Source organism: Polynucleobacter ibericus (genome assembly GCF_018687955.1).
In the GTDB taxonomy this organism is placed as follows: domain Bacteria; phylum Pseudomonadota; class Gammaproteobacteria; order Burkholderiales; family Burkholderiaceae; genus Polynucleobacter; species Polynucleobacter ibericus.
Map to the genome: position 1 here is coordinate 1,707,021 of NZ_CP061309.1, position 56,589 is coordinate 1,763,609.

The 56,589-nt window shown below is 46.3% G+C and carries 57 protein-coding genes, 1 tRNA gene and 1 other RNA gene (2 of these 59 running past the window's edge); 31 read left to right on the forward strand and 28 right to left on the reverse strand.

Annotation, left to right across the window (positions count from 1 at the left end; all coding sequences use genetic code 11):
• Positions 1 to 25, reverse strand: partial view of an LPS-assembly protein LptD gene (locus tag AOC20_RS08635; protein ID WP_215360291.1) — the 5' end (the start) only. It extends 2,498 nt beyond the left edge of the window; 25 of the gene's 2,523 nt are visible here — the first part of the coding sequence; the start codon lies at positions 23 to 25; its stop codon lies off the left edge, out of view.
• Positions 26 to 58: 33 nt separating this feature from the next.
• On the opposite strand from AOC20_RS08635, the gene AOC20_RS08640 reads away from it, so the two are divergent.
• The 10 genes from AOC20_RS08640 (at position 59) to ruvB (ending at position 9,654) form a co-directional block, all read left to right on the forward strand.
• Positions 59 to 1,060 carry an aminoglycoside phosphotransferase family protein gene (locus tag AOC20_RS08640; RefSeq protein ID WP_215360293.1) on the forward strand — a complete coding sequence of 334 codons (1,002 nt, stop codon included), beginning with the start codon at positions 59 to 61 and terminating at the stop codon, positions 1,058 to 1,060.
• A 10-nt stretch (positions 1,061 to 1,070) separates the two neighbouring features.
• The gene (gene murU / locus AOC20_RS08645) at positions 1,071 to 1,787 is read left to right on the forward strand and encodes an N-acetylmuramate alpha-1-phosphate uridylyltransferase MurU (RefSeq protein ID WP_215360297.1); all 717 of its coding nucleotides are present in this window, start codon (positions 1,071 to 1,073) and stop codon (positions 1,785 to 1,787) included.
• Entirely contained in the window at positions 1,780 to 3,147 is a 1,368-nt protein-coding gene (locus tag AOC20_RS08650; protein ID WP_251373089.1) for an aminopeptidase P N-terminal domain-containing protein, read from the forward strand. The genes murU and AOC20_RS08650 overlap by 8 nt, the downstream gene beginning before the upstream one ends.
• Before the next feature lie 16 nt (positions 3,148 to 3,163).
• Positions 3,164 to 4,315, forward strand: coding sequence for an FAD-dependent monooxygenase (locus tag AOC20_RS08655; RefSeq protein ID WP_215360303.1), 1,152 nt, complete (start codon positions 3,164 to 3,166; stop codon positions 4,313 to 4,315).
• A 129-nt stretch (positions 4,316 to 4,444) separates the two neighbouring features.
• Positions 4,445 to 5,461 (forward strand): tRNA dihydrouridine synthase DusB, encoded by a 1,017-nt coding sequence (gene dusB, locus AOC20_RS08660; RefSeq protein WP_215360306.1) that lies wholly within the window; start codon positions 4,445 to 4,447, stop codon positions 5,459 to 5,461.
• A gap of 58 nt (positions 5,462 to 5,519) precedes the next feature.
• Positions 5,520 to 5,759, forward strand: a complete 240-nt coding sequence (locus AOC20_RS08665; protein WP_215360309.1) for a helix-turn-helix domain-containing protein — start codon at positions 5,520 to 5,522, stop codon at positions 5,757 to 5,759.
• 46 nt (positions 5,760 to 5,805) lie between these two features.
• On the forward strand, positions 5,806 to 7,386 hold the full coding sequence (gene purH, locus AOC20_RS08670; protein WP_215360311.1) for a bifunctional phosphoribosylaminoimidazolecarboxamide formyltransferase/IMP cyclohydrolase: 1,581 nt from the start codon (positions 5,806 to 5,808) through the stop codon (positions 7,384 to 7,386).
• A 6-nt stretch (positions 7,387 to 7,392) separates the two neighbouring features.
• Positions 7,393 to 7,923, forward strand: a complete 531-nt coding sequence (gene ruvC / locus AOC20_RS08675) for a crossover junction endodeoxyribonuclease RuvC (protein WP_215360313.1) — start codon at positions 7,393 to 7,395, stop codon at positions 7,921 to 7,923.
• Between the two features lie 29 nt (positions 7,924 to 7,952).
• The gene (ruvA, locus tag AOC20_RS08680) at positions 7,953 to 8,534 is read left to right on the forward strand and encodes a Holliday junction branch migration protein RuvA (RefSeq protein ID WP_215360315.1); all 582 of its coding nucleotides are present in this window, start codon (positions 7,953 to 7,955) and stop codon (positions 8,532 to 8,534) included.
• 49 nt (positions 8,535 to 8,583) lie between these two features.
• Complete coding sequence (gene ruvB / locus AOC20_RS08685; RefSeq protein WP_215360317.1) at positions 8,584 to 9,654, forward strand: Holliday junction branch migration DNA helicase RuvB; 1,071 nt, start codon at positions 8,584 to 8,586, stop codon at positions 9,652 to 9,654.
• Here ruvB and tyrS read toward each other — a convergent pair.
• Positions 9,651 to 10,883, reverse strand: a complete 1,233-nt coding sequence (gene tyrS / locus AOC20_RS08690; RefSeq protein ID WP_215362288.1) for a tyrosine--tRNA ligase — start codon at positions 10,881 to 10,883, stop codon at positions 9,651 to 9,653. The genes ruvB and tyrS overlap by 4 nt on opposite strands.
• 76 nt (positions 10,884 to 10,959) lie before the next feature.
• On the opposite strand from tyrS, the gene AOC20_RS08695 reads away from it, so the two are divergent.
• Positions 10,960 to 12,087, forward strand: a complete 1,128-nt coding sequence (locus AOC20_RS08695; RefSeq protein ID WP_215360319.1) for an anhydro-N-acetylmuramic acid kinase — start codon at positions 10,960 to 10,962, stop codon at positions 12,085 to 12,087.
• A gap of 27 nt (positions 12,088 to 12,114) precedes the next feature.
• Here AOC20_RS08695 and erpA read toward each other — a convergent pair whose 3' ends face one another.
• The 4 genes from erpA to rplM all read right to left on the reverse strand — a co-directional run bounded on the left by erpA (position 12,115) and on the right by rplM (position 14,590).
• The gene (gene erpA / locus AOC20_RS08700; RefSeq protein WP_215360321.1) at positions 12,115 to 12,489 is read right to left on the reverse strand and encodes an iron-sulfur cluster insertion protein ErpA; all 375 of its coding nucleotides are present in this window, start codon (positions 12,487 to 12,489) and stop codon (positions 12,115 to 12,117) included.
• Between the two features lie 68 nt (positions 12,490 to 12,557).
• Complete coding sequence (gene argC, locus AOC20_RS08705; protein WP_215360323.1) at positions 12,558 to 13,616, reverse strand: N-acetyl-gamma-glutamyl-phosphate reductase; 1,059 nt, start codon at positions 13,614 to 13,616, stop codon at positions 12,558 to 12,560.
• A gap of 134 nt (positions 13,617 to 13,750) precedes the next feature.
• On the reverse strand, positions 13,751 to 14,152 hold the full coding sequence (gene rpsI, locus AOC20_RS08710) for a 30S ribosomal protein S9 (protein WP_071466175.1): 402 nt from the start codon (positions 14,150 to 14,152) through the stop codon (positions 13,751 to 13,753).
• A 9-nt stretch (positions 14,153 to 14,161) separates the two neighbouring features.
• Positions 14,162 to 14,590, reverse strand: a complete 429-nt coding sequence (gene rplM, locus AOC20_RS08715; protein WP_011903721.1) for a 50S ribosomal protein L13 — start codon at positions 14,588 to 14,590, stop codon at positions 14,162 to 14,164.
• Positions 14,591 to 15,012: 422 nt separating this feature from the next.
• On the opposite strand from rplM, the gene AOC20_RS08720 reads away from it, so the two are divergent.
• Complete coding sequence (locus AOC20_RS08720) at positions 15,013 to 15,435, forward strand: OsmC family protein (protein WP_215360325.1); 423 nt, start codon at positions 15,013 to 15,015, stop codon at positions 15,433 to 15,435.
• On the opposite strand, the gene rnpB is transcribed toward AOC20_RS08720, so the two are convergent.
• The 13 genes from rnpB to AOC20_RS08785 form a co-directional block, all read right to left on the reverse strand.
• Positions 15,436 to 15,742, reverse strand: an RNA gene (gene rnpB, locus AOC20_RS08725) — RNase P RNA component class A. It abuts the gene before it with no gap.
• A gap of 59 nt (positions 15,743 to 15,801) precedes the next feature.
• Positions 15,802 to 16,860, reverse strand: a complete 1,059-nt coding sequence (pyrC, locus tag AOC20_RS08730) for a dihydroorotase (protein ID WP_215360327.1) — start codon at positions 16,858 to 16,860, stop codon at positions 15,802 to 15,804.
• Between the two features lies 1 nt (position 16,861).
• Positions 16,862 to 18,211 carry a glycerate kinase type-2 family protein gene (locus tag AOC20_RS08735; RefSeq protein ID WP_215360329.1) on the reverse strand — a complete coding sequence of 450 codons (1,350 nt, stop codon included), beginning with the start codon at positions 18,209 to 18,211 and terminating at the stop codon, positions 16,862 to 16,864.
• A gap of 9 nt (positions 18,212 to 18,220) precedes the next feature.
• On the reverse strand, positions 18,221 to 20,044 hold the full coding sequence (locus tag AOC20_RS08740; RefSeq protein WP_215360331.1) for an ABCB family ABC transporter ATP-binding protein/permease: 1,824 nt from the start codon (positions 20,042 to 20,044) through the stop codon (positions 18,221 to 18,223).
• Positions 20,045 to 20,075: 31 nt separating this feature from the next.
• Positions 20,076 to 20,519 (reverse strand): dihydroneopterin triphosphate diphosphatase, encoded by a 444-nt coding sequence (gene nudB / locus AOC20_RS08745; RefSeq protein WP_215360333.1) that lies wholly within the window; start codon positions 20,517 to 20,519, stop codon positions 20,076 to 20,078.
• A gap of 32 nt (positions 20,520 to 20,551) precedes the next feature.
• On the reverse strand, positions 20,552 to 22,351 hold the full coding sequence (gene aspS, locus AOC20_RS08750) for an aspartate--tRNA ligase (RefSeq protein ID WP_215360335.1): 1,800 nt from the start codon (positions 22,349 to 22,351) through the stop codon (positions 20,552 to 20,554).
• Between the two features lie 16 nt (positions 22,352 to 22,367).
• On the reverse strand, positions 22,368 to 23,021 hold the full coding sequence (locus tag AOC20_RS08755) for a DUF502 domain-containing protein (RefSeq protein WP_215360337.1): 654 nt from the start codon (positions 23,019 to 23,021) through the stop codon (positions 22,368 to 22,370).
• Between the two features lie 52 nt (positions 23,022 to 23,073).
• Complete coding sequence (ubiB, locus tag AOC20_RS08760) at positions 23,074 to 24,660, reverse strand: ubiquinone biosynthesis regulatory protein kinase UbiB (protein WP_215360339.1); 1,587 nt, start codon at positions 24,658 to 24,660, stop codon at positions 23,074 to 23,076.
• 3 nt (positions 24,661 to 24,663) lie between these two features.
• Positions 24,664 to 25,284, reverse strand: a complete 621-nt coding sequence (locus AOC20_RS08765) for a ubiquinone biosynthesis accessory factor UbiJ (RefSeq protein WP_215360341.1) — start codon at positions 25,282 to 25,284, stop codon at positions 24,664 to 24,666.
• A gap of 53 nt (positions 25,285 to 25,337) precedes the next feature.
• A complete protein-coding gene (locus AOC20_RS08770; protein WP_215360343.1) occupies positions 25,338 to 26,246 on the reverse strand; it encodes a Tim44 domain-containing protein in 909 nt (302 codons plus the stop codon).
• Positions 26,247 to 26,314: 68 nt separating this feature from the next.
• Positions 26,315 to 27,058, reverse strand: a complete 744-nt coding sequence (ubiE, locus tag AOC20_RS08775) for a bifunctional demethylmenaquinone methyltransferase/2-methoxy-6-polyprenyl-1,4-benzoquinol methylase UbiE (RefSeq protein WP_215360345.1) — start codon at positions 27,056 to 27,058, stop codon at positions 26,315 to 26,317.
• The gene (locus tag AOC20_RS08780; protein WP_215360347.1) at positions 27,058 to 27,456 is read right to left on the reverse strand and encodes a gamma-butyrobetaine hydroxylase family protein; all 399 of its coding nucleotides are present in this window, start codon (positions 27,454 to 27,456) and stop codon (positions 27,058 to 27,060) included. Before AOC20_RS08780 ends, ubiE begins: the two co-directional genes overlap by 1 nt.
• Positions 27,456 to 31,295, reverse strand: a complete 3,840-nt coding sequence (locus AOC20_RS08785) for a DUF3683 domain-containing protein (RefSeq protein ID WP_215360349.1) — start codon at positions 31,293 to 31,295, stop codon at positions 27,456 to 27,458. Before AOC20_RS08785 ends, AOC20_RS08780 begins: the two co-directional genes overlap by 1 nt.
• A gap of 134 nt (positions 31,296 to 31,429) precedes the next feature.
• Between AOC20_RS08785 and ilvA the strand changes: the two genes are divergently transcribed.
• Genes ilvA through queF form a run of 3 tightly spaced genes read left to right on the forward strand, consistent with a single transcriptional unit; the run spans position 31,430 to position 34,705 of the window.
• Positions 31,430 to 32,950 (forward strand): threonine ammonia-lyase, biosynthetic, encoded by a 1,521-nt coding sequence (ilvA, locus tag AOC20_RS08790; protein WP_215360351.1) that lies wholly within the window; start codon positions 31,430 to 31,432, stop codon positions 32,948 to 32,950.
• Positions 32,951 to 32,965: 15 nt separating this feature from the next.
• On the forward strand, positions 32,966 to 33,874 hold the full coding sequence (locus AOC20_RS08795) for a 5'-nucleotidase (protein ID WP_215360353.1): 909 nt from the start codon (positions 32,966 to 32,968) through the stop codon (positions 33,872 to 33,874).
• Between the two features lie 3 nt (positions 33,875 to 33,877).
• Complete coding sequence (queF, locus tag AOC20_RS08800) at positions 33,878 to 34,705, forward strand: NADPH-dependent 7-cyano-7-deazaguanine reductase QueF (RefSeq protein WP_215360355.1); 828 nt, start codon at positions 33,878 to 33,880, stop codon at positions 34,703 to 34,705.
• A gap of 75 nt (positions 34,706 to 34,780) precedes the next feature.
• Here the strand turns inward: queF and ssb are convergent, their stop codons facing one another.
• Both ssb and AOC20_RS08810 read right to left on the reverse strand, forming a co-directional pair.
• Positions 34,781 to 35,236, reverse strand: coding sequence for a single-stranded DNA-binding protein (ssb, locus tag AOC20_RS08805; protein ID WP_215357521.1), 456 nt, complete (start codon positions 35,234 to 35,236; stop codon positions 34,781 to 34,783).
• An 81-nt stretch (positions 35,237 to 35,317) separates the two neighbouring features.
• Positions 35,318 to 36,502 carry an MFS transporter gene (locus AOC20_RS08810; RefSeq protein ID WP_215360357.1) on the reverse strand — a complete coding sequence of 395 codons (1,185 nt, stop codon included), beginning with the start codon at positions 36,500 to 36,502 and terminating at the stop codon, positions 35,318 to 35,320.
• 37 nt (positions 36,503 to 36,539) lie between these two features.
• Between AOC20_RS08810 and uvrA the strand changes: the two genes are divergently transcribed.
• Positions 36,540 to 39,440 carry an excinuclease ABC subunit UvrA gene (gene uvrA, locus AOC20_RS08815; protein WP_215360359.1) on the forward strand — a complete coding sequence of 967 codons (2,901 nt, stop codon included), beginning with the start codon at positions 36,540 to 36,542 and terminating at the stop codon, positions 39,438 to 39,440.
• 34 nt (positions 39,441 to 39,474) lie between these two features.
• Here the strand turns inward: uvrA and AOC20_RS08820 are convergent, their stop codons facing one another.
• A complete protein-coding gene (locus AOC20_RS08820; RefSeq protein ID WP_215360361.1) occupies positions 39,475 to 41,457 on the reverse strand; it encodes a monovalent cation:proton antiporter family protein in 1,983 nt (660 codons plus the stop codon).
• A gap of 11 nt (positions 41,458 to 41,468) precedes the next feature.
• Here AOC20_RS08820 and AOC20_RS08825 point away from each other — a divergent pair, with 11 nt between their 5' ends.
• The 9 genes from AOC20_RS08825 (at position 41,469) to rapZ (ending at position 47,933) form a co-directional block, all read left to right on the forward strand.
• Complete coding sequence (locus tag AOC20_RS08825) at positions 41,469 to 42,461, forward strand: KpsF/GutQ family sugar-phosphate isomerase (protein ID WP_215360363.1); 993 nt, start codon at positions 41,469 to 41,471, stop codon at positions 42,459 to 42,461.
• A gap of 27 nt (positions 42,462 to 42,488) precedes the next feature.
• Positions 42,489 to 43,061, forward strand: coding sequence for a KdsC family phosphatase (locus AOC20_RS08830; RefSeq protein WP_215360365.1), 573 nt, complete (start codon positions 42,489 to 42,491; stop codon positions 43,059 to 43,061).
• 3 nt (positions 43,062 to 43,064) lie between these two features.
• Complete coding sequence (gene lptC / locus AOC20_RS08835) at positions 43,065 to 43,706, forward strand: LPS export ABC transporter periplasmic protein LptC (RefSeq protein WP_215360367.1); 642 nt, start codon at positions 43,065 to 43,067, stop codon at positions 43,704 to 43,706.
• A 1-nt stretch (position 43,707) separates the two neighbouring features.
• A complete protein-coding gene (gene lptA / locus AOC20_RS08840) occupies positions 43,708 to 44,280 on the forward strand; it encodes a lipopolysaccharide transport periplasmic protein LptA (protein ID WP_251373090.1) in 573 nt (190 codons plus the stop codon).
• On the forward strand, positions 44,277 to 45,044 hold the full coding sequence (gene lptB / locus AOC20_RS08845) for an LPS export ABC transporter ATP-binding protein (RefSeq protein ID WP_215360369.1): 768 nt from the start codon (positions 44,277 to 44,279) through the stop codon (positions 45,042 to 45,044). The genes lptA and lptB overlap by 4 nt, the downstream gene beginning before the upstream one ends.
• A 193-nt stretch (positions 45,045 to 45,237) precedes the next feature.
• Positions 45,238 to 45,561, forward strand: a complete 324-nt coding sequence (hpf, locus tag AOC20_RS08850; protein WP_012358449.1) for a ribosome hibernation-promoting factor, HPF/YfiA family — start codon at positions 45,238 to 45,240, stop codon at positions 45,559 to 45,561.
• A 33-nt stretch (positions 45,562 to 45,594) separates the two neighbouring features.
• On the forward strand, positions 45,595 to 46,056 hold the full coding sequence (locus AOC20_RS08855) for a PTS sugar transporter subunit IIA (protein ID WP_215360371.1): 462 nt from the start codon (positions 45,595 to 45,597) through the stop codon (positions 46,054 to 46,056).
• The gene (gene hprK, locus AOC20_RS08860; RefSeq protein ID WP_215360373.1) at positions 46,053 to 47,039 is read left to right on the forward strand and encodes an HPr(Ser) kinase/phosphatase; all 987 of its coding nucleotides are present in this window, start codon (positions 46,053 to 46,055) and stop codon (positions 47,037 to 47,039) included. The genes AOC20_RS08855 and hprK overlap by 4 nt, the downstream gene beginning before the upstream one ends.
• 3 nt (positions 47,040 to 47,042) lie before the next feature.
• Positions 47,043 to 47,933, forward strand: coding sequence for an RNase adapter RapZ (rapZ, locus tag AOC20_RS08865; protein ID WP_215360375.1), 891 nt, complete (start codon positions 47,043 to 47,045; stop codon positions 47,931 to 47,933).
• Here the strand turns inward: rapZ and mutY are convergent.
• Positions 47,863 to 49,023 (reverse strand): A/G-specific adenine glycosylase, encoded by a 1,161-nt coding sequence (gene mutY / locus AOC20_RS08870; RefSeq protein ID WP_215360377.1) that lies wholly within the window; start codon positions 49,021 to 49,023, stop codon positions 47,863 to 47,865. The two genes, rapZ and mutY, sit on opposite strands and share 71 nt — an antisense overlap.
• Positions 49,008 to 49,844 (reverse strand): bifunctional DNA-formamidopyrimidine glycosylase/DNA-(apurinic or apyrimidinic site) lyase, encoded by an 837-nt coding sequence (gene mutM, locus AOC20_RS08875; RefSeq protein ID WP_215360379.1) that lies wholly within the window; start codon positions 49,842 to 49,844, stop codon positions 49,008 to 49,010. The genes mutY and mutM overlap by 16 nt, the downstream gene beginning before the upstream one ends.
• A gap of 35 nt (positions 49,845 to 49,879) precedes the next feature.
• Here mutM and AOC20_RS08880 point away from each other — a divergent pair, with 35 nt between their 5' ends.
• The 6 genes from AOC20_RS08880 (at position 49,880) to pth (ending at position 54,826) form a co-directional block, all read left to right on the forward strand.
• Entirely contained in the window at positions 49,880 to 51,367 is a 1,488-nt protein-coding gene (locus tag AOC20_RS08880; protein WP_215360381.1) for a lipoprotein insertase outer membrane protein LolB, read from the forward strand.
• 11 nt (positions 51,368 to 51,378) lie between these two features.
• A complete protein-coding gene (gene ispE, locus AOC20_RS08885) occupies positions 51,379 to 52,257 on the forward strand; it encodes a 4-(cytidine 5'-diphospho)-2-C-methyl-D-erythritol kinase (protein ID WP_215360383.1) in 879 nt (292 codons plus the stop codon).
• 5 nt (positions 52,258 to 52,262) lie between these two features.
• A tRNA-Gln gene (locus AOC20_RS08890) sits at positions 52,263 to 52,339 on the forward strand.
• A gap of 54 nt (positions 52,340 to 52,393) precedes the next feature.
• Entirely contained in the window at positions 52,394 to 53,359 is a 966-nt protein-coding gene (locus tag AOC20_RS08895) for a ribose-phosphate pyrophosphokinase (protein WP_433915455.1), read from the forward strand.
• 136 nt (positions 53,360 to 53,495) lie between these two features.
• Positions 53,496 to 54,140 carry a 50S ribosomal protein L25/general stress protein Ctc gene (locus tag AOC20_RS08900; RefSeq protein ID WP_215360385.1) on the forward strand — a complete coding sequence of 215 codons (645 nt, stop codon included), beginning with the start codon at positions 53,496 to 53,498 and terminating at the stop codon, positions 54,138 to 54,140.
• A 95-nt stretch (positions 54,141 to 54,235) separates the two neighbouring features.
• Positions 54,236 to 54,826 carry an aminoacyl-tRNA hydrolase gene (pth, locus tag AOC20_RS08905; RefSeq protein WP_215360387.1) on the forward strand — a complete coding sequence of 197 codons (591 nt, stop codon included), beginning with the start codon at positions 54,236 to 54,238 and terminating at the stop codon, positions 54,824 to 54,826.
• 5 nt (positions 54,827 to 54,831) lie between these two features.
• On the opposite strand, the gene AOC20_RS08910 is transcribed toward pth, so the two are convergent.
• The 4 genes in view from AOC20_RS08910 to AOC20_RS08925 are tightly spaced (at most 35 nt apart) and all read right to left on the reverse strand, a layout consistent with a single transcriptional unit that may run on beyond the window.
• Positions 54,832 to 55,098, reverse strand: coding sequence for a YfhL family 4Fe-4S dicluster ferredoxin (locus AOC20_RS08910; protein WP_215360389.1), 267 nt, complete (start codon positions 55,096 to 55,098; stop codon positions 54,832 to 54,834).
• 16 nt (positions 55,099 to 55,114) lie between these two features.
• Positions 55,115 to 55,612 carry a pantetheine-phosphate adenylyltransferase gene (gene coaD, locus AOC20_RS08915; protein WP_215360391.1) on the reverse strand — a complete coding sequence of 166 codons (498 nt, stop codon included), beginning with the start codon at positions 55,610 to 55,612 and terminating at the stop codon, positions 55,115 to 55,117.
• A 35-nt stretch (positions 55,613 to 55,647) separates the two neighbouring features.
• Complete coding sequence (gene rsmD / locus AOC20_RS08920) at positions 55,648 to 56,295, reverse strand: 16S rRNA (guanine(966)-N(2))-methyltransferase RsmD (RefSeq protein ID WP_251373091.1); 648 nt, start codon at positions 56,293 to 56,295, stop codon at positions 55,648 to 55,650.
• Positions 56,267 to 56,589 carry the end of a M16 family metallopeptidase gene (locus AOC20_RS08925; protein WP_215360393.1) on the reverse strand. 1,015 nt of this gene lie beyond the right edge of the window, so the window shows 323 of its 1,338 coding nt (coding positions 1,016-1,338); its start codon lies beyond the right edge, outside the window; the stop codon is at positions 56,267 to 56,269. Before AOC20_RS08925 ends, rsmD begins: the two co-directional genes overlap by 29 nt.

Consider the following 56,589-nt stretch of genomic DNA (forward strand, 5'->3'; position numbering starts at 1 on the left):
CGGCGCGACGGCGATAATGACTCATGGATCCAGACCCGCCTTATTATACGAATCGACCATGACTGACTCACGCTTAAACACCCTCCGCAACTGGCTAAAAGCCCTAGAAGCAAGCTGGCAATTAGATCTCGACTCTTTGCAGCCGGCCTCGGCTGATGCCAGCTTTCGACGCTATTTCCGAATTGTGTCTAAAAACCCCAATTTCGGGACTTTGATTGTGATGGATGCCCCACCCCAACATGAGCCCTTGGACGCCTTCATTAAAGTCGATTTATTGCTATCTAAAGCAGGTTTAAATGTGCCAAAAATCCTCGAGCAAAATCTTGCTGAAGGCTTTTTGCTCTTAAACGATTTAGGCACTAAAACCTACTTGGGTGAACTCAATAATGAATCTGCAGACCATCTCTATAAAGATGCAACTCATGCATTAGTCCTTATGCAACTGGCAAGTAAACCAGATGTCTTGCCAAACTACGATGAAGCACTATTACAACGAGAGTTAGATTTATTTCCAGAGTGGTATTTAAAAAAGCATCTGAGTGTTGAATTGAGTCAACAACACACAGATCAATTAAAAAAATCTTTTGAGCTGATTATTGAAAATAATTTAGCGCAGGCTAGAGTCTATGTACATCGTGATTATCATTCACGAAACTTAATGGTGACTGACAATAATAATCCTGGAGTGATTGACTTCCAGGATGCAGTTTACGGCCCAATTACATATGATGCCTCTTCATTGTGGCGCGATGCTTATATTGCATGGCCAGAAGAACGTTTGATTGACTGGGTGATTAAATTTTGGGAAGAAGGACGTAAGGCCGGACTACCAATGCCAAATGATTTTGGACAGTTCTATCGCGACTTTGAATGGATGGGCTTGCAGCGCCATCTGAAGGTCCTGGGTATTTTCGCAAGACTCTTACATCGCGATGGGAAAGATGGCTACCTTAAAGATATTCCTCTCGTTTTGGAATATGCGATTGCTACAGCAAATAGATACATTGAATTAAAACCTCTAGCTCGCATTCTGGAATCCACTCGGCCAAATCAGGCGTAATTCACACACCATGAGTCAGCTCAATCGCATACCTTGTTTTTTACTGGCTGCTGGACGTGGTGAACGCATGCGTCCCCTCACAGATGATTTACCTAAGCCACTACTTCGAATTCAGAACAAGTCTTTACTAGAGTGGCACTTAGAAGCTCTCGCAAAAACAACCATTCGGGATGTGGTGATTAACCACGCCTGGTTAGGCGAAAAGATTGAAGTAGCTCTAGGTGATGGAAAGCAATTTGGCCTGCATATTCAATATTCCCCTGAGGCTAGCGCACTAGAAACGGCCGGGGGTATATGCAAGGCCCTACCAATCCTTGCGCCTGAAGACTACTTTTTAGTTATTAATGGCGATGTTTTTAGCCCAAACCTGCCTATTGCCAAGATTTTAGAAGTCGTTTCCAAGATGCGGGTAGGCTCAAGTAAACGTTTGGCGCACCTATTGATGGTGCCCAACCCGGTTCAACATCCTGAAGGGGATTTTTATCTAGAAGACTCCACAGTCAGAGACATCGGATCGGCTGGCGCAGAAAAACTCACCTTCTCTGGAATTGGGATTTATCACAAAGACCTCTTTAATGACCTGGAATTTGGAGCTCCAGCCAAGCTGGCCCCCTTGCTCAGAGCCGCAATGGAGCAAAATAAAGTGTCTGGAGAAAAATATAGCGGTCCATGGCACGATGTAGGTACACCACAACGCTTACAAGAGCTCAATGCAGCATATGAATAAACCGAATATCTATCAACTTCGCAGAAATGCATTAGCAAAACAAATTTTTGCTAAGACTGGTGGTGGAACTGCCATTATCTCTACTGCGCCTGAGCAAGCCCGTAACCGCGACAGTGACTTTCCTTATCGCCATGACAGTGACTTTTATTACTTGACTGGTTTTGAAGAGCCCGGTGCCACGCTAGTGCTGAAAGTTACAGGGACTGGAAAAACTGCTGAACTACAGTCGCACTTATTTTGTAGACCGAAAGATCCTGAACGAGAAATCTGGGATGGCTTTCGTCTAGGTCCTGAAGCTGCGCCAGAGTCTTTGGGTATTGAGTATGCCCACAGCAATCAAGTTTTAGATCAAAAACTGAGTGATTTATTGGCCGATGAAGATGCCGTGTATATCCGCCTTGCTGAGAGCGCAGAAGCCGATAGACGCTTGCGTCATTGGATGAAACAAGTTCGCAGTCAAGCTCGCTCGGGGATCAATCCACCTTCAGAATTTCATGATGTTGAAGTACTCATTCATGAAATGCGTTTGTTTAAAGACGCTCATGAAATCGATATCATGCGGCGCGCTGCGGCCATCTCTGCTCGTGCCCATATTCGCGCCATGCAATTGTGTAAGCCCGGTATGCGTGAATATCAACTGGAAGCAGAACTACTGCATGAATTCCGCAACAGTGGCTCACAAAGTGTTGCATACAACAGTATTGTTGCTAGCGGTGCAAATACTTGCATCCTGCACTATCGTGCAGGTGATACAGAATTACGAAGCGGTGAACTATGCCTTATTGATGCTGGCTGCGAACTTGATGGCTATGCATCTGATATCACGCGGACTTTTCCGGTGAATGGAAAATTTACCGGACCGCAACGTGCTCTCTATGACATTACCTTGGCGGCACAAGAAGCAGCGATAGCAATGACTAAGCCAGGCAATACATTTATGCAGCCCCATGAAGCAGCCCTTAAAGTACTTACCCAAGGCCTGCTAGATGAAAAGCTACTCAAACTTTCAGAATTGGGCTCCCTGGATAATGCTGTTGAAACAGGGTCTTATCGTCGCTTTTATATGCACCGCACCTCGCACTGGCTGGGAATGGATGTGCATGATGTTGGGTCTTATCGCGAAACAAGCCCAAAGACAAACACGGAAGAGAAGCCTTGGCGTATTTTCAAGAGCGGCATGGTGATCACGGTCGAGCCTGGTCTGTATGTCAGGCCTGCAGATGATGTGGATGAAAAATTTTGGAATATCGGCATCCGCATTGAGGATGATGCTGTCCTTATTGACTCGGGATGTGAATTAATTTCTCGCGGTGTACCTGTCAAAGCTGATGAGATTGAAGCGCTCATGAAAAACATCTAAGGCTGGTCTGCTAAAAATGAGTTTACCCAGTTGCGATATCTTGATTCAGGGCGGTGGTCCAGTTGGGCTCGCTTGTGCTGCCTGGACCTTACAAAAATTTCCAGATGCAAAGATTACATTACTTGATCGTAACCCGATCAATGATGATGATTTAACGAATGCCGATAGTCGCGGTATTGCTCTCTCACATGGCAGCAAACTATTGCTCGATACAATTCATGCTTGGCCAAATGAGTCCGCTCAAATTCACCGTGTACATGTATCTCAAGCAGGGAGATTTGGTCGCGCACTCATGACGCGTGAGGAGCTCAAGCAAGAGGCACTAGGCCACATTATTCGTTATCGCGATATTCACATTAACCTGCGTCACGCCTTACGAGCTATAAAAGCAAAGAGTCCCAACTTTGCTTGGGAGCACATTAATAAAGATGCCGAAGAAAATAATATTCATGCTAATTGCATCGTTCATGCTGAGGGCGGTTTATTTAAGACGCAAGATTGGGTGGAGTCTGGCCGAGACTATGGTCAGTCAGCCCTTGTAGGTTTGGTTGAGGTGGAAAATGCAGTACCTCATCAAGCATGGGAGCGCTTTACTGCTGAGGGTCCGCTAGCAGTTTTACCGAGCCACTATGGTCACAATATTCTGAATCTAGTTTGGTGTGGATCACCAGAGTCTTCGCAATATCGTTTACAACTTAGTGACTCTGAATTTTTAAGTGCGCTGGAAAAAGAATTTGGTTCACGTATTGGGCGCTTTCTGAAAATTCAAGATCGTCGTTTATATGAACTCGGCTTGAACTATCGCAAAGAGCTTACCAAAGACAATGAAGTTTGGATTGGCAATGCTGCACAAACTTTGCACCCAGTAGCAGGGCAAGGCCTCAACTTAGGATTAAGAGACGCTTTTTTGCTGGCTGAAAAATTAGTAGGTGCATTTTCCGGATTCGAACCATCTCCAAGCAAAATTCAAGATGCGCTCCAGGGGTATGCCCAAAGTCGCAAAGTGGATAGAACAACCACTATTGGCCTTACGGACTTTATGGCCAGGGTGTTCACCTCTAATCTTGCTCCAGTAGTGGCAGCCAGAGGACTGGCTTTAAGCGCCCTTCAGTGGCTTCCACCAGTTAAGACAGCCTTAGCCCGCCAGATGATGTTTGGTAGGCGCTAAAGGGCTTAAATCACCCCTAAATATAAACATTCCTGATTTGATCTGCAACAAGCAATCTGCCTAAAAAATAGGCAGATTTGGGTTCGACTGTGCTAAAGTGTCATGCTTTCCGCCCAAGCCCCCTTTTAGATGAACATTGGCCCTCACACCCTCGCAAATAAGCTATTTGTAGCCCCTATGGCTGGGGTAACAGATCGCCCTTTTAGGCAGCTTTGCAAGAAATTGGGTGCAGGGTATGCGGTTTCTGAAATGGTGGCCTCTAATGCCCTGCTTTGGAAAAGCGAGAAAACACAACGTCGTGCCAATCATGTCGGCGAATTCAAACCCATCGCGGTGCAAATTGCCGGGGCAGATCCAGCGATGATGGCAGCGGCAGCAAAAGTCAATGTAGATCATGGTGCCCAGATCATTGATATCAATATGGGTTGCCCAGCAAAAAAAGTTTGCAACGTAGCTGCTGGTTCTGCACTATTACGCGATGAGCCTTTAGTGCAGCAAATTTTAGAAGCAGTTGTGAATGCTGTTGGTGTTGGGCCAGATGCCGTGCCAGTCACCCTAAAGATTCGCACTGGTTGGGACCGTGAACACAAGAATGCTATTGAGATTGCTCGGCTTGCAGAAAAATCGGGGATCTCCATGTTAACGGTTCATGGTCGCACTAGAGCAGACTTGTACCATGGTGAAGCAGAGTATGAAACCATTACTGCAGTCAAAAATAGTGTGGTCATTCCTGTAGTTGCAAATGGTGACATTACTAGCCCTGAAAAAGCAGAGCAAGTTTTGAAACTCACTGGTGCTGATGCCATCATGATTGGTCGTGCAGCTCAAGGTCGTCCTTGGATCTTCAGAGAAATTAATCACTACCTTGAAACGGGTGGGAAATTGCCAACTCCGGAGATCAATGAGATCCAGTCCATTATGAATATTCATCTTTTAGATCATTATGAATTCTATGGGGAACATATTGGTCTACGTACCGCACGTAAGCATATTGGCTGGTATTGCAAGGGTTTGCGTGACTCCCATGCTTTCCGCCAGCGGATGAATACTGCTGATGATTGCAAAACTCAGCTACAAATGGTCAATGATTATTTTGACGAAATGAAATCGCATTCTGATCGTTTGTTATTTTTAGAAGCGGCGTAGCTCTCACTGCACAAAGTTTTTTATTTTTATTTACTAGTTTTTGTATTGATAGATTGTTATGACCAATAAGCACCCAATAACTGAATGTATTGAAGCCCAATTGCAGGGTTACCTAAACGACCTTAAAGGAACAGCACCAACCGATATCTATCAAATGGTCTTAGCTGTTGTAGAAAAGCCTATGCTGGAATTAGTCATGCAGCACGCTAAACAGAATCAATCACTGGCAGCGCAATATCTTGGTATTAACCGCAACACACTTCATAAGAAGCTCGTTGAGCATCAGCTGCTGAAATAAGCGATTATCACAAAGTCATTTCTTTTAATTAAACCCTCCGAAAACTATGATCCGCACAGCCCTTCTCTCCGTATCCGATAAAAATGGCATCATCCCTTTTGCCAAATCTCTCCATGAGCAGGGGATTAAGCTCATCTCGACTGGTGGCACGGCAAAGCTGTTGGCTGAAAATAATCTGCCAGTGGTTGAAGTTTCCTCGCTGACGAAATTTCCGGAGATGCTCGATGGTCGCGTAAAAACCCTTCACCCTATGGTGCACGGCGGTTTATTAGCTCGTAGAGATTTCCCGGAGCATATGGCAGCCCTTAAAGAGCATGGGATCGACACGATTGATATGTTGGTCATTAATCTTTACCCATTTAATGAGACAGTTGCCAAGGAAAGCTGCTCATTTGAAGATGCGGTTGAGAACATTGATATTGGTGGTCCAGCCATGTTACGTGCTGCCGCTAAGAATCATCAAGATGTTACGGTATTGATCTCACCAGAAGATTACGCCCCAGTCTTAGCGGAGATGAAGGCCAATAAGAATGCCGTCTCTTATAAAACTAATTTATCTTTGGCTAAAAAAGTATTTGCCCACACTGCTCAATATGATGGCGCCATTGCGAACTACCTCTCTGCATTAGGTGATGATTTGGATCACAAGGCACGCTCAGCCTACCCAGAAACACTGCACCTTGCCTTTGAAAAAGTACAAGAAATGCGCTACGGTGAGAACCCACATCAATCTGCTGCTTTCTACAAAGACATCTACCCTGTGGACGGTGCACTAGCTAATTACAAGCAATTACAAGGTAAAGAGCTTTCTTATAACAATATTGCGGATGCTGATTCAGCATGGGAATGCGTTAAGAGCTTTGCCGGCAACGCTGGTGGCGCTGCTGCTTGCGTCATCATCAAGCATGCCAACCCTTGCGGCGTAGCTGTTGGTGCTAATGCGCTCGAGGCTTATCAAAAAGCCTTTAAGACGGACCCAAGCTCTGCTTTTGGCGGCATTATTGCTTTCAATGTACCTTGTGATGGTGCCGCTGCTGAAGCCGTCTCTAAACAATTTGTTGAGGTGCTAATTGCCCCTAGCTTTAGCGATGAAGCTAAAGCCATTTTTGCTGCCAAACAAAATGTGCGTCTCTTAGAGATTCCTTTGGGCACTACATTTAACACCTTTGATTTCAAACGCGTTGGCGGTGGTTTACTAGTGCAATCTCCAGATGCCAAGAACGTTCTCGAAAATGAAATGCGTGTTGTGAGCAAACGTCTACCAACTCCAAGCGAAATGCATGACATGATGTTTGCTTGGCGTGTAGCTAAGTTTGTAAAGTCGAATGCTATTGTGTATTGCGCTAATGGTATGACCCTAGGCATTGGTGCAGGTCAAATGAGCCGCGTAGATTCTGCGCGTATGGCTAGTATCAAGGCTGAGAATGCAGGCTTAAGTCTCAAAGGCTCTGCAGTAGCCAGCGACGCTTTCTTCCCATTCCGTGATGGCTTGGATGTCGTTGTGAACGGTGGTGCTAGCTGTGCGATTCAGCCTGGCGGCAGTATGCGTGATGATGAAATCATTGCAGCCGCAAATGAACATGGTATTGCGATGATCTTTACTGGCATACGTCACTTCCGTCATTAATCACTTATGCGCTGGATAGGAATCGACCCAGGTTTACGGACTACCGGTTTTGGAGTCATTGATGTGGATGGCCAAAAACTGACCTACGTCGCCTCTGGGACGATTGAAAGTGGCGACCCAGCAAAAGGTTTACCTGAGCGCTTAGGCGCCCTTTATGCGGGGGTCAAAGAAGTTTTAGAGACCTACTGTCCAGAGTCTGCTGCGATTGAAGAGGTTTTCTTAAATGTGAATCCTCGTTCAACGCTAATGCTGGGTCAAGCAAGGGGTGCCGTGATCGCTGCCCTCGTATCTGAAAAACTCCCCGTAGCTGAGTACAGTGCCCTGAGAGTAAAGCAAGCGATTGTTGGTACTGGTCGTGCTGCCAAGCCACAGGTACAAGAGATGGTGAAACGCCTTCTTAGGCTGAATCGCGCCCCAGGAACAGATGCTTCTGATGCATTAGGTGTCGCCATCTGCGCTGCCCATCACGCTCAAATACCAAAGGCAATTACAGCCGCCTTAGCACCTAAGTTAGCACCCAAAAAACGCAGTAAGTAAAAATACACATCACAGGTTAAGATCTCTACATGATTGGTCGTATACAAGGTACTCTCGTTTCAGTTCATCCCCCTCGTCTCTTGGTGGATTGCCAAGGCATCGGTTATGAAGTTGATGTACCAATGAGTACTTTGTACCAGCTGCCTCAAGCTGGTCAAAAAATTACGCTTCTTACGCACTTTCAAGTTCGTGAGGATGCGCAGCAACTTTTTGGCTTTGCTACTGAAACAGAACGTGAAGCATTTAGACAGCTCATCAAGATTAGTGGCGTTGGTTCTCGCACAGCACTGGCTGTTCTGTCCGGCATGAGTGTGAATGAGCTGGCTCAAGCCATTGCGCTCCAAGAAGCTGGGCGCTTGACCCAAGTTCCCGGGATTGGTAAAAAGACTGCTGAGCGTCTTTGCTTAGAACTCAAAGGCAAACTAGCGCCGGATCTTGGTATTACAGGTGATAAACCCCAGGCAATTGAAGCGAGCAGTGAAGTATTGCAAGCACTCCTCGCGCTAGGCTATTCAGAAAAAGAGGCGCTTCTGGCGCTCAAGCAAATCCCACCAGAAACAAGTGTGTCGGACGGTATCCGCATGGGCTTAAAGTATTTATCTAAACCCTGAATCTAAATAGAAGCAATCCTCAATATTCAATAGGCACTACACTTGTGGCATGGCAATTCATACAGACGACCTAAGCTCAATTCCTGAAGATTTACCAGAGGGCAATGACCGCATTGTGAGCGGCTCAGCCGGCAATGCTGAGGCTGTCTTTGAAAGAGCATTACGTCCCAAACAACTCGATGAGTATGTTGGTCAAACTAAAGCTAGGGCGCAATTAGAGATTTTTATTACCGCCACAAGAGCACGCCAAGAGGCTTTGGATCACGTTTTGCTCTTTGGTCCTCCTGGGCTTGGTAAAACCACACTCGCCCACATTATTGCGAGAGAACTTGGGGTCAACTTACGTCAAACTAGCGGACCCGTCCTAGATAGACCAGGCGACCTTGCTGCCTTGCTAACCAATTTAGAAGAAAACGATGTTCTCTTTATTGATGAGATTCATCGCCTCTCTCCAGTAGTAGAAGAAATTCTGTACCCAGCGCTGGAAGACTACAGCCTAGACATCATGATCGGCGAAGGTCCTGCAGCACGTAGTGTAAAAATTGACCTTAAGCCATTCACGCTGATTGGTGCAACTACTCGTGCTGGCATGCTAACCAATCCATTACGTGATCGTTTTGGCATTGTGGCCAGACTTGAGTTCTACACCACCGAAGAGCTCACCAAAATTATTAATCGTTCAGCCAGCTTGCTCAAGGCGGATATTGATCCAGATGGCTCGGTTGAAATTGCGAAACGTGCACGTGGTACTCCACGTATAGCTAATCGCCTACTCAGAAGAGTGCGTGACTACGCAGAAGTCAAAGGCACAGGCACGATTACCAAAGCTATGGCCGATGCTGCACTCAAAATGCTAGATGTTGATCCAAGCGGCTTTGATGTAATGGATAGAAAATTGCTGGAAGCCATCTTGCACAAGTTTGATGGTGGCCCAGTAGGTATTGATAATTTGGCAGCAGCCATTGGTGAAGAACGCGACACGATTGAGGATGTTCTAGAACCCTATTTGATTCAACAGGGCTACCTACAAAGAACCTCTCGTGGCCGTGTGGCAACCCGCCAGGCCTATGAGCACTTTGGTTTAACGCCGCCCAGCGGCAGCGCTAGCCTAGATATTTAAGCAAGGGTTACTTTTGCAAACTTACGTTTGCCTACCTGAACTACGTAAGTGCCAGCTTCAACTTTCAACTGTTTATCAGTAATCGTTGCGCCATCAATCTTCACACCATTTTGTTCAATGTTTCGGTTCGCTTCCGAGGTTGATGGTGTTAATCCAGCAGCTTTCAGAAGATTGGCCACCGCCATCGGTGCACCCGTCAAACTCACTTCAGGAATGTCATCAGGCACCCCGCCTTTGGCGCGGTGATTAAAGTCTTCTAGCGCTTTCTCTGCTGCAGCCTGTGAATGAAAACGCGCTACGATTTCTTGAGCGAGTAGTACTTTGCAATCTTTTGGATTTCTGCCAGCTGCAACTTCTTGCTTCATTAAATCAATTTCAGCCATAGGGCGGAATGACAGCAATGTGAAGTAATCCCACATCAGTTCATCGGAGATACTCAACAGCTTGCCAAACATCTCACTAGCAGGCTCGCTAATGCCAATGTAATTACCTTTGGACTTACTCATCTTATCCACGCCATCCAGGCCAACGAGGAGAGGCATTGTCAAAATACATTGCGGCTCTTGGCCATACTCACGTTGAAGCTCGCGCCCAACTAAGAGATTAAATTTCTGATCAGTACCACCAAGCTCTAAGTCACTCTTCAAAGCAACAGAGTCATAGCCTTGCATCAGTGGATACAAGAACTCATGTACAGAAATGGGTACACCACTACGGTAGCGCTTGGTAAAGTCATCTCGTTCCAACATTTGTGCAACGGTATATCGTGCCGCCAACTGAATCATGCCGCGCGCCCCTAATGGATCACACCATTCGCTGTTGTAACGCACTTCAGTTTTAGAAGGGTCGAGCACCATACTCGCTTGGCGATAGTAAGTTTCCGCGTTAACGGCAATTTCTTCTGCGGTCAATGGAGGACGGGTGGCATTACGACCAGATGGGTCACCAATCATGCTGGTGAAATCGCCAATCAAGAAAATAACGGTATGCCCTAAATCTTGTAACTGGCGCAATTTATTCAGGACCACTGTATGACCCAAATGAATATCAGGTGCTGTTGGATCTAGACCTAATTTAATCCGCAACGGCGTCTTAGTCGCTTGGCTACGAGCCAACTTCTGAACCCAGTCCGCCTCAACCAATAGCTCGTCGCAGCCACGTTTAGTGACTTCGAGTGCTGCAAAGACTTCGGGGGTCAGAGGGTATTTTTGTTCTGGTTTGGCCGTCATGCTGATTCGGGTTGCTGATTCAGTTAAATTACTAGTTAAATTGCTAAAGCATAATTGTCGCATTCCTGAGAACTCCATGAACAAACCCCATTCCCTCTATATCGGCCTCATGTCAGGCACTAGCCTGGATGGAATAGATGCTGTTCTAGCCAAGATCGGGGCTGATGGGAAAGCTAGCACTCTAGAGGCAGTTAGCACCCCTTTCTCGCCGGAGCTACGCAAGGCCTTATTTGAACTGCAAAGTCCTGGTTCAAACGAGCTCCACAGGGAAAAACAAGCGGGAAATGCCCTGGCCTTAGCTTATGCAGAAGCAGTTAACCAGCTACTTAAAAAAGCTGGGCTTCAGCCTTTCGATATCACTGCGATCGGCGCACATGGCCAAACTATTCGTCACCAACCGCACCTTGGCGAGATGGCTTACACGCATCAAACGCTCAATCCCTCCTTACTAGCAGAAAGGACAGGTATTGATGTCATCGCCGATTTTAGAAGTCGGGATTTGGCTGCAGGCGGACATGGCGCACCTTTGGTCCCAGCATTTCATGCGCAGCAATTTGTCTCTTCAGAAAATATCGCCATTCTCAATATTGGTGGAATTGCTAATCTCACACTGCTTCCCAATAATGGTGAAGTTACTGGCTTTGATACCGGCCCCGGCAATATGTTAATGGATGCCTGGGTGCATGAGCATCAAGGAAATGCATTTGATGAAAATGGGCAATGGGCATTGCAAGGCAAGGTCAACGAAACATTACTTGCAAAAATGTTAGATGATTCTTTCTTTATCAAATCTCCACCAAAGAGCACGGGTAGAGATGACTTTCATCTTGCTTGGCTACAAGAAAAATTGGTCAATGAGAACTATCTTTGCGAAGATGTTCAAGCAACCTTACTGCACCTTACCGCACACTCAGTCCTAGAGGCTTTGCAACACCATGCCCCGCAAACCCAGAAGCTGATTGTCTGTGGTGGTGGTGCCAAAAATAACGCCTTAATGAATTTATTGAAATTAAAGTCGCAATCTTTCTTCAAACAAACACTAGAAATTACTACAAGCGAGCCTGCGGGAATTGACCCACAACTCGTTGAGGGCCTAGCCTTTGCATGGCTTGCCTGGGCTCATAAAGAAAAACGGCCAGCAAATTTGCCAGCCGTTACGGGAGCGAAGGGCCCTAGAATTCTAGGCGCTTGCTATCCTGCTTAATTCAATATTAACTAAATACGTTTTTATTTAAGCAGAGAAAGAAGATCCGCAGCCACAAGTAGTTTGTGCGTTTGGATTCTTAATCACAAACTGTGATCCATTGATATCTTCTTTGTAATCAATCTCAGCACCAACCAAATATTGGAAGCTCATTGAGTCTACTAATAAAGTAACGCCATTCTTTTCAAAGAGTGTGTCATCTTCATTCACAGCATCATCAAATGTGAAGCCATACTGAAATCCCGAGCAACCGCCACCTTGCACAAATACACGAAGCTTCAATTCTGGATTGCCTTCTTCCGCAATCAAGTCAGCCACTTTTGCAGCAGCGCTATCAGTGAACACCAATGGGGTAGGTGGCTCAGCTAAGTCTTCTACAGGTTTTGTCGCTAATTCAGTCATGATTTACTCCTAATTCAAAAGGCAATGTCTTATTTTAGGCTTTTAATGCCCAGTTTGCTGAAGGGTCATTATGGGGAAACAGCAATCTGGGTAAGGCCGGTAGTCTCTGGTAAGCCAAACATGAGGTTCATACACTGTACGCCTTGGCCCGAAGCACCCTTCACTAGATTGTCTTCAACCACCAAAATAACTAAAGTGTCACCGCCGCCTGGTCGATGGATCGCAATCCGGATGCCATTACTACCCCTTACAGAACGTGTTTCTGGGTGGCTGCCTGCTGGCATCACGTCGACAAACGACTCATCTTTATAGAAGTTCTCGTAGAGCTTTTGATAATCAACATCTTTACCAGCCTCAGTCAAACGCACATACAAAGTTGAATGAATACCTCTAATCATCGGTGTTAAATGGGGCACAAAGGTCAAGCCAATCTGATCATGACCAGCAATCGCTTTTAGGCCTTGTTCAATTTCAGGTAAATGACGATGACCTTTTACGCTATAGGCCTTGAAGTTATCAGCCGCCTCAGATAGAAGTGTGCCGATCTCTGCCTTACGTCCAGCACCAGAAGTACCTGACTTCGAATCAGAAATAATATGCGTACCATCAATGAGGTTCTTACCACCCGTAGATTTTGGTGAGAGCAAGGGTGCAAGACCAAGCTGCACTGACGTTGGATAGCAACCCGCTAAACCAACCACCCGCGCCTTTTTAATGGCATCACGATTAATCTCTGGCAAACCGTAAACGGCCTCAGCCAAAATTTCTGGGCAACTATGTTCCATGCCGTACCACTTCGCAAACTCTTTAACATCTTTGAGACGGAAGTCTGCAGCAAGATCCAAAATCTTCACATTGTTAGCAAGCAACTCTTTTGCTTGCGCCATTGCAACGCCATGAGGAGTTGCGAAGAACACGACATCGCATTCAGTGAGTTTGGCTTCATCAGGCGTGGTGAATTTGAGAGCAACACGGCCACGTAAAGAGGGGAACATCTCAGCCACTGGCATGCCAGCTTCTGTACGAGAAGTAATTGCAGTGAGCTCCACCTCAGGATGCTGAGCTAATAAACGCAACAACTCTACTCCGGTGTAACCAGTGCCGCCAACGATGCCAACTTTAATCATGTCACTCTCCAAAATGCGCTATATCGAAATTATCGTATAGAGCTTACTACTTGATTCTTACGATTATCTTAATTGTAGAAACAAAAAGGGCCGCTTGCGCGACCCTTTCGATAAAACTTAAGCGACTGAAAGAATTAGCGCTTGCTGAACTGCTTACGACGACGCGCGCCGTGCAGACCAACTTTTTTACGCTCAACTTCACGAGCATCGCGAGTTACCAAACCTGCTTTGGACAGGGTTGGCTTCAAAGCGTTGTCGTAGTCGATCAATGCACGAGTTACACCGTGACGAACTGCACCAGCTTGGCCAGTTTCACCGCCACCAGAAACGTTTACCTTGATATCAAAGGTCGTTAAGTGGGCTGTGAGAGCCAAAGGCTGACGAGCGATCATGCGTGATGTTTCACGAGCAAAATAAGCATCGATAGGCTTACCATTAACAATGATTTCGCCTTTGCCAGATTTAATGAATACGCGCGCAACAGAACTCTTGCGGCGACCAGTACCGTAATTCCAATTTCCGTAATTAATAGCCATTTGGTTTCCTTAAATCTCTAACGCTTTTGGCTGTTGAGCCGCATGCGGATGATTGGCGTCGCCGTAGACTTTTAATTTCTTAATCATGGCATAGCCTAGTGGGCCTTTTGGCAACATACCCTTCACAGCCTTCTCCAAAGCGCGACCTGGGAAACGGTCTTGCATCTTGTCGAAGTTGGTCGAGCTAATACCACCTGGGTATCCGCTGTGACGGTAATAAATTTTGTTCAAGCCTTTTGTGCCAGTGACACGGAGCTTAGAAGAATTGATGACAACAATGAAGTCGCCAGTATCAACGTGTGGGGTGTATTCAGGCTTGTGCTTGCCGCGTAGACGGAGTGCCACTTCACTGGCGACACGACCGAGGACTTTGTCCGTAGCGTCAATCACGAACCATTCATGCACTACCTCATGGGATTTTGCAGAAAAAGTTTTCATGATTTCTCAAATTGTTATGGTCAATAAAAAATTACGCCAACCAAACTACGTCCACCTTGGCCCTGCTTATGTTTGCAAGCTCGCAGATTCTGTAGTCCAACTGGTACAACAAATTACCGCTGACCGGCTCGGTAATTCAGTAAAGCCTTGAATTGTAACCTAAAAAAAACCCAGGAACGAGTCCTGGGTTGGAATCCACCTATGTTTGGGTGGAGGAGACACTGGGAGATAAGTCGCAGTCTTATACAAGACTGACTACCAATATGGTTATTCTACACAAGGAATATGGTGCAACGCAAGAAAATTGACCAAAATCAATTTTTTGCTGATTTTTCGCTATTTTCGTAAGCCAACAGCCCACCTGAAATATTGGTAAACTATTGATAATATTGATTAATTTTGTAAGTTAGGGGTCACTAATAATGGAATGTCGAGTAAGTTGGTTGGGTAATAGCGGAATGGCTTTTTCGGCCGAAACCGGTAGCGGCCACCTGGTAAACATGGATGGCGCCCCTGAAGCAGGGGGTAGAAACCTTGCCCCAAGGCCAATGGAGCTTCTTTTGGCTGGTGCGGGCGGTTGCTCTGCATTTGATGTGGTTTTGATCCTACAAAGGGCTCGTCAGGCCATTAGCGGCTGCGAAGTGAACCTCCAGGCAGAACGCGCCACAGAAGACCCTAAAGTTTTCACCAAGATCAATTTGCACTTTACGGTAAAGGGAAAAGACCTGGATCAAGCCAAAGTGGATCGCGCCGTAAAACTTTCTCACGAGAAGTACTGCTCTGCCACCACCATGTTGGCCAAAACCGCAGAACTGACTTACAGCGTCGAAATTATTTCAGAATAAGTGCAGAGTCAATCGATAAGCCGGATTCTGTCGCCTAGATTTGCATCTAGGGGCAATCATTCCTCTAGGCCGGCAGTTACCTGACGGCTCAAGCTCCCTACCCGCAGACTCAGCGGGACGCCTCATCGCCTGCTTACTTGGGATTGCTCCGAGTGGAGGTTACCGCGTTTCACCGTAACTAAATACGCTCGTCTCTGTGGCCCTATTCCTCACGTCACCGTGGATGGCCGTTAGCCATCACCCTTCCCTATGGAGTCCGGACTTTCCTCCCCCTCAATAAAGAGGCGGCGATTGCCCAATTGACTCTGCGCCTGCAGTCTAACGCAGTCAGAACAATTTAGCTAAGAAAGTAATGATTTGCGTTTTTTAAACGAGTGACCAGGCAATCGTTTCACCAGCGCGCAGCGGGACGATAGTGGCATCACCCAGTGGCAATTCAGTAGGGATACTTTGCGGCTGTTTCACCAAAGTGATTTTTTTGCTATTACGAGGTAAGGCATAGAAATCTGGACCAAAGAAACTAGCAAAACCCTCTAGCTGCTCTAACTTACCCACACTCTCAAATGCTTCAGCGTATAAACCTAAGGCATTGAAGGCGCTGTAACAACCAGCACAGCCGCACGCAGCCTCCTTCGCGCCCTTAGCATGAGGCGCACTATCCGTACCCAAAAAGAAACGGGGGTTACCGCTAGTAGCAGCCTCCAATAAAGCAACACGATGCTCTTCACGCTTAAGAACTGGCAAACAAAAGTTATGGGGACGAATACCACTAGCAAAAATCGCATTGCGATTCATGAGTAAATGCTGCGGAGTAATGGTTGCTGTAATAGAGTTTTTTCCACCCGTCGCTGCATCACGTACATAGTGAGCAGCTTGCTTAGTAGTAATGTGCTCAAACACAATCTTGAGCTCAGGCATTTTTTTGCGTAATGGCTCTAGTACCGTATCGATAAATACTGCTTCACGATCAAAGATATCGATTTCAGAACTAGTTACCTCACCATGCACTAAGAGTGGCATACCAACCGCCTGCATTGCCTCTAATGCCCCATGACAATGCTTAAGATCACTCACACCAGCGTCGCTATTCGTTGTGGCTCCTGCGGGATATAACTTAAATGCTGCAATGCCTGCTGCTTTAGCTTTGCGCACCTCGTCCGCAGAACTATTATCAGTGAGATACAAGGTCATTAATGGAGTAAAGCTAGTCACACCCAAAGATTGAAGACTTGTTTCAATTCGACCGCGATAGGCATTTGCCAAATCAACCGTAGTCACGGGCGGCTTTAAGTTTGGCATGATGATGGCACGCGCAAATTGACGCGCAGTGTCTGCCAAAACATCTTTCATAACTTCACCATCGCGAATATGCAGGTGCCAGTCGTCTGGCTGAATCAATTGAATTTGAGTGGGACTATTAGACATATTATTTTTCTAGCAAGATAATGCGGAAATCATTTACATTCGTAAGTGTAGGGCCAGTTTCTACCAAAGCGCCTAATTCTGCAAAGAAGCCATAACAATCATGCGCCGCCAGGAATTTTTCTGGCAAAAGGCTATTGTTCCTGCTGACTTGGCGCACACCTGCATCAAACCAAGCTCCAGCATTTTGTTCACTTCCATCAATTCCATCGGTATCGGCAGCCAAAGCAGCAATATTTGGTAAATCCGCACTTGCAAAAAGGGAGAGCAGATATTCACTACAGCGACCACCGCGACCTTTAAGTCCGACTGGAATAGTAACCGTGCATTCACCACCAGAAATCAAGGCAAGTGGTTGATCAATTCCCTTAGCTACATAGTCACGAGCTAAAGCAGCGTGTGCAACGCCAACCTCTTGTGCCTCACCGATAATCGTATCGCCCAAGATCATTGGCTCATAACCTTGAGTACGGACATACTCAGCAGCAGCTTCTAAACTTTTATAAGCAGTTGCAATGACATGGTTAGCCACTTGAGCATTTACTAAATCAGCATCCTTCAAAGTCTCTGACTTTTCTCCGGCTACACCTTGCTTGAGATGATTTAGTACTGATACAGGAATAGCAGAATCTCCTAAATCATATTTTTCTAAAATATTGAGCGCATCGAAATAGGTGGAGTAGTCAGCAGCACATGGGCCACTAGCAATATCTCCAGGCGAGTCTCCTGTTACATCAGAGATTAACAAAGCCTCTACTCGTGCGCCACAGGCAATCGCAACCCTGGCTAAGTTACCTCCCAAGATTGCAGATAAATGCTTGCGCACTACATTCATTTCTTCAATAGGTGCACCGCTGCGCAAAAGTGCTTCAGTCGTTTTGCGCATATCGTCAATCGATATACCCTCTTGTGGCAAAGTCAGAAGACTTGAGCCCCCGCCAGATACCAAGGCAATCATGACATCACCCTGTTTGAGCTGTTTGGTTAAAGCTAAAACCTCTTTAGCCCCATCCATACCAGCCTGATCAGGCACCGGATGCCCGGCTTCAACAATCTGGATATAAGCTGTAGGTGAGTTATGGCCATAACGCGTCAGCACAATACCCTCTAACGTTACTTGTGGCCAATGTACTTTTGCATAAGCCTCTAAAGCACTCGCCATGGAAGCACTCGCCTTTCCAGCACCCACAACTAAACATCTGCCCCTAGGCTCTTGTCCAACTGGAAATATCTTTGCTAAGTACTGAGGTACTATCACCTTTGGATCTGCAACGGCTACAGCAGCAGCAAATGCATTTTTGAGAATCGCTTCTTTACTAGCTGACATAGAAGGTGAAGAAGTGTTTTGAGTCATCCAGCTATTCTAATCAAGAGTGGCACGTTCTTGCATTTGCCACATCTCAGCATACTTACCCTGAAGTGCCAACAGTTCGCTGTGACTTCCTCGCTCCACAATCTGTCCATGATCCATCACCAAGATTTGATCAGCATGAATAATAGTTGATAGGCGATGAGCAATGATGAGTGTCGTACGATTCTTAGCCAAACTAAGCAGCTCCTCCTGAAAAGCACGCTCCGTTTTAGAGTCCAAAGCAGAGGTAGCTTCATCAAAAATCAGCATGGCTGGTTTTTTCAGCAGCGTTCTAGCAATTGCCACACGCTGCTTCTCGCCGCCCGATAGCTTCAAGCCCCTCTCACCCACCTGGGTGTCATAACCATCTGGCAAGCGCTTAATAAATCCGTCGATTTGGGCTGCCCTAGCCGCTTCTTGCACTTGCTCAATCGTTGCAGAAGGATCTCCATAAGCGATGTTGTAGCCAATCGTGTCATTAAATAGAACGGTATCTTGCGGAACTATGCCAATTGCCTTACGCAAACTAGACTGAGTGACATCCTGAATATTCTGTCTATCAATCAGAATTTCTCCTGACTGAATATCATAAAAGCGAAAAAGTAGTCTTGCTAAAGTGCTCTTACCAGCCCCACTTTGACCTACCACTGCTGTAATCGTTCCCGCGGGAATATTGAAACTTACATCACGCAAAATTTCTCGCTTAGCATCATAGTGAAATGACACGTGCTCAAAGCGAACATCGGGACCATGGCCCTGATTCTCAATAATCAAAAATTTTGCATCTGGAGAATCTGCAATTTCTTTATCTGTATTGAGTAAAGAGAACATGCGCTCCATATCCGTCAAAGACTGCTTGATTTCGCGATAAATCACACCCAGAAAATTGAGTGGAATATACAACTGGATCATTAATGTATTGACTAATACGAGGTCGCCGAGCGTCATGGTGCCGTCTACCACTCCGAGCGTAGCGCGCCATAAAATTAAGACCAAGCCAATGGCAATGATGGTTTGCTGACCAAAATTGAGAACCGCTAAGGATTTTTGCGACTTAATAGCAGCGGCCTGATAGCGCACTAAATTTTTATCGTAACGACTAGCTTCAAAGGCTTCATTACCAAAATACTTCACCGTCTCAAAATTTAATAAAGAATCAATGGCTTTTTGATTTGCCTTTGAATCCATTTCATTCATGGTCTTACGGAAATGGGTGCGCCATTCTGTTACTACCACGGTAAATACAATATAAAAAACCAAGGCGCATAAGGTAATTGCTGCAAACCAAATATCGTATGAGTAGGCTAAATAACCCAACACCAAAATGAACTCAACCAGCGTTGGTAGGATGCTATAGAGTGAATAAGAAATCAGCGACTGAATGCCACGCGTGCCACGCTCAATATCTCGGCTTACACCGCCAGTCTGACGAGCTAAATGAAAGCTCAGCGCTAAAGCATGTAAATGTTCAAAGACTTGGAGAGCTACTTTACGGACAGCATTTTGGGTCACTCTGGCAAAGAGAAACTCGCGTAACTCAGCAAATAAGGAGGCGGCCATTCGGAGAAGACCGTAAGCCACAATGAGCGCTACTGGAACTACCAGCAAGACTTGTGGAGAGTCCGCTTTGATATTTAAATCGTCAATTAAACGCTTCAGTAAAATAGGGATACCTAGATTGGTAACCTTAGCAGCAACCAAGCAAGCCAGCGCAATCGCAACCCTAAATTTATATTCCAAAAGATAGGGAATTAAATCGCGAATGACTTTCCAATCACTTCCCTGCGAGGGCTTGGAATTTGCGCTGCCGTGATGATGTCCCGATGAATGTCTCATCGCCCTATCTTATTCCTTATTCGTGCTGGCTTTAGTCTGCTGAGAACAACTTCAGAATAGCTTCTCCATTACTAGGGGAGAAGCATTTTTTAGCGGCTTCTTTATACGGTAGCCACTCAGAGGCTATATGCTCTCTTGGCGCCAGCTTAACTAGCGTGCTATCAGGAACTTGCAGCGCAAACCAATGTTCAATATTTCGGGTGATGCCAGGGGCATAACGAAAGCGCCATTCTGGATAGATTTCGTACTCGATCTGATGATGCATATTTTGCAATGCGCCTTTTGGCAAAAGGTCTACCGCAATACCGGTTTCCTCAAAAACCTCACGGGTAGCTGCTAAAGCCAAATCTTCATCTAAGGCATCCAGACTGCCAGTCACCGACTGCCAAAAGCCTGCTCGGTCAGCGCGCTCTATCAATAAAACATCCCTATTCGATTTGTAGATAACAACCAAAACCGAAATAGGGATTTTCAAGATAACGCCAATATAAATATGGCTAAATTATTTTAAGCAGCAGGCGCAGCTTGACGCAAACGGATATGCAACTCACGCAGCTGGCGCTCATCTACCGGGCTAGGAGCCTGGGTTAACAAGCATTGCGCACGTTGTGTTTTAGGGAAAGCGATCACATCACGAATGGATTCTGCACCAGTCATCATGGTCACAATCCGATCCAATCCAAATGCAATACCGCCATGTGGAGGCGCACCGTACTGAAGCGCATCTAACAAGAAACCAAACTTTGCCTGAGCCTCTTCAGCATCAATTTTCAATGCACGGAATACCTGGCTTTGAACTGCTTCTTGGTGAATACGTACAGAACCACCACCAATTTCACTGCCGTTCAATACCATGTCATATGCCTTAGCCAAACACTTACCTGGATCTGACTCCAGATATTTCATATGCTCATCTTTAGGGCTGGTAAATGGGTGATGGCAAGCAACCCAGCGGGCTTCACCTTCATCGTAGTCAAACATTGGGAAATCAACGACCCACAATGGCTTCCAACCTTCTGTAAAGAGACCGTGGGATTTTCCCCAAGCAGATTGGCCAATGCGTAAACGTAAATTACCAATCGCATCGTTTACTACTTTTTCTTTATCGGCACCGAAGAAAATAATGTCGCCATCTTTTGCACCAGTACGCTTCAAGATGCCTTCGATCGCTGCATCATGCAGATTCTTGACGATTGGTGACTGCAAACCATTGCGGCCTTCAGCAACAGAGTTGACCTTAATCCACGCCAAACCTTTAGCGCCATAGATGCTCACAAACTGGGTGTAGTCATCGATTTCGCTACGGCTAATTTCAGCGCCACCAGGCACACACAAACCAACTACGCGACCACCAACTTGATTGGCTGCGCCTGAGAAAACCTTGAAATCAACGTCTTTCATCAAATCCGTTAATTCAGTGAACTCAAAATTCACACGCAAATCTGGCTTATCAGAGCCAAAACGCGCCATACCCTCTGAATAAGGCATGGTTGGGAATGGATTTGGTAACTCCACGTTCATCGTCTTCTTAAAGATGTGACGAATCATGTTTTCAAATAAATCCCGAATTTCTAACTCGCTCAAGAAAGCGGTTTCACAGTCGATCTGCGTAAATTCAGGCTGACGATCTGCACGTAAGTCTTCATCACGGAAACACTTTGTAATTTGATAGTAACGATCAAAGCCAGCAACCATTAACAACTGCTTAAACAATTGAGGAGACTGCGGCAATGCAAAGAACTGACCGTCATGGACGCGTGATGGCACTAAATAATCGCGTGCGCCCTCTGGTGTGCTCTTAGTGAGCATTGGTGTTTCGATATCAATGAAGCCGGCATCATCCAAATAACGACGGCACTCCATTGCTACGTTGTAACGCAAACGCAAATTCTTTTGCATTTGCGGACGACGCAAATCTAAAACACGATGAGTAAGCCTTGTTGTCTCCGATAAATTCTCGTCATCAATCTGGAATGGTGGCGTTACAGAAGCATTCAGAATTACCAAACTATGGCAGAGAATTTCCACTTTACCACTCACTAAATCAACGTTCTCGGTGCCAGCAGGGCGTGCACGAACAAGGCCTTTGATCTGAATACAAAACTCGCTGCGCACTTGTTCAGCCAGCGCAAACATTTCCGGGCGATCAGGGTCGCAAACTACCTGGACAAAACCTTCGCGGTCACGTAAGTCAATAAAGATAACGCCTCCGTGGTCACGGCGGCGGTTAACCCATCCAGAGAGAGTGACTTCTTGACCAATCAGTGAATCGGTTACCTGACCGCAGGTATGGCTTCGCATCGACATAACAATTTCCTATAAATCAAAAATGGCGTGGTAACTGAGATGCAGTTAAACCACTAGAACTATTAGGAGGAACAGAGCCCATTGAAACAATATGTTTCAGAGCCTCTTCCACACTCATCTCTAACTCAATCGTTTGTGCACGCGGCACAATCATGAAAAAACCAGAGGTAGGATTGGGAGTTGTTGGCAAGAATACGTTGACGTAATCTTCGCCCAATTTAGCAGTGACTTCTTTGGCGGGTGCACCAGTTTGGAAAGCAATCACCCAAGAATCTGCGTGGGGATAACGAATTAATAAGGCTTTACTAAAAGCTTGGCCGCTACCAGAAAATAAGGTGGACGACACTTGTTGAACGCTAGAGTAAATGGATCGCACGATCGGAATACGGTTGATCTGCTTATTCCACATCCGAATCCACCACTGTCCAGCGAAACTAATTGCCAGTAAACCGGTAGCCATGATCACGCCAACCACAATCAAAATTCCGACTCCAGGCAGTTCGCGGAAATGCTGAAGATCACCTGCAAATTGGCGAGGAAACACAGCAATGATGGCGTGCATCACTGAACCAAAAACACCATCGAGCAGACCCAAGCCCCAAGCTATCACCCAAATGGTGATCGACAATGGTGCCCAAACGAGGATGCCAGCTATAAAGTATTTTTTCATGTGTTTTGCCTAACCGCTTATTTTAGCGGGTTAGGAGTCAATCAGCGACAGACTAATAAAAGCCCAGGTTGATGATCAAAATTCCAACTAAAAATCCACCGGTAAAGAGTAAAGCGCCAGCAAGTAGGCGATGAGTCCGTCTTTCCTGCAATAAAAGGGCTTTTAAGACCTCTAATTCGCCATTTTGATCTTTTATTGGCTGCCGCGCCTTGGCCAAGCTATCAGCAATCAGGCGGGGTAATGTTGGCAAAATCTTGGCCCATGTAGGCGCCTCTTCCTTTAAACCGTCCAGGAGCCCTCTCCAGCCCAACTGCTTACTAACCCATTTTTCCAGAATCGGCTTAGCCGTTTTCCAAAGATCCAGGTCAGGATCAAGCTGGCGCGCCAAACCCTCGACATTCAAGAGGGTTTTTTGCAGCAAGGTTAGTTGCGGCTGAATTTCTACCTTAAAGCGGCGTGATGTTTGGAATAGGCGCATGAGTACGATACCCAAGGAGATTTCCTTTAGGGGTCGATCAAAATACGGCTCACAAACTGAACGTACTGCACCCTCTAATTCTTCAACACGAGTATTAGCGGGAACCCAGCCAGACTCAATGTGTAACTCAGCAACGCGACGATAATCGCGATTAAAGAACGCTAAAAAGTTGAGCGCTAGATAATTTTTATCTGGCTCACTTAAAGCCCCGACAATGCCAAAATCCAAAGAAATGAAGCGCCCAAATGTTTCTGGCTCCAAGCTAATCATAATATTTCCAGGATGCATATCTGCATGAAAGAAACCATACTCAAAGACTTGGGTAAAAAATATCTCTACACCATCAGAAGCCAACTTCTTGAAGTCAATACCCGCCTCTCTTAAGGCTGCAGTTTTGCCGATAGAGATGCCATACATTCTCTCCATGACAATCACATTGGTGTGGCAAAGATCCCAATACATCTCCGGAATCATTAACTTTTGAGAATCTACGAACTGTCTGCGAAGCTGGCTTGCATTTGCTGCTTCGCGCATAAGATCTAGCTCATCATGCAAATAAGTATCGAACTCTGCAACGTTCTCACGTGGTTTTAAGCGACGACCATCCTCAGAGCTTTTTTCAATCACTTTTGCCAAGTCATACATTAAGGCTAGGTCACCATCAATCACCGGCAGAATACCAGGCCGCAACACCTTAATAGCTACTGCGCGCCCTTCCCACTCAGGGTGTTTATCTGTACCACGCAAGACTCCAAAGTGCACTTGCGCAACTGAAGCACTAGCAACAGGAGTTGCATCAAAGCTGATAAAAACTTCCTCGATCGGCTGACCCAAATCCTTCTCAATCAAGCGACGAGACTCTTCATTTGAGAACGGCGGCACTTGATCTTGTAGCTTAGCCAATTCATTGGCGATATCTTCTGGCAACAGATCACGACGCGTTGAAAGCACTTGCCCAAACTTCACAAAAATAGGGCCCAGCGCCTCAAGCGTCAAACGAATACGCTCACCCCTAGGTAAGTGACTACCGGGAGAAAGCCAGCACAGTACCGTTAATAAACCTCGACGAATTCCTGGCTTTAGAAGATCGCGAAGAAGCGGCAATAATCCATAACGCCAAGCAGTAAAGAAGATGAAAAAGAGACGAGCAATTCGACGCACGATTTATTTAGCCTTTTGCTCTAAAAGTTGAATACGTTTTTCCATGCGATCTACAGATTCGCGTAGTTCGCTTAACTCAGACTTGTGAAACATGAAGTCTCGTTTATTTAAAAGTACTTTCTTTTCTTCACTCACATACTCAACTACATTGTCCAGCAAATCAGAGGCAGCGGAGCGAGTTGCAGATACAAACTTTTTACCCTGTCTGACAGCGAAGTTTGCAGGCGCATCCCCTACCAAGCGAGCTAAATCTTCCTCGTATTCCCAACGTAACTGCCCGGCAAGTCGCCCCAATAATTGAGCCAAGTCTGCATCACCAGTGATTTTGACGGCTTTAAAAGCTTGCTCTCGCAAAGAGCCGGTGCTACCCGCTAAGTCACTCAGGGCTTTAGCGGAAACTTCCAAAGTAAGAGAGGGAGAATCAATCTCATTCAGGGCTGCCAATAAGCCATTAGGCTTTATCTCAAAACAAAGATTACCTAGCGGCAACTGCAACAAAATACTTTTATTAGCGTGCCGTACTAGTTCTGCAGATGCCCAAGGCTCTCCACCTAAAACGTGATTAATCCCCTGGCAAGCTGTGCTAGAAGCAATCGTATGGGTGGTCGAAAAATGTCTGTTCATAAGTGTAAAAAACCCGCACTAGTGCGGGTTTTCCGACGGAAAGTACCTAAAGCTTAAACCAACTGGGAGATACCCGCTAGTACCCAGCCGCCAGGACCGTCAATAGGCTTACTTAAATTCCAGATTTCAGAGAAGTCGCTCGCTGGTGCACCTTGCTGCTCACGAATCATACCGCTGAACTGAACGCTACAGTAGTAATGACCGTCGGCCGTCTCGATTCCCAAGAGCTGAGCGTTAATCGTAACGACGTCAGTTTGATTGCTGCCATCGGTGCGACCAGCTAAATCCTGTTGAATTGTGGCAAACATCTCGGGCGTTGTAAATTCACGTAATGAAGCAAGATCACCTTGATCCCAAGCTTTTTGCAGAGTTGCAAAATATTGTTTTGCATTTTCTAAAAATGCCTGCTGATCAAAACCTGGAGGAAGGGTTGACTGAAATGGCTCTGGCTCAGCACTCACCCCGCCAAATGCATTCGCAGCAGGAGTAAAAGCCGGCTCCTGTCTTGGTATCTCAGTATTGGTGCGCTGCATACCTTGATTAGGAAAATTAGGACTTTGACCTGCACTAGACAATTTTGGCAACAGCTTGCGAATCACAAACATGATCGCAAACCCTGCTAGCACTGCAATCAGCAGGCCTGTAATCATCGAAGATGCAGCCTCACCCATTCCAAAGTGAGACAAGAGGTAACCAATTCCAAGACCAGCTGCTAAGCCCCCAAGAATTCCACCCATGCCACCAAAACGGCTAGGTGCAGGAGCTTGAGGTGCTGGAGCTGGAGCCGCAGGTTGAGCTTGCTGTGCAGGCTTCTGAACTGGAGCTGCTTGTTTTTGCATTGGAGCACTTGGTGCTTTGCCGATACTTTTGCCACCGCCCAAACGTGCGGCATCAACATGGCCAACAGATGCAAACACCAGCGTAAGACTTAACAATGTTGCTTTAAAAAAATGCTTATTCATGTTCATTTACCCCTTCTTATAACTTCTAGACATCTTTAGTTTTTAAGACTTTAAAAACTATACAACCATCAGTATTTAATACCAATATGTAGGGCAACGATACCCCCAGTCATCCTATGGGTTTCCACTTCGTCAAAACCCACTCCTAACATCATTTCCTTGAGGGTTTGGGCATCGGGATGCATACGAATGGATTCCGCTAAATAGCGATAGCTTTCCGAATCTTGGGCAATCTTCTCGCCTAGCCAAGGTAAAACCTTAAAAGAATAGGTGTCATAAACTGGCTGCAAAAAGGCATCTGGCTTAGAAAATTCCAAGACCAAAACACGACCGCCCGGCTTAATAACTCGACGCATTTCGCCCAAAGCCACATCTTTATGTGTCATATTGCGCAAACCGAAAGCGACTGTCACTACATCAAAGTGATTATTTGGGAATGGGATCTTCTCGGCATCAAACTGAACACAAGGCAAAGCCATGCCGCGATCCAACAGTCGATCACGACCCACACCCAACATGGAAGCATTGATATCGCTTAACCAAACCTGCGCGTCTGGGTTATGACCCCAATCAGCTGCTTTTGCAAAAGCAGCAGCCAAGTCACCAGTACCGCCTGCAATATCCAACACTTTTTGACCAGGGCGAACATTAGCGCGAGCGATCGTAATTTTTTTCCATACGCGATGTAGGCCAAATGACATAAGGTCGTTCATCACATCGTATTTGGCAGCTACCGAGTGAAATACTTCAGCTACCTTACTAGCCTTCTCAGTCTCCTCAACGCTTTGATAACCAAAGTGCGTTTTACTCATTAGTGACTTCCACAAGAATGGCCTGACGCGCCGCCGGCTTGAACCATCGGTGTATCTCGATCTAAACCAGCAGCAGCTAATTTATCTAAATGCTCTTTCCATAACTCATCCTGATTCTCACACAGGAACAATAAATAATCCCATGTAAATAGCCCAGAGTCATGCCCATCCGAAAAGCTAGGCTTAAGTGCGTAGCGTCCTACCGGCTCAAGATTGGCAATCAAGACATCGCGCTTACCAGTCTGCAATGTTTCCTGGCCAGGCCCGTGACCTTGTACTTCAGCAGAAGGAGATAGGACTCTTAATAATTCAAAAGGTAGTCGATAAGTATTACCGCCCTCATAAGAGAGCTCTAAAACCTTAGACTGCTGATGCACTACAACATTGCTTGGAATCATTAAACGAGAACCCTCTCAATGCCGCCTTGATTTGCTTTGGTTACATAATCTTGCATCCAATCCTTACCCAGTATCTTTTGAGCCATCTCTACAACGATGTAATCGGCTGTTGTATCGCTATCTGCATCAAAACGTGTAAGGCCTTGCAAGCATGATGGGCAACTAGTTAATACTTTGACATCACCAGTGAAATCGCCTTTACGTAAATCAGTCGCAGCTTTTTCCATCTCAATCTGTTTGCGGAAACGCACTTGCGTAGAGATGTCTGGACGAGTCACAGCCAAAGTACCGGACTCACCACAACAACGATCATTCTTCTGGATAGCTTTGCCATCTTCTAGCTGAATGAGTTCATTGACCGTCTTCAGAGGGTCTTGTAATTTCATTGGAGAATGGCAAGGATCGTGATACATGTACTTCACACCTGTGACGCCAGAGAGCTTAACGCCCTTCTCTGCCAAGAACTCATGAATATCAATAATGCGACAGCCAGGGAAAATCTGTTCAAACTGATATCCCGCTAACTGGTCATAACAAGTTCCACAAGAAACTACCACGGTCTTGATATCCAAATAATTGAGAGTGTTAGCAACGCGATGGAATAACACGCGGTTGTCCGTAATCATCTTATCCGCTTTATCAAAGTCGCCATTGCCACGCTGTGGATAGCCGCAGCAGAGGTAGCCAGGAGGCAATACAGTTTGAACGCCAACATTCCACAGCATGGCTTGAGTAGCAAGGCCAACTTGAGAGAACAAGCGTTCAGAGCCACAACCCGGGAAATAAAACACCGCTTCAGTGTCTGCAGAAGTCGTCTTTGGATCACGAATAATTGGCACGTAATTCGCGTCTTCAATATCCAATAAAGCCCGCGCAGTTTTCTTCGGTAAATTACCAGGCATCTTCTTGTTTACAAAGAAAATCACCTGCTCTTTAACGCTCGGCTTACCTACTGTTGCTGGTGGATGTGCAGTTTGCTTTTTTGCAAACTTACGCAGCACATCATTACCTAAGCGCTGTAACTTATAGCCCCAACCAATCATGGTGGTACGAGCAAGATTGATGCTTTCTGGACTGGTTGCATTCAAGAAGAACATGGATGCAGCAGTACCAGGATTAAAGCGCTGCTGCCCCATCTTACGCAAGAGATTGCGCATGTTCATGGACACATCGCCAAAGTCAATATTGACTGGGCAAGGCGTTAAGCACTTGTGACAGACTGTGCAATGCGCAGCGACGTCATCAAACATTTCCCAATGGCGAATCGAAACGCCACGTCGGGTTTGCTCTTCATACAAGAAGGCTTCAATCAATAAGGAAGTTGCCAAAATCTTATCGCGTGGACTGTATAGCAAGTTTGCACGCGGCACATGAGTTGAGCAAACCGGCTTACATTTACCGCAACGTAAGCAATCTTTAACGCTATCCGCAATCGCACCAATATCACTTTGCTGCATGATGATTGATTCATGACCCATCAAGCCAAAGCTTGGGGTATAGGCCATGCTGAGGTCAGCATGAGGCATTAACTTGCCTTTATTGAAGCGGCCTTCTGGGTCAACACGATTCTTATAACTACGGAAGTCTTTGAGTTCAGCTTCGGTTAAATACTCTAATTTCGTAATACCAATACCATGCTCACCCGAAATCACGCCATCCAATGAGCGCGCTAATTTCATGATGCGATCTACAGCACGATGAGCGTCTTGCAACATCTCATAGTCATCTGAGTTCACAGGAATATTGGTGTGAACGTTACCGTCACCAGCATGCATATGCAATGCGACGAATACGCGTTTACGCAAAATATTTTTGTGAATGGCTTCTAACTCATTCAGAATCGGCTCGAATGCAAGGCCGCCAAAAATGATGCGCAACTCAGAACGTACTTCTTCTTTCCAGGAAGCGCGCAAGCTGTAATCTTGCAAACGCGGGAAATAAGAATCCATCTCAGTGAGCCACTCAGCCCAACGTCCTCGAACCTTGGCGATTAAATCTAAGGCCTGTTGAACACGATCCCCCAAGATTTCCGCAGTCGGAATCTCATACTCAGCATCACTTTTGCCCAGGGGTAATGCGCTCTTTTTCAAGAAGCTTTCAAGGCCATCAAGTACTTGTAGCTTATTTTTGAGAGAGAGCTCAATATTGATGCGATCAATACCGTCAGTGTATTCACCCATGCGGGGCAAGGGGATAACAACGTCTTCATTGATCTTAAAAGCATTGGTATGGCGAGCAATGGCCGCTGTACGAGCGCGGTCTAGCCAGAATTTCTTACGGGCTTCGGCGCTTACGGCCACAAAACCTTCGCCAACCCGCAGGTTCGCCATGCGCACTACTTCACTAGTAGCCGTAGCAACAGCTTCTTCGTCATCGCCAGCGATGTCGCCAATCAATACCATCTTCGGCAAGCTATTGCGCTTAGATTTAGTGGAATAACCAACTGCTCTTAAATAGCGATCATCTAAATGCTCAAGACCGGCCAAGATTGGGCCACCTTGCTTACTCAAACCATCTAGGTAAGCTTTAATTTCAACAATACTAGGAATGGCTTCTCGCGCTTGACCAAAAAATTCTAAGCAGACGGTACGCATGAATTTTGGCATGCGATGCAATACCCAAGTTGCGCTAGTAATCAAACCATCGCAACCTTCTTTTTGCACGCCAGGCAAACCAGATAAGAATTTATCTGTAACGTCTTTACCCAAACCTTCCTTACGGAAGCGTTTGCCCTCAACTTCAAGCAATTCTGTTTTTAGAATTCTTTGACCAGGCTCGCTATTGCCATCGGACCAAGTGAGTTGAAAGCGTACTGTGGCCACATCATGGATCTTGCCCATATTGTGATCGAGACGCTCAACATCTAACCAGTTTCCTTCGGGATCAACCATGCGCCAGCTAGCAAGATTATCTAAAGCAGTTCCCCAAAGAACTGCCTTCTTACCACCAGCATTCATCGCAATATTGCCACCAATACAACTTGCATCAGCAGAAGTGGGGTCGACTGCAAATACAAGTCCAGCATGCTCTGCAGCATCAGAGACGCGACGCGTAACAACACCTGCGCCAGTAAAGATGGTTGATACTTCGCGGTCTAGTCCAGGCAACTTCTTCGCCTTCACACCATCAATGTCTTGTAACTTTTCTGTATTAATTACTGCGGACATTGCATAGAGTGGGATAGCGCCACCGGTATAACCTGTACCGCCTCCACGGGGAATGATAGTCAAACCCAATTTAATACAAGCCTTAACTAAACCGGGGATTTCAGATTCGTAGTCGGGCTTGAGAACGACTAACGGAAACTCAACACGCCAGTCAGTTGCATCAGTTACATGCGCTGCACGAGACACACCATCAAAACAAATATTGTCTGAGGCAGTGTGACGACCTAGTTCCTTGCGTGCACGCTTACGGATCTGCTCGACTTCTTTAAATCCGTTTTCAAAATTTTCAATCGCGCGATATGCAGCACTTAATAAAATTTCTACTTGATCAGCAGAATCGCCACTATTACGCTTCTTCACTTCGCCTAGACGATGCCAGAGAGCATCAATCAATTGTTTGCGACGACTCGGACTATCAAGCAAATCATCTTGCAAGAAGGGGTTGCGCTGGACGACCCAAATATCACCCAGAATTTCAAATAACATTCGTGCAGAACGACCAGTACGGCGCACTCCACGTAAGTTATTGAGAACGCGCCATGACTCCTCGCCCAATAGGCGAATCACAATCTCTCGATCGGAAAAGGAGGTGTAGTTGTAGGGGATTTCGCGAAGACGGGGTGAGCCCGCCTCAGCATCCAACAACTGGTTCAAAGCTAGTGGTGCGTTCATAGCGACATATTTGATAAATAAGCATTTTAATAGAGCGAACCTGATAGTGGCAGGATTCCAAGAAAGTTGCTCCCTAAATGGATAAACCCTTGCAAATCTAAGGGCTTAGGAGCCATCCGTGGTACGCTCATCGGATGGCAACGAACTATTTAAAGAAAATTTTATCGGCTCGCGTCTATGACGTAGCCAGAGAAACCGAACTTCAGCTCGCCCCAGAACTGACTAATCGTTTGGGCAACCAGGTTCTCCTAAAAAGAGAGGATAACCAGCCGGTTTTCTCCTTCAAACTGCGTGGCGCTTACAACAAAATGGCTCATTTACCCCCGGAAGCCTTAAAACGCGGGGTTATAGCCGCTTCGGCAGGCAATCATGCCCAGGGCGTAGCACTTTCAGCAGCCAAAATGAAGTGTAAGGCAGTAATAGTGATGCCGGTGACTACTCCCAGCGTCAAAATCGATGCGGTCAAGGCCAGAGGCGGATCCTGGGTTGAAATCATCCTACATGGCGAATCTTATAGCGACGCCTTCAAGCATTCTGAAGTTTTAGGCAAAAAACGGGGTCTTACTTTTGTTCACCCCTTTGATGATCCCGATGTCATTGCAGGTCAAGGAACGATTGCCCACGAAATTTTTACTCAATATGAAAAACCGATCGATGCCGTTTTTGTCGCGATTGGTGGAGGTGGCTTGATTTCAGGCATTGGTGAATACATTAAAGCAGTTAGCCCAAAAACAAAAGTGATTGGCGTGCAAGCCTCAGACTCCGATGCCATGAATCAATCACTCAAGGCAAACAAACGCATTGAGATGAAAGACGTAGGTTTATTCTCAGATGGCACTGCAGTGAAACTCGTTGGTAAAGAAACATTTCGTATTTGTAAAAAAGTAGTGGATGAGATCATCACTGTAGACACAGACGAAATCTGCGCAGCTATTAACGATGTATTTACGGACACTCGCAGCATTCTGGAGCCCGCTGGCGCACTTGCTATTGCCGGTATGAAGAAGTACGTTGAGAAGAAGCGTATTAAGAAGAAAACCTTAGTAGCTGTGGCTTGCGGAGCCAATATGAACTTTAGCCGCCTGCGCTTTGTAGCCGAGCGTGCGGATGTTGGTGAATATCGTGAGGCGGTATTTGCTGTCACCATACCTGAAGAGCGCGGATCCTTCAAACGCTTCTGTGAATTACTTGGCAAACGCAATGTCACTGAATTTAACTATCGTATTGGTGATCAAAGCGAAGCGCATATTTTTGTTGGCATCAGCACACAAAAAGCTGGCGACAGTGAGGCGATTGCAAAGCATTTCCGTAAAGCAAAGTTTGCAACGATTGACCTCACCCACGATGAGTTAGCAAAATCCCATTTACGTCACATGGTTGGTGGACATTCTGCACTGGCTAAGGATGAATTACTCTATCGCTTTGAATTCCCAGAGCGCCCAGGTGCTCTAATGAAGTTCCTAACAAGCATGGCACCTAACTGGAACATTAGTTTGTTCCACTACCGCAACCATGGTGCTGACTACGGCCGCATCCTAGTGGGTCTCCAAGTTCCCAAGAATGAGCAGAAGAAATTCCAAGGCTTCTTGGCTGGTCTGGGTTACCCGCACTGGGATGAAAGCAATAATCCCGCTTATCGCCTGTTTCTAAAATAGGGTGTAAATCGCAAGATGTCATACACACTCACCGGAAAACTCGTAGTCGCGATCTCCTCGCGCGCCCTGTTTGATTTCGAAGAAGAAAATCGTATCTTCGAATCAACCGATGACAGTGCTTACATGAAATTGCAGCTTGAACGTTTGAGTGAAGCAGCCCAAAAAGGTGTTGCTTTCCCCTTGGTTAAAAAACTACTGGCTTTTAATGACGAAGGCGAACAACGCGTTGAAGTGGTGATTCTTTCCCGCAACGATCCTGTCAGTGGCTTGCGCGTCTTCCGCTCAGCCGAACATCATGGTTTGCATTTGGAGCGCGGTGTATTTACAAGAGGTCGCCCTCCTTATCATTATCTGCGCTCACTACATGCGAATCTATTCCTATCAGCAAATGAAGATGATGTCAGAGCAACGATTGATGCAGGCTTTCCTGCAGCTCGGGTATATCCAGAATCCAGCAAGACTGCTGAGTCTCATCCTAATGAAATCCGTATAGCATTTGACGGAGATGCAGTACTGTTCTCTGACGAAGCTGAACAAGTATTCCAGAAAAAAGGTCTTGAAGCTTTCGTAGATCATGAGAGTAAGAAGGTTGATATTCCCTTGCCTCCAGGGCCGTTCAAGCCGCTGTTAGAAGCGCTACATAGGCTACAGCGCTCTACCAGTGAAAACGGTATGCGTATTCGTACTGCACTAGTCACTGCACGCTCAGCGCCAGCACACGAACGTGCTATTCGAACTCTAATGGCGTGGGGTATTGATGTAGATGAAGCAATGTTCTTAGGGGGTCTTTCGAAGAGTGAGTTCTTACGAGAGTTCGAGCCTGACTTTTTCTTTGACGATCAAACAGGTCATTGCCAATCCGCCGCCTCTGTTGCACCCACTGGCCATGTTGTATCAGGTGTATCGAACAATCCTAAGAAATAATTCATGGCAACGCTTCCACTCGGACAATCTTCACAATATCCAGATCAATACGATCCAGGCTTATTGTTTCCCATTCCAAGAACTGAGAACAGAAAAAAGCTTGGCCTCAAAGTGGAGCAAGCCTTACCGTTTGTAGGTGTAGATATTTGGAATGCCTTTGAACTCAGCTGGCTCAATCAAAAGGGTAAGCCGCAGATTGCTTTAGCTGAGTTTCAAATTCCAGCTGATTCACCGAACATGATCGAGTCCAAGTCATTCAAGCTCTACCTCAATAGCCTTAATAGCGCTCGATTTGGGGATGAGAATGAAGTAAAAGAGCGCCTCATTACAGACCTGTCAGCAGTAGCTGGTAGCAAGATCGCCACAAGAATTAATCCAACAGAATCTATTTCCAAAAAAGGAATGCAAGAGATGGGTGGGATTTTGATGGATCGCCTGGATATTGAAGTTGATCCAAATCTACCCGCAGACCCAGACTTGCTGAGGGTGAATGAGTCTTTTGGTCCTATAGAGCAATGCCTTGTTTCACATCTCCTCAAATCGAATTGCCCAGTAACTGGCCAACCAGATTGGGCGAGTGTACAAATTCGCTATCAAGGCAGACCCATCCTAGAAGAAGGTTTATTGCGCTACCTGATAGGCTTTAGGAATCTTGGTGAGTTTCATGAGCATTGCGTTGAAACCATCTTTACTGATATCAAGCGTCAATGTAAACCAGAAAAGCTTTCTGTATATGCGCGCTACACACGACGCGGCGGCTTAGATATCAATCCATTCCGTACTGACTACAACTCTCCGTGGCCGGAAAACATTCGGCACTCCAGGCAGTAAGAATTTAATCAGTAGGCGAATAAAAACCCCTTGTAGGAAATCCTAGAAGGGGTTTTTGCTATTTCTAAAACTACTTTAAAACGGAATGTCGTCATCCATAGCGCCGAGTGACGCAGCATTAGAGGATGCTGGGGCAGATTGCTCAGCCGGCTTTGAGCGGCTGTAGCTTTCGCCACCATCACCACTGCCACCAACTGGCTTACCGCCGAGCATTTGCATAGTTTCTGCAACGATCTCTGTGGAATACTTTTCTTGACCACTTGCGTCAGTCCATTTACGAGTACGCAAACGACCCTCAACATAAACTTGTGAGCCTTTTTTGAGGTACTGACCAGCGATTTCTGCAAGCTTGCCAAAGAATGCAACGCGGTGCCATTCTGTGGTTTCTTTCATTTCGCCAGTTTGTTTGTCCTTGTAGCGATCAGATGTTGCTACTGAAATATTTGTAACGGCGTCGCCACTTGGCATATAACGCGTTTCTGGATCACGTCCTACGTTACCTACGATGATGACCTTATTTACCGAAGCCATGTTGTCTCCCGAAGAAAAATACTACTGTTATTACTACTAAAAAATAAACTGCTCGCTTTAATTGAATGAATGAAGCTGCGGTTATGTCGTTGTGTCTACGGCCTTAGATTCTGTTGCTCTCGTTGGCATTTCGCCCATCGACCAAGCAATTATAAGCCAGCAAACTAGGAGCACTGCGCCCATCACAAAGACCGATAAATCACCATGGCTATCCATCAAATAACCACCAATAACAGCCCCTGAGAACAGGCCAATCGACTGAGTGGTGTTGTAGACACCTAAGGCCGTACCTTTAGATTCCTTTGCAAAACGGGATACCAAAGAAGGCTGCAAAGCTTCGAGCAAGTTAAAGCCTACAAAATAAACAAGTAATGCCGTCGCAATCGTCATTACTGAATTCGCTTGTGTAAAGGTTAACTCTGCAATAAATAGCAGAACTATCGCAATTAAAAGTACTGTTTTTAACTGTTGTTTCTTTTCACCAAAAATCAGAACCGGCGCCATGAAGAAAAATGACAACAGCACTACAGGAAGATAAATTTCCCAATGCGATGAGAGTGGTAAACCTGCTTGTACCAGCAAACGCGGCACCACTAAGAACATCGCTACTTGAGTTGCGTGTAATACAAAAACACCCAGGTTTAAGCGCATAAGCTCTGGGCGAAAGAAAACTTCTTTTAATGAAGCTTGTTGAACTTTTGCCTCTAGCTTGGTTGTCGGCAAAACGTAATAGGTCACGAACATAGCCATTACGCCCAATACCGCTAGAACCATAAAAATTCCACTGAGGCTAATTGCACGATAGATCGGCGCCGCAATAACCAAAGATAAAGCAAAGGAAAGGGCAATGCTGCCACCAACCAAGGCCATGGCTCGGGTGCGAACCTGTTCCCGAGTTAAGTCGGCCACCCAGGCAGAGATAGCCGCTGAAACCGCCCCAGCACCCATAATTCCGCGCCCGATGGCAATCCACAGCAAATCATCCTTGGCAGCGCAGATTAGGGCGCCGGCCACAAATAGCGACAATCCCCATAAAACAACCGGTTTACGCCCAATTCGGTCCGATAAACGGCCTAAGGGGATATAAAAACAGGCCTGCACAATATTGAAGATCCCGAGGGTCAAGCCCACCCATAGGGCATGTTCCCCGCCTGGCAAGCCACGCGCATGAATACTGAAGATGGGCAATAGCAAGAAGAGGCCCAGCATACGAAGGCCAAAGATGCCTGCTAAGGCCAGAGTGGAGCGAAGTTCAGAAGGATTCATGGGAAAGAGCTATATTAACAAGTTACGCTAAAAAATCATGAATAACGAAATCAAGATCCGCGGTGCCCGCACCCACAACCTCAAAAACATCAATCTAGACATCCCTAGGGAGAAACTAGTTGTCCTTACTGGCTTATCGGGATCAGGCAAAAGCTCCTTGGCTTTTGACACTCTCTATGCAGAAGGTCAACGCCGCTATGTTGAATCTTTGTCAGCTTATGCCCGCCAGTTTTTGCAACTCATGGAAAAACCAGACGTCGATACGATTGAAGGACTTTCACCCGCAATCTCGATTGAGCAAAAAGCCACTAGTCATAATCCGCGCTCTACCGTTGGTACTGTTACAGAAATTCATGATTACTTACGCTTGTTATTCGCTCGCGCAGGAACGCCACACTGTCCAGATCACGACCTACCACTAGAAGCTCAAAGCGTTTCTCAAATGGTAGATACAGTGTTGTCAATGCCAGAAGATACGAAGCTCATGATTCTGGCTCCAGTAGTCAGTGAGCGTAAAGGTGAATTCGTAGATCTCTTTCAAGACCTACAGGCACAAGGGTTTGTGCGCTTTCGCGTGCGCTCAGGTGGTGGCACAGCAAACGTAGCAAAAGCAGAAATTTTTGAAGTTGATCAATTACCAACCCTCAAGAAAAACGATAAGCATTCGATTGAAGTAGTAGTTGATCGTATTAAAGTTCGTCCCGATATTCAGCAGCGTTTAGCGGAGTCTTTTGAAACAGCTCTGCGTCTAGCAGATGGCAAGGCCATGATTGTCGACATGGATACTGGCAAAGAGATGATCTTCTCTAGCAAGTTTGCTTGCCCAGTTTGCTCATACTCACTCCAAGAGCTAGAGCCCCGCCTCTTCTCCTTTAATAACCCAATGGGAGCCTGCCCATCCTGCGATGGCCTAGGTCATCAGTCCTTCTTTGATCCTAAGCGTATCGTTGCTCACCCTGATTTATCGCTAGCGTCTGGTGCCATTAAAGGCTGGGATCGTCGTAATCAGTTCTATTTCAAATTGCTTCAGACCCTTGCTAAGCATGGCGGTTTTGATGTGGAGAAGCCATTTGAAACCCTCAATAAGAAACAACAAGATTTGATTCTCCTGGGCTCTGGAGATGTCACTATTCCATTTGAGTACATCAATGAACGCGGCAAGAATAGTATTCGTGAGCATGCGTTCGAGGGCATTGTTGCTAACTTTGAGAGACGCTATCGCGAAACAGATTCCATGACGGTTCGCGAAGAACTATCGCGCTATCAAAATGTACAAACCTGTCCTGAATGTAATGGTAGCCGCTTGCGCAAAGAGGCTCGCTTTGTCAAGGTGGGTGAGAAAAAGCAATCCCGTGCAATTTACGAGATCAGCGCTCTCCCTCTAAAAGAAGCAAAAGACTATTTCGAGGCGCTCGAACTCAAAGGCGCCAAGCGAGAAATTGCCGACAAAATTGTTAAAGAAATTAGTGCTCGTCTGCGCTTCTTAAACGACGTGGGTCTGGACTACCTTTCTCTGGAGCGCAGTGCTGACACCTTATCGGGTGGCGAAGCTCAGCGTATCCGCCTAGCGAGCCAGATTGGTTCAGGCTTAACTGGTGTTATGTACGTCCTAGATGAACCGTCTATTGGCTTACATCAGCGTGATAACGATCGCCTGATCGGCACTCTAAAACACTTGCGCGATTTAGGTAATAGCGTTTTAGTGGTTGAGCATGATGAGGATATGATTCGTGCCTCTGACTGGGTGATTGATATCGGCCCTGGTGCCGGTATTCATGGTGGGGAAGTAGTTGCTCAAGGTACCCCAGCTGAAGTAGAAGCTAATCCTAACTCTTTAACCGGTGCTTACCTTGCCGGTCGTGAAGCGATTGCCGTTCCAGAAAAACGCATCCCAGTAAATGATCGCTTTTTAGAGATCATTGGCGCACGCGGCAACAACTTGCAATCTGTACATGCAAAGATTCCGGTTGGCTTATTAACCTGCGTTACTGGTGTATCGGGTTCTGGTAAATCCACTTTAATTAATGACACCCTGCATCACGCGGTAGCACAGCATCTGTATGGCTCTAATGCAGAACCTGCAGCGCATGATGCGATTAAGGGCTTAGAGCATTTTGACAAAGTAATTAGCGTTGACCAATCCCCCATTGGCAGAACGCCGCGTTCGAACCCGGCTACCTACACCGGTCTATTCACGCCAATTAGAGAGCTCTTTGCTGGCGTTCCAGCATCACGTGAACGAGGTTATGAAGCTGGTCGCTTCTCCTTTAACGTCAAAGGCGGTCGCTGCGACTCTTGTGAAGGTGATGGCGTTCTCAAAGTAGAAATGCACTTCTTGCCGGATGTATATGTACCTTGTGATGTTTGTCACGGCAAGCGCTATAACCGCGAGACATTAGATATTCGCTACAAAGGTAAAAATATTCATGAAGTACTTTCGATGACCATCGAACAAGCCCATGAATTCTTTGAAGCGGTTCCTGTTGTTAAGCGCAAACTCAAAACATTACTTGATGTCGGTTTGGGTTATGTGAAGCTTGGCCAGAGCGCTACCACCCTTTCTGGTGGCGAAGCACAACGCGTCAAACTATCGCTAGAACTCTCTAAGCGTGATACTGGCAGAACCTTATACATCCTAGATGAACCGACTACTGGCCTGCACTTCCATGACATTCAGCTGTTATTGACAGTAATTCAAACCCTCAAAAAACAGGGTAATACGATTGTCATCATTGAGCACAATCTTGATGTGATTAAGACGGCTGATTGGATTATTGATTTAGGACCCAAAGGCGGCGCTGGTGGTGGACAGATTATTGCTACTGGCACACCAGAAGAAGTAGCTAAAAATGAACTGAGCTTTACAGGTCACTATCTAGCCCCATTGTTGACTCGCAAAGCCCCAACTCCTGCGGCTGCCAAAAAGAAAGCTAAGTAAATCTATCAATGCTTGCAGTGCTATTGAACTGATCTCAGAGCAATTTAGCTTCAGCTAAATCGGTTGCCTCTGAATTACCTGAGATCACCAAAATGTCATTCGCCTCGAGTCGTAGATCGGGCCTGGGATCTAACTTCACATAATCTGCGTTTTGAGCTTTACGACGTACCGCCTGAACATTTACACCATCAATATCCAGATCAAGCTCACCCAAAGTTTTACCAATTGCTTGAGAGTTCGGCAGCAGCGTTATGGCATGCAAACGCCAAGATTCATTTGAGCCAAAGTCATCATCTGCCGATCCACGGAAATAGCCCCTCAGTAAGCTGTAACGCTCTTCACGCGCTGTAGTGATACGTCGCACTACCTTACGCATTGGCACACCCATGATCAGCAAAACATGGGAAGCGATCATCAAACTACCTTCAATCAATTCAGGAACCACCTCAGTCGCACCAGCTGCTTGCAACTTGGCAATATCCGCATCATCTCTAGTACGTACCAACACAGTCATGCCTGGACGTAAGTGCTCAACCTGACGAAGAACTCGCATGCTGGCAGCAGTATCAGCATAGGTAATCACTACCGCTTTTGCTCTTGACAGACCCGCAGCTGTCAAATAATTTTCACGACTCGCATCGCCATAAACTACGTTATCACCAGCAGCGGCTGCCTCTTTGACGCGATCCGGATCTAAATCCAAAGCGATGTACGGAATTTTTTCTTGATCAAGCATACGCGCCAAACTTTGACCAGAACGACCAAAGCCACAAATAATTACGTGGTTTTCATTACGAACACTTTTGGAGGCAACGCGAGTTAATGCGAGTGACTGTAATAACCACTCGTTACTAGAAAAACGCATTGCAATACGATCGCTGTATTCAATGAGAAATGGTGCGCAGAACATGGAGATCAACATTGCCGCCAATACCGCCTGACTCAAGGTAGGGTCAATCAAATCCAAACCATCAATTTGGTTTAACAACACAAAACCAAATTCACCCGCCTGAGCTAAGCACAAGCCAGTTCTAATGGAGATACCGGGGCTTGAGCCAAAAGCCCGTGATAGCAGGGCAATCAGGCCAAACTTAAAGATGAGTGGGCCAATTAGGAGCGCTACAACAAGTACCCACTGCTCACGAATGACATTGAAATCCAGCAACATACCAATCGTAATAAAGAACAACCCTAGCAAAACATCTCGGAAAGGTTTGACATCCTCTTCCACTTGATGACGATATGGCGTTTCTGAAATCAACATGCCCGCCAAAAACGCACCGAGGGCCAGTGATAAACCAAAGTGCTCAGTAAGTCCTGCCATGCCCAACACAATCAACAAGAGATTGAGCATGAATAATTCTTGTGAACGCAACTTAGCAACTAATCTAAACCAATGACTCATCAAGCTTTGGCCAATGAAGAAAATTAGCACTAAAGCCACGGTGATTTTGATAGATGCTGCTGTCAGTGCAACAAATAAGTCGGAAGGATTTTTTCCGAGTGATGGCAATAAGATCAACAGGAAGACCACAGCTAAATCCTGGAATAGCAAAATACCAACCACATTGCGCCCATGCTCAGTTTCTAATTCAGCGCGATCGGAAATCAGCTTAGTGACAATCGCTGTGGATGACATGGCCAGCGCACCACCCAGTGCAATGGCAGCCTGCCAAGAAATAGGATAAATCCAGCTCATCAATAGACTTGCCGGGACTGCCAGCAACATGGTCAAAATGACTTGACTACCGCCCAGACCAAATACGATGGACCGCATCGCCCGTAGCTTATGGAGATTAAATTCCAGCCCGATTGAGAACATCAAGAAAACTACGCCAAATTCGGCCAAATACTTCACCGTAGCTGAATCATTAGCCAAGCCTAGGGCATGTGGGCCAATCAGTACGCCAATGGCCAAATAGCCCAAAATAGGGGGTAATCCAAAATAGCGGAAAATAACCACTCCGGCCACACCCGAGGCCAGGAGAATGAGGGTTAATTGAAGGACTGACGGCATATACTTACTCGATGATAGCTAAGACTCGTGAACGTACCCTAAAGCTTGCGCGCGACACCCTCACTATTGAGGCTGCTGCACTGCAAACCATGCGCGATCGCCTAGAGGGCGCCAATGCGGATGCCCTTGTCCTGGCAGTTGAGCTTTTACATGGCTGCAAAGGCAGAATCGTGGTTTCTGGAATCGGCAAATCAGGTCATATTGCCCGCAAAATTGCCGCTACCTTTGCCTCTACTGGCTCCCCAGCCTTTTTTGTTCACCCCGCTGAAGCCAGCCATGGTGACTTAGGCATGGTTACCAGAGATGATGTTTTTGTGGCACTCTCAAACTCTGGTGAGACAGACGAACTACTTACCATCGTGCCAATTGTGAAGCGCACTGGCGCAAAACTCATTGCTCTAACTGGTGCCCCGAATTCCTCTCTTGCCAAATTAGCAGATGCACATCTAGATACCAGTGTTGAAAAAGAGGCCTGCCCTTTAAATCTTGCACCGACTACCAGCACTACTGCAGCGCTCGCTATGGGGGATGCATTAGCTGTTGCCTTACTGGACACAAGAGGTTTTGAAGCTGAAGACTTTATTCGCTCCCATCCTGGTGGCAGACTAGGTCGCAAACAACTCATGCATGTGAGCGAAGTTATGCGCAGTCTTGCAGACACACCAAAAATCTCTATTGATGCGTCTCTACAAGATGCTCTGCTAGAGATGACATCAAAGCGTATGGGTATGGTGGTAATCCTAGATACCAACCAAAAAGTGTTTGGTATTTTGACTGATGGCGACTTACGTCGTCTTCTAGAAAAGACTACCAATCTTGACGGCATCAAACTTTCGAGCGCGACTACTGCTGACCCACGTACCATTACTGGAGAACTGCTTGCTGAAGAGGCGATTGAGATGATGGAGAAACATCGCATCAATCATCTGGTGGTTACGGATAACAAAGGTCATTTATTGGGCGCATTAAATCTGCACGATTTATTTGCAGCCAAAGTCATTTAATTTCTTTAGTAATCGAGCATCCCTTTTATGCCTAGCGCCTTTAATACCCACAATACCAATCCCCTTGCTCAATATCCACAAGCCTGGGAGCGCGCAGGTCATGTGAAGCTCTTGGTACTGGATGTCGATGGTGTTCTAACCAATGGTCAGGTATGGATTGGTGCTGACGGCAAAGAATCTTTGAAAGCGTTTGATATTCAAGATGGATTGGGCATCAAATTATTAGAACAGTGTGGAATACCGACTGCCATCATTACCGGCAGAAATTCCAAAATGGTTTTAGCGCGTTGCGAAGAACTTGGCATTAAACATGTTCATATGGGTGTAGAAAATAAAGCCATTGCATTAGAAGAGGTGCTTAAGTCGCTCAGACTTACTCAGGCAGATTGTGCGGTCATGGGGGATGATTGGCCCGATATGCAAATGATGAAAAATGCAGGCTTACGTATTTGCCCTGCCCAAGGCCATGAGGCTGTTAAAGAATTTGCACATTTAGTAACAATCCGTAGCGGCGGTAACAGTGCAGTTCGCGAAGTATGTGATTTGATTCTGAAGGCCCAAAATCTTTACGAAGGTTTACTCAATAAGGCTCGCAGCTAAGCAATGCAGTTAAAGCCTCAGCACATCAAACTTAGCATTGGCCGCGCACTATTACGCCTACTGCCTTTGATTTTAATGGGGGCGCTCACGCTAGCAACTTTTTGGCTTGTACAAAAAAATACTCCGCCAGAAAAATCCCCTTTAGAACGCGTACGCCTCCATGAGCCAGACTACACCATTAAAAATGGTGCCCTCTCGGCACTAAATGAATTAGGCAATACTAAATATCGAATTCTGGGTGTAAAAGTAACTCACTACGATGATGACGCCTCAATCGATATCCTTACGCCACGCATGCGCTTATTTCAAGCTGAAAAGGCGCCAGTAACCGTCAAGTCAGATACTGGGCATCTTGATGGCGATCTCACCATTTTGGATTTATACGATAACGCCAGCATCTTTCGTCCAGCACAAGAGGCAACAGCATCACAGCCAGCCACTCTAAGAATGCTGGCAAGCTCAAGCTATTTCAAAGTATTGATTAACGATGACATTATTGAAACTGATAGACCGATTACCCTTGAGCAAGGGATGTCGATCATGAAATCTACCGATGGCGGTATTTTTAACAATGTCGAGCAAAGTATGGTGCTGAGCGGTCATGTTAAGGGACGTATTGAGCGTGCCCCACGGAGTAACCCATAAAATGCCGTCGATCAAGTACTGGCTCACCCATTTAGCGCTATTTATTTTCACAGCATTTGGACTGACTACGACTTTTTCAGCGCATGCAGAAAAAGCAGATCAAGATAAACCGGTCATCCTAGAGGCAGAGAAAGTTTCTGTAAACGATGTAAAGCAAGTCTATGATCTCAATGGTCAAGTGTTGCTGATTAAGGGCAGCATTATTGTCACCGGCGAAGATGGACACATTGTTGTAGACCCTCAGGGTTATGAGTTTGTCGATGTCATTGGTACGACCGAAGCAGTCGCTAGCTTTAGGCAACGTCGCGAAGGTATTGCAGATGAGTTCATGCAAGGCCGCGGTACACAAGTGACTTATGATGCCAAGACAGAATTCCTAACCTTGACTGGAGATGCTAGCCTCAAGCGCTTACTCAATATGCAAATGCTCGATCAATTAAAGGGCTGGAAAATTGAGTACGATGATGTAAAGCAGTACTATCAAGTCATTCCTCCCAAAGATGCAAAGCCGGATGATTTACCCCTAGCCAGAGCCATCCTTTCACCAAGACGAAAAGCAACCCTAGAGAAATGACAGCGGAATTAGCCCAAATTAATAATGCGCCAACACTAAGCGCTCATAACTTACAAAAACGCTATGGCTCAAGAACGGTAGTCCGGGATGTATCCGTTCAGGTGAGATGTGGCGAAGTCGTTGGATTATTAGGGCCAAATGGAGCAGGTAAAACCACTTCGTTTTACATGATTGTTGGACTTGTCCCGCTCGATGGCGGCAATATTATTTTGGACGGCGCTGATATTACGCACCTCCCGATTCATGAGCGCGCGCGCATGGGTCTGTCTTATTTGCCACAAGAAGCTTCGGTATTTAGAAAGCTGAATGTAGCCGAAAATATCCAGGCTGTACTCGAACTCCAAGTTCAAGGTGGCAGGGCCCTCAGCAAGGCTGAGATTGCCAACCGACTAGATGAACTCTTGGGTGAACTCCAAATTAGCCATCTACGCAATAACCCCGCCCTTTCCTTATCAGGCGGTGAGCGTAGACGTGTTGAGATCGCCAGAGCCCTAGCCTCCCAACCAAAATTCATCTTGCTAGACGAACCTTTTGCAGGCGTTGACCCTATTGCCGTTGGGGAAATTCAACGGATTGTGCGCTTCTTGCGAGACCGGCAAATTGGTGTGTTAATCACCGACCATAATGTCCGCGAAACCCTTGGCATCTGTGATCATGCTTACATCATCAGCGAGGGTAGTGTATTAGCTGAAGGGAAACCAGAGCAGATTATTCAGAACGATGCAGTCAGAAGAGTCTATCTGGGCGAAAACTTCAGGATGTAAGCCAGGCAGGGCTTCCTGCTTGTAATGTAATAAATATTGCATTTCCCTCTTGGTTTTCGGCAAATTCGCTGATACGCTGGAGGCTCATGGTTTATTTTCCAAAAAAAACAGCATTAAAAATTTCAGGGGCTTGCTGCGCACCCCGGGCATGATTATGCGCACGCATCTATAGCATCTATAAAAGGAGTCGCTAATGAATTTAAAAATTAATAGCCGTCATGTGGAAGTTACCCCTGCCATGCGCTCTCATCTCGAGGCGGGGCTAGCCAAAATTCGTAAGCACTTCGACCACGTTATTGATGCATCGGCTTTTCTGGTGGTAGATAAAGCCAAAGAAAAGGATCTTCGCCAAAGCGCTGAGATCACCATTCACCTGAAGGGAAAGGATTTATTCGCTGAAGCACATAACGCTGACCTCTATCACGCTATGGATGCAGTGGTTGATAAACTAGAGCGTCAGGTTGTTAAACACAAAGAAAAGATTCAGGATCATCACCACGAAAAGCATTTTGAGTGATCTAGCGCGTCAGGACACCTATAATCAATTCACATGAACGCCCTGACCAATCTTTTTACTCCCGACTGCATTGCATTAGACGTCCCTGCTAAAAACCGGGCTGATGCATTTGCAGCCGCCGGAGGACTATTCGCCAAACAAACCGGTATTGAGGCAAGCTCAGTAGTGGAGTTCCTCAATGCTCGGGAAGATTTGGGATCTACCGCTCTTGGTGCTGGTGTTGCTATTCCGCATGGTCGAGTAAAAGGACTGAAACAACCCAGCATCGCTTTTATGAGGTTACAAGGCCCCATTGAGTTTGCAGCTCCAGACGGTGAGGCGGTATCCATCCTCATTTTCTTGTTGGTTCCCGAAAAGGCGACACAACAACATCTAGAAATTCTGTCATCCATTGCGCAGCTTTTGTCAGATGCAGATACCCGACAGACTTTGTCATCTGCAGCGGACTCTCAAAAAGTTTGTGAACTCTTACAAAACTGGGGTACAACAAAATGACTCAGCCATTACTCCTAGATGGAGTAACTGCTCAGCAGGTTTTTGATGACAACGTTTCAGAGTTAAAGCTTTCCTGGATCGGCGGCCTTGAAGGTGCTGATCGAACCTTCCCGCCTGAGGCGGTAATAGCAGCAGCCGCCAGCTCAGATTTGGTAGGTCACCTGAACCTCATTCATCCAAGCCGGATTCAAATCTTTGGTGAGCAAGAAGTTGACTATCACGCAGCCCTAGATCCGAAGCAAAAACAAGAGCAAATTGCTAGCTTGATCTCCAAAACGCCTCCTTGTGTCATCGTGGCCGATGGCAAAAATGCAGATCCAGACTTGCAACTGTTCTGCCAGCGTTCATCAACACCGCTATTTACTACTGCAATTTCTGCTGCAGAGGTAATTGATCATTTACGCACTTACCTAACCAAAATTGGCGCACCTCAAATTACGATGCATGGCGTCTTTATGGACATCCTCGGCTTAGGGGTGCTTCTTACCGGCGAATCTGGTCTAGGCAAAAGTGAGTTGGGTCTTGAGTTAATTTCTCGCGGGCATGGTCTGGTTGCCGATGATGCGGTTGATTTTGCACGCCTTGGACCTGATTACATTGAAGGTCGCTGTCCTGTAATTTTGCGTAACCTCCTCGAGGTTCGCGGATTAGGTTTACTGGATATTCGCACGATCTTTGGTGAAACCGCAGTTCGCCGCAAATTAAAACTCCGTCTTATCGTACAACTGGTCCGTAGAACTGATGGTGAATTTGAACGTTTACCCCTTGAAGCTCAGCACATCGATGTGCTCGGCATTCCAATTCGTACTGTCAAAATTCAAGTGGCCGCAGGTCGTAACTTAGCCGTACTTGTTGAAGCGGCTGTCCGCAATACGATTTTGCAATTGCGCGGCATTGACACCTTGAAAGAATTCATCGAGCGTCAACGTCTTCAAATGAATGCAGAGGCTGATGCCATCAAGTCACAAGGTCGACTGCTTTAAGCCATGCAAATTAATCTGATTACCGGAATCTCAGGCTCAGGTAAATCGGTAGCCCTGAGGGCTTTTGAGGATGCAGGTTACGACTGTGTCGATAACCTTCCTGTTTCTCTTTTGGAAAGCCTTATTTCCACCCTTCAAAAAGAGCAGTGTGAGCAGGTTGCGGTAGCGATAGATGCTCGACGAGGTCAATCGATTGCAAATCTACCGTCTATTCTTGAGAACTTACGCAAACATCATCAAGTCAGAGTGGTGTTTCTAAACGCAGATACCAATACATTGGTCCAACGCTTCTCAGAGACACGTCGACGACACCCCTTGTCAACCAATGTCAAGCAATCTCAGTCAGCAACCTTGATTGAGGCAATTGATAAAGAACGTAATTTATTAGAGCCATTGCGGGCCCAAGCCCACAGTATTGATACCAGCAATCTACCCGCTCATGCACTACGTTCCTGGATTCAAGACCTCCTCAAAGATAAGCCAGTAGGTCTCACAGTTGTTTTCGAATCGTTTGGCTTTAAAAAAGGTGTTCCCAGTGAAGCAGACTTGGTCTTTGATGTACGTTGTCTACCAAATCCTCACTATGACAAAGCATTAAGGCCGCTCACCGGTAATGACAAACCCGTTAAAGAGTTCTTAGAAAAAATTCCGGAAGTCATAGGCATGGAAGCCGACATTACGGAATTTATAAACAAGTGGCTACCCCATTACATTGCTGACGGCCGCAGCTATTTAACCGTTGCTGTAGGTTGTACAGGCGGTCAGCATCGCTCAGTCTATTTAGTAAATCGCCTCAGCGAACACTTCCGCGCCCAAAAAGATCTCATGAATTTGCAGCTGAATTTTTTAGATCGTCACCGCGAACTAGACTCAATCCCTGCAACAAAAGCTTAATCGGCTGGGGTAAGCCATAGCGCCCTAGCTGGCTTAAGGGCACCCATCTCAAATCTGGATTTAAAAACGTCAACTCTTTTGCAGAGCTTGCCTGCCAAATCTGCATCCATAAACGCCGATGCGTAAAGACATGCTTAATTTCTTCTAACCGCTTTATAGAGGTGCAAGCCTTTGTCAGTACTGCACCCTTCTCATTGGGCAGTGTAGCGGCGAATAACTCCGGTGAGCCGATCTCAGCAGCTTGTGCAATCGATGCTCTGGGTATCCATGGCCCCTCTGGTAAAGACCAAAGACCGCCCCAAATGGCTTTACTTGGGCGCTTTTGCAATAAAACAGAATTACCACAACGCATCAGTAGCATATTGCAATCAAATTCTGGAGATTTGGCCTTCTTTACTTTTTGCGGAAGCAAAAGAACTTGATCACTTAAATTAGCTTGGCAGTCTTTTGTAAATGGGCATTTCTTTTCAGCGCCTAAGCAAACTGGTTTTCGTGACGTACACCAAGTGGCACCAAAGTCCATTAACGCTTGCGTATACACCGGCATATCAGCAGGTTTATTTGGCAACAAATCTATTGCTAAGGCCCATAGACGGTCGTTGATCCCTTTATCCTGTATCGCACCATCAATCGCAAATAGTCGCGCCAGAATACGCTTGACGTTGGCATCCAAAATGGGTGCTCGCTCATGAAAAGCAAAAGCAGCGATAGCACCAGCGGTGCTACGCCCAATACCCTTTAATTGCTCAAGCAAAAGAGGGTCACTGGGAAACTGACCGCCAAACTCTGTCATGACTTGTTTGGCGCAAGCATGTAAATTTCTGGCACGCGAGTAATAGCCTAAACCGGCCCACTCAGCGAGCACCTCATCCACATCAGCAGCGGCTAATTTTTTAACCGTTGGAAATCGCTTCATGAAACGGGGATAGCGCTCAAGCACAGTAGCTACCTGAGTTTGTTGCAACATGATTTCAGAAACCCACACTGCGTACGGATCACGATTACCCTGCCACGGCAATCCTGAGCGCCCACTGACACCATGCCAAGCGATCAACTTTTGTGCAAAAGTATTGATCAGCGTTTTTGACATTGGGGACAGAAGTACGTGGAGCGTTGACCCTGCACTATTTGACTGATAGGCGTTTTACATACTTTGCATGGCAAACCTTTACGGTCATAGACTTTGGTCTGAACCATGAAGTGACCAGGGTCGCCATCGCTATTGACGAAATCTTTTAATGAACTGCCGCCGGCATCGATTGCTTTTTTTAGTATCAATCTCACTGCCTTTGCTAGACGTGAGCATTGCGGTCGTGTGAGCTTGCCTGCTGCCTTTGCTGGATGAATGCCTGCCTCAAATAAACTTTCGGAACAATAAATATTACCGACGCCGACAACTGCTTGCCCCGCTAAGAGAAACTGCTTCACAGCAATGCTGCGTTTGCGTGAAGCTTGATACAAAATTTCTGTGCCCAACTCACCAGAAAATTCGGGGGAAAAAGGCTCCACTCCAAGCTTTTGCAAAAGCGTAAATTTTTCAATAGGGCCTTTTGACTTAGCATGCCACAAGACAGCGCCAAATTTTCTAGGATCATGCAAACGTAAACTCAACTTACCAAACTCTAGCGTGACCCGATCATGCGTCTTGAGAGAATCAGTGCTAGGAAGCACTCGCAGGGTTCCCGTCATCCCCAGGTGTACCAGCAAATAGCCCGTATCCATTTCTAGCAAAAGATACTTCCCGCGCCTCTCAATGGCATGTACTTGTTGTCCGGGTAAGGCTTTTACCAGGCTGATAGGGACAGGCCAACGCAAGCGACCATCAATAATCTTGACGGCACTGACCTTACGCCCCTCAAGATGGGGGGCGATTCCTAATCGGGTGACCTCTACTTCTGGAAGTTCTGGCATAAATGGATTGTAGATTCGCGGATTAGAATGTGCTTATGAGTAAATTCATACTGAAACCTCTTTTAAAGGGGTTATTCCTGGCGACCTTGGCTGGTGGAGTCATTTCATCAAGTCATGCTCAAACCCAGCCAAATGGCATGCAAACGGGTGAAGCCGTCTTTGAAGTGCTTGCCTCCGAAATCGCCCTGCAGCGAGGTGAGGCTGGCTTAGCCTTCAATACCTACCTAGAGATGGCGCGTCAATATAAAGATCCTAGATTGGCCCAAAGAGCCATGGAGATAGCGATCACAGGTGGCTCCCCCGATTTAGCCATGCAAGCAGCAAAGACTTGGGATGAACTCTCTCCTGCAGCAGATTCAAAACCCAAAGAGGTCTTAGTAACGCTATTGATCTTGAGCAATCGCTGGTCCGAAGCAATCAAGCCAGCGATTGCTTTGTTACACCAACAAACTCCCGCGCAACAAGAAAATACGCTCTTACAATTGCAGGCATTGCTCGCCAAAGCAAAAGATGAGTCTGATGCCTTACGCGCTTTCTATGAAATCGCATCTACCGTCAAGATTTCACCGAAAGATCCTGGTCTACTTTATACCTACGCCATGTCTGCTGAAAAAGCAGGTCGCATTGATGTGATGGAAAAAACCTTGCGAGATATTTTGCGCAAGAACCCAAATGATGTGAACTCTCTGAATGCTCTTGGCTATTCCTTGGCAGATCGTAACGTGAAGCTGCCAGAAGCATTTGCGTTGATAAGCAAAGCGCATCAATTGTCACCAAAAGATGGTTTTATTTTAGATAGCTTGGGCTGGGTAAATTTCCGACTTGGCAAAAACGAACTAGCGCTAGAACAATTACGACAAGCGTTTGCAATAAAACCAGAAGCAGACATTGCAGCCCACATTGGTGAAGTGTTGTGGGTGATGAACCGTCAAACCCAAGCAGAGGAGATATGGCGTCAAGGGCAAAAATTAGACGCCAATAATCCAACGCTTAAAGAAACTTTAAAACGTCTAAAACCGGATTGGGCACGAGACGATCAAGTGGCTAAGGGCTCTTGGGATGGTCGCTTTGCTGTCAAGGTAACCGGTCTGACTGAAGCCCAAAACCAAGGGGGTTCTGGTGGTTTTACCTTGACCCAAGAAGCATTAAAAGATGTTTTAGAAATTCGCAATCCCATGGGTGGCTCAATTGCAAAAATTACCGTCATGCCAGGCGAAGCAACCCTTGAAAGTGATGGCAAGGTAGTTACTGCAGTGGATGCAGATACCTTGGTACAAAACGCCTTAGGACTTCCACTACCAGCGCGTGGACTCTCTAATTGGCTAAGAGGTGAAGTACGCCCCGGAGGCGAAGCAAGCATTGATAGAAACGCACAGGGTCAAGTAAAAAAGATCAGTCAGGATGGTTGGGACCTAGCATATACATGGAGTAATACCAATCACCTTGAAAAACTCATCATGACCCGTAGTTCAAACATCGGTTCGATTGATATTCGACTCGTGTTTGATCGTCCGAATGACTGAGTAAAGTAATAATGGTGAACCTTGATCAATTAACACTGCGTTCGCCGGCTAAGCTCAATCTTTTTCTTCACATCGTTGGTCGCAGAGACGATGGCTACCATCTTCTTCAGTCTGTTTTTCAACTGATTGATTGGTGCGACACCATCCACTTAAAAAGAATTCCCCAGCATGAAGTGAGAAGAGTCAACCCGATGCCCGGTGTTCCCCCTGAACACGATTTAGTCGTTCGCGCTGCACACCTATTAAAAGATTTTTGCAAAATCGATGATGGTGTTGAGATCGACCTCCAAAAAGAAATTCCAATGGGTGCGGGTATGGGAGGCGGCTCTTCCGATGCAGCAACCACCCTAATTGGACTCAATGCTCTTTGGAACCTCAATCTCTCTAAAGATACGCTTTGTGCTCTAGGACTGAAGCTGGGGGCTGATGTTCCATTTTTCATTTTTGGTCAAAACGCCTTTGTGGAGGGCATTGGTGAAAAAATTCAGGGAATTTCCCTGGAAACCCCAGATTTTTTGGTGATATTCCCAAATCAGGGCATCGCAACCAAAAGTATTTTTCAAGACCCGGAATTGACCCGAGATCATGCTCAGATTACAATTGATGGCTTTCTTGCATCGCCAATGTCGTACCAATCGAATGATTGTCAGGCTGTTGCGATGCGGATTTGCCCAGAAGTGAAGCAAGCTTTGGATTGGATTACCCAGGCAGTAACGGGCTCTCAGCCCCGAATGTCTGGTTCTGGTAGTAGCGTTTTTTTAGCCTTAGACCCTAAGACTGACATCGCAAAACTAGAAAATCTTCTGCAAAATCTTCCTAAAGGGTGGGTAGGTCGGGTTGTTCGGGGGCTAAATAAAAATCCCGCTTACAATTTGATTTCTTCAGAATAAGCTGTAGGGGAATCGCCAAGCTGGTTAAGGCACTGGATTTTGATTCCAGCATGCGAAGGTTCGAATCCTTCTTCCCCTGCCAAATACTGTAGAAACGACAAAGATAACCTTTTGACCCCACAAAACCCTTAAGACTATGTCCTCCATAAACGCAGATTTATTGACTCTTTTCACAGGCAACGCAAATCCCGTTTTGGCCGAGGCTGTAGCCAAAGAACTGAATCTCCCCATGGGAAAAGCCTTTGTTGGCCGTTTCTCTGATGGCGAGATCCAAGTAGAAATTCAAGAAAACGTCCGCGGCAAGAATGTCGTGGTGATCCAATCAACCTGTGCGCCAACAAACGACAGCTTGATGGAACTGATGATCATGATTGATGCGCTGAAAAGAGCATCTGCCAGCCGCATAACCGCGGTGATTCCTTACTTTGGATATGCTCGTCAAGATCGTCGCCCCCGCTCTGCACGCGTTGCCATCTCCGCACGTATTGTGGCCAATATGCTTCAGTCTGTTGCTGGCATCGAGCGCGTTTTAACTATGGATCTGCATGCAGACCAAATTCAGGGTTTCTTTGATATCCCGGTAGACAACATTTACGCTTCTCCAGTTCTACTGGATGACCTACAGGCCCAGAAGACTCAGAAAGACCTGATCATCGTGTCACCAGACATTGGTGGCGTAGTACGCGCCCGCGCAATGGCCAAGCAGTTAGGCACTGATTTGGCGATTATTGATAAACGTCGCCCTAAAGCAAACGTATCCGAAGTAATGCACCTGATTGGCGAAGTAGAAGGTCGCCATTGCGTCATCATGGATGACATCATTGATACCGGTGGAACCCTCTGTAAAGCCGCTGAAGCGCTCAAAGAGCGTGGCGCCAAGGGTGTTACTGCCTACTGTACTCACGCGGTCCTATCAGGCGGTGCTGTAGCTCGAATTGCTGCCTCTGAATTAGATGAACTGGTTGTTACTGACACCATTCCCCTGACCCCAGAGGCAATGAAAGTATCCAAAATTCGCCAATTAAGCGTCGCACCTATCCTCGCTGAAACCCTTTCCCGCATTAGCAAAGGCGATTCAGTGATGTCGATGTTTGCTGAATAAGCCAAAAATCAGCGTTTTACCCCGGTTTTTGGCAGTTTTAAGCTTTTAGTAGGCAAAAACGTCCTTTCCCACGATATAATCGAAGGCTTTTCTGTTTGGTCGCGAACGGAAATTAACCTTAACTAGGGAATTCATCATGAAAGTAGTAGCCTTTGAAAGAAGCGTACAGGGAACGGGTGCGAGCCGCCGTCTGCGCAATGCCGGAAAAACTCCGGGAATCGTTTACGGTAGTAAAGATCCAGTTGCTGTTATTGAGTTAGACCACAACGCACTGTTTCATGCTCTCCGCAAGGAAGCATTCCACTCATCCATTTTGGATTTGGAAATTGGTGGCAAGACACAGAAAGTGTTGTTGCGCGATTACCAAATGCATCCATTTAAGCCATTGGTATTGCACATTGACTTCCAGCGCGTATCCGCGACTGAGAAAGTTCACATGCGCGTTCCATTGCACTTCACAAATGCTGACACTTCAGCAGCCGTGAAATTGCAAGGCGCTGTTATCAGCCACATCCTCACTGAACTTGAAGTTTCTTGCTTACCAGCAGACTTGCCAGAGTTCATTGAAGTGGACTTGGCGAAGATTGAAGTTGGTCATGGCGTTCACGCTAAAGACATTCCACTACCAAAAGGCGTTACTTTGGTATTGCATGTTGAACAAGAGAACCCAGTACTTGCAAACGCACGTATCCCAGCAGTTAAAGCTGCTGAGCCTACAGATGCGCCAGCTGCACCAGCAGCAGCTGCACCAGCGGCTGAAGCACCAAAGGATAAAGCTTAATTCATTAGCTAAATCGCTTGTACGAGAAGGCCCGCGCAAGCGGGCTTTCTTTTTTCCTTTTGTAGAAATACTTATATATCTTTAAACTCTGAAGCATGACTAAATTAATTGTTGGCCTAGGTAACCCTGGGGACGAACATGAAGAAGATCGGCACAATGCTGGCTTCTGGTTTGTTGACGCCTTGGCTAAACAATTCAGCACTCGTTTTGAATCTGAAAAACGTTTTCATGGAAAAGTAGCGAAAGCCAAATGGGAAGGCGAAGACCTTTTTCTACTCAAGCCAAGCACCTACATGAATATCAGCGGTCAATCTGTTGGAGCACTGTGCCGCTTTCACAAAATTACCCCGGCCGATATTTTGGTAGTTCAAGACGAGCTTGATCTCAAGCCTGGAACCGCACGCCTCAAACTAGGAGGAGGTACTGGGGGTCATAATGGATTAAAGGATATCCAGGCACATTTAAGCACTCCAGATTATTGGCGCCTACGCCTAGGTATTGGTCACCCGAGAGATCTAGCAGGTGATGGGCGCCCCATGGATGTTGCCGATTATGTATTGCGTAGGCCACAAATGGCCGAGCAAAAACTCATTGATGCCAGTATTGAAAACGGGCTGCAAGTTTTGCCACTCTTTTTAAAAGGTGATACCCAAACTGCCATGATGGAGTTGCACTCTAAGGGTTAGGGTACTTAAGCTGAATTGGCTTTTTTGGCGGCAGTCAAAATGTTGAACTTCACCATCAACTGATCTTGGGATTCAACAAACTCGGGATTAAACGGAATGCAGTCTACGGGGCACACTTGGCGGCATTGGGGTGCATCGTAGTGCCCGACACATTCAGTACATTTATCGGGGTCGATTTCATAAATCTCCATGCCCATGTAAATCGCATCATTTGGACATTCTGGCTCACATACATCGCAGTTGATGCATTCATCCGTGATCATTAAAGCCATGGTTTACTCACTAATCTCACTCTTTATTCTGAGCGCCAGCAGCAATTTTATTGACCAACCATTTTTCCACTGATGGGAATACAAACTTGCTCACATCGCCGCCCATAGAGGCAATCTCGCGTACAAAGGTACCAGAGATAAATTGGTACTGATCAGATGGGGTCAAAAATAAAGTTTCAACATCAGGGAGCAGGTAGCGATTCATGCCCGCCATCTGGAACTCATACTCAAAATCGGAGACAGCGCGTAAACCACGCACAATCACGCGTGCATTGTGCTCACGTGCAAAATCTTTCAATAAACCCTTAAAACCCACAACTTTGACGTTGGGATAGTGACCTAATACTTCCTTAGCGATATCAATGCGCTCATCCAAGGTAAAAAATGGACGCTTGCTACGACTATCAGCAACGCCCACAATGAGCTCCTTGAAAATACTCGATGCGCGACGTACCAAGTCCTCGTGGCCACGAGTAAATGGATCAAATGTTCCAGGATATACAGCAACAGTCATAAGGTTCCTAAGGCTTTATCGGTACAGGCAAGAGTTTAGCCCTTTCCACTCCGGAATAGACAAGCTTTTACCTGTCCAGCCTCTAAGTATTTTCCACAATGCCAGTCTGGCAATAGGGCCTCCACCTCCTCACGGGGACGGATAGAGGGAAATTCCACATAAATGCCACCACCCGTAGAGTCATCGCACACCCTCCCGGCCTCAATGACCGCGCGATCTAATAAGTTCGAATCTTGAAATGGTGGATCAATAAAAATTAAATTACTGGAACGGTCTGCCTGCTGCTTCAGAAATTCAAGGCTATCTTTTTGCAAGATTTCTACTGCGCCAGCGGCGGGAGAAGACTGCAGCAAAGCAAAATTGGCAGTTAAGTTTGCGCAAGCTTTTTTATCCTTCTCAAGCAGTACTACTAGTACCGCTCCTCTAGAGGCAGCCTCAAAACCTAAAGCGCCGGTACCCGCAAAAAGATCTAAGCAGTGCAAACCCGTTAAGTCTTGTCCCAGCCAATTAAAAAGCGTTTCACGAATACGGTCAGTTGTAGGGCGCAAACCAGGAAGATCTAAAACTGTCAGCAAACGGCTTCTCCAGTTACCGCCAATAATACGAACCTTTTTCGGCGGCTCGGCCTTCAGAGACTTATTTGTTTGATTGGGCTTATTTATTTTTTGCTCCCAATACAACAATCTTCATACGATCCATTGCAAGATATTTTTGGAATGCTGCCTTTACTTGCTCCAAAGATACCGCCTCCACTTGTTTAGTCCAAACATCCATCGTATCAAGCGGTAAATCATTCCATGCGATTGAAGATACGTTATCCAGCAACTTACGATTGTTATCAATGCGAAGTGGATAGCCATTCACTAAGTTTGCTTTGGCAGCGACCAACTCAGACGGAGTAGGTCCATCAGCAATAAATTTTGCGATTGTTGAGCTCATTACCTCTAAAGCTAGCGAAGACTGATCGCTCTTAGTTT

What these genes read in the sequence shown, in the direction of transcription:
- coaD (WP_215360391.1), bottom strand. Translation starts at nt 55,612, where the DNA reads ATGACTGTTGCTGTATATCCTGGAACATTTGATCCATTTACTCGTGGC.
- murU (WP_215360297.1), top strand. Translation starts at nt 1,071, where the DNA reads ATGAGTCAGCTCAATCGCATACCTTGTTTTTTACTGGCTGCTGGACGT.
- AOC20_RS08880 (WP_215360381.1), top strand. Translation starts at nt 49,880, where the DNA reads ATGAGTAAATTCATACTGAAACCTCTTTTAAAGGGGTTATTCCTGGCG.
- AOC20_RS08640 (WP_215360293.1), top strand. Translation starts at nt 59, where the DNA reads ATGACTGACTCACGCTTAAACACCCTCCGCAACTGGCTAAAAGCCCTA.
- uvrA (WP_215360359.1), top strand. Translation starts at nt 36,540, where the DNA reads ATGAATAACGAAATCAAGATCCGCGGTGCCCGCACCCACAACCTCAAA.
- AOC20_RS08895 (WP_433915455.1), top strand. Translation starts at nt 52,394, where the DNA reads ATGTCCTCCATAAACGCAGATTTATTGACTCTTTTCACAGGCAACGCA.
- ruvA (WP_215360315.1), top strand. Translation starts at nt 7,953, where the DNA reads ATGATTGGTCGTATACAAGGTACTCTCGTTTCAGTTCATCCCCCTCGT.
- aspS (WP_215360335.1), bottom strand. Translation starts at nt 22,351, where the DNA reads ATGTCGATGCGAAGCCATACCTGCGGTCAGGTAACCGATTCACTGATT.
- AOC20_RS08830 (WP_215360365.1), top strand. Translation starts at nt 42,489, where the DNA reads ATGCCTAGCGCCTTTAATACCCACAATACCAATCCCCTTGCTCAATAT.
- AOC20_RS08900 (WP_215360385.1), top strand. Translation starts at nt 53,496, where the DNA reads ATGAAAGTAGTAGCCTTTGAAAGAAGCGTACAGGGAACGGGTGCGAGC.
- mutY (WP_215360377.1), bottom strand. Translation starts at nt 49,023, where the DNA reads ATGTCAAAAACGCTGATCAATACTTTTGCACAAAAGTTGATCGCTTGG.
- AOC20_RS08765 (WP_215360341.1), bottom strand. Translation starts at nt 25,284, where the DNA reads ATGAACAGACATTTTTCGACCACCCATACGATTGCTTCTAGCACAGCT.
- ilvA (WP_215360351.1), top strand. Translation starts at nt 31,430, where the DNA reads ATGGCAACGAACTATTTAAAGAAAATTTTATCGGCTCGCGTCTATGAC.
- AOC20_RS08810 (WP_215360357.1), bottom strand. Translation starts at nt 36,502, where the DNA reads ATGAATCCTTCTGAACTTCGCTCCACTCTGGCCTTAGCAGGCATCTTT.
- mutM (WP_215360379.1), bottom strand. Translation starts at nt 49,844, where the DNA reads ATGCCAGAACTTCCAGAAGTAGAGGTCACCCGATTAGGAATCGCCCCC.
- AOC20_RS08770 (WP_215360343.1), bottom strand. Translation starts at nt 26,246, where the DNA reads ATGAATAAGCATTTTTTTAAAGCAACATTGTTAAGTCTTACGCTGGTG.
- rpsI (WP_071466175.1), bottom strand. Translation starts at nt 14,152, where the DNA reads ATGGCTATTAATTACGGAAATTGGAATTACGGTACTGGTCGCCGCAAG.
- pth (WP_215360387.1), top strand. Translation starts at nt 54,236, where the DNA reads ATGACTAAATTAATTGTTGGCCTAGGTAACCCTGGGGACGAACATGAA.
- dusB (WP_215360306.1), top strand. Translation starts at nt 4,445, where the DNA reads ATGAACATTGGCCCTCACACCCTCGCAAATAAGCTATTTGTAGCCCCT.
- AOC20_RS08665 (WP_215360309.1), top strand. Translation starts at nt 5,520, where the DNA reads ATGACCAATAAGCACCCAATAACTGAATGTATTGAAGCCCAATTGCAG.
- purH (WP_215360311.1), top strand. Translation starts at nt 5,806, where the DNA reads ATGATCCGCACAGCCCTTCTCTCCGTATCCGATAAAAATGGCATCATC.
- ubiE (WP_215360345.1), bottom strand. Translation starts at nt 27,058, where the DNA reads ATGAGTAAAACGCACTTTGGTTATCAAAGCGTTGAGGAGACTGAGAAG.
- AOC20_RS08695 (WP_215360319.1), top strand. Translation starts at nt 10,960, where the DNA reads ATGAACAAACCCCATTCCCTCTATATCGGCCTCATGTCAGGCACTAGC.
- rapZ (WP_215360375.1), top strand. Translation starts at nt 47,043, where the DNA reads ATGCAAATTAATCTGATTACCGGAATCTCAGGCTCAGGTAAATCGGTA.
- AOC20_RS08735 (WP_215360329.1), bottom strand. Translation starts at nt 18,211, where the DNA reads ATGACTCAAAACACTTCTTCACCTTCTATGTCAGCTAGTAAAGAAGCG.
- AOC20_RS08820 (WP_215360361.1), bottom strand. Translation starts at nt 41,457, where the DNA reads ATGCCGTCAGTCCTTCAATTAACCCTCATTCTCCTGGCCTCGGGTGTG.
- AOC20_RS08650 (WP_251373089.1), top strand. Translation starts at nt 1,780, where the DNA reads ATGAATAAACCGAATATCTATCAACTTCGCAGAAATGCATTAGCAAAA.
- AOC20_RS08720 (WP_215360325.1), top strand. Translation starts at nt 15,013, where the DNA reads ATGGAATGTCGAGTAAGTTGGTTGGGTAATAGCGGAATGGCTTTTTCG.
- pyrC (WP_215360327.1), bottom strand. Translation starts at nt 16,860, where the DNA reads ATGTCTAATAGTCCCACTCAAATTCAATTGATTCAGCCAGACGACTGG.
- AOC20_RS08755 (WP_215360337.1), bottom strand. Translation starts at nt 23,021, where the DNA reads ATGAAAAAATACTTTATAGCTGGCATCCTCGTTTGGGCACCATTGTCG.
- ispE (WP_215360383.1), top strand. Translation starts at nt 51,379, where the DNA reads ATGGTGAACCTTGATCAATTAACACTGCGTTCGCCGGCTAAGCTCAAT.
- hprK (WP_215360373.1), top strand. Translation starts at nt 46,053, where the DNA reads ATGACTCAGCCATTACTCCTAGATGGAGTAACTGCTCAGCAGGTTTTT.
- AOC20_RS08740 (WP_215360331.1), bottom strand. Translation starts at nt 20,044, where the DNA reads ATGAGACATTCATCGGGACATCATCACGGCAGCGCAAATTCCAAGCCC.
- argC (WP_215360323.1), bottom strand. Translation starts at nt 13,616, where the DNA reads ATGATTAAAGTTGGCATCGTTGGCGGCACTGGTTACACCGGAGTAGAG.
- AOC20_RS08785 (WP_215360349.1), bottom strand. Translation starts at nt 31,295, where the DNA reads ATGAACGCACCACTAGCTTTGAACCAGTTGTTGGATGCTGAGGCGGGC.
- AOC20_RS08780 (WP_215360347.1), bottom strand. Translation starts at nt 27,456, where the DNA reads ATGATTCCAAGCAATGTTGTAGTGCATCAGCAGTCTAAGGTTTTAGAG.
- hpf (WP_012358449.1), top strand. Translation starts at nt 45,238, where the DNA reads ATGAATTTAAAAATTAATAGCCGTCATGTGGAAGTTACCCCTGCCATG.
- lptC (WP_215360367.1), top strand. Translation starts at nt 43,065, where the DNA reads ATGCAGTTAAAGCCTCAGCACATCAAACTTAGCATTGGCCGCGCACTA.
- ruvB (WP_215360317.1), top strand. Translation starts at nt 8,584, where the DNA reads ATGGCAATTCATACAGACGACCTAAGCTCAATTCCTGAAGATTTACCA.
- erpA (WP_215360321.1), bottom strand. Translation starts at nt 12,489, where the DNA reads ATGACTGAATTAGCGACAAAACCTGTAGAAGACTTAGCTGAGCCACCT.
- AOC20_RS08795 (WP_215360353.1), top strand. Translation starts at nt 32,966, where the DNA reads ATGTCATACACACTCACCGGAAAACTCGTAGTCGCGATCTCCTCGCGC.
- tyrS (WP_215362288.1), bottom strand. Translation starts at nt 10,883, where the DNA reads ATGACGGCCAAACCAGAACAAAAATACCCTCTGACCCCCGAAGTCTTT.
- AOC20_RS08910 (WP_215360389.1), bottom strand. Translation starts at nt 55,098, where the DNA reads ATGGCTTTAATGATCACGGATGAATGCATCAACTGCGATGTATGTGAG.
- ruvC (WP_215360313.1), top strand. Translation starts at nt 7,393, where the DNA reads ATGCGCTGGATAGGAATCGACCCAGGTTTACGGACTACCGGTTTTGGA.
- rplM (WP_011903721.1), bottom strand. Translation starts at nt 14,590, where the DNA reads ATGAAAACTTTTTCTGCAAAATCCCATGAGGTAGTGCATGAATGGTTC.
- lptA (WP_251373090.1), top strand. Translation starts at nt 43,708, where the DNA reads ATGCCGTCGATCAAGTACTGGCTCACCCATTTAGCGCTATTTATTTTC.
- AOC20_RS08655 (WP_215360303.1), top strand. Translation starts at nt 3,164, where the DNA reads ATGAGTTTACCCAGTTGCGATATCTTGATTCAGGGCGGTGGTCCAGTT.
- AOC20_RS08855 (WP_215360371.1), top strand. Translation starts at nt 45,595, where the DNA reads ATGAACGCCCTGACCAATCTTTTTACTCCCGACTGCATTGCATTAGAC.
- queF (WP_215360355.1), top strand. Translation starts at nt 33,878, where the DNA reads ATGGCAACGCTTCCACTCGGACAATCTTCACAATATCCAGATCAATAC.
- ssb (WP_215357521.1), bottom strand. Translation starts at nt 35,236, where the DNA reads ATGGCTTCGGTAAATAAGGTCATCATCGTAGGTAACGTAGGACGTGAT.
- lptB (WP_215360369.1), top strand. Translation starts at nt 44,277, where the DNA reads ATGACAGCGGAATTAGCCCAAATTAATAATGCGCCAACACTAAGCGCT.
- AOC20_RS08825 (WP_215360363.1), top strand. Translation starts at nt 41,469, where the DNA reads ATGATAGCTAAGACTCGTGAACGTACCCTAAAGCTTGCGCGCGACACC.